Origin of the sequence: Acinetobacter sp. GG2, from assembly GCF_000292385.1 — a bacterium.
Lineage (GTDB): Bacteria > Pseudomonadota > Gammaproteobacteria > Pseudomonadales > Moraxellaceae > Acinetobacter > Acinetobacter seifertii.
Genome location: NZ_ALOW01000039.1, coordinates 1 through 57,671, shown reverse-complemented (window position 1 = coordinate 57,671; position 57,671 = coordinate 1). Strand labels below are relative to the sequence as shown.

Annotated in this window: 55 protein-coding genes and 4 pseudogenes (1 of these 59 running past the window's edge); 18 read left to right on the top strand and 41 right to left on the bottom strand. The window is 36.6% G+C overall.

Annotated features, from left to right (window positions below):
• The 4 genes from B554_RS0114860 to B554_RS0114840 all read right to left on the bottom strand — a co-directional run.
• Positions 1-608: the 5' portion of an MgtC/SapB family protein gene (locus B554_RS0114860; protein ID WP_004701047.1), read on the bottom strand. Its footprint begins 112 nt before the window's first position; 608 of the gene's 720 nt are visible here — the first part of the coding sequence; its start codon is at positions 606-608; its stop codon lies off the left edge, out of view.
• A 15-nt stretch (positions 609-623) separates the two neighbouring features.
• Positions 624-3,380, bottom strand: coding sequence for a magnesium-translocating P-type ATPase (gene mgtA / locus B554_RS0114855; RefSeq protein WP_019458670.1), 2,757 nt, complete (start codon positions 3,378-3,380; stop codon positions 624-626).
• Positions 3,381-3,943: 563 nt separating this feature from the next.
• Positions 3,944-4,387: an RDD family protein gene (locus tag B554_RS0114850; RefSeq protein ID WP_004701040.1), complete on the bottom strand. Its 444-nt coding sequence runs from the start codon at positions 4,385-4,387 to the stop codon at positions 3,944-3,946.
• A gap of 424 nt (positions 4,388-4,811) precedes the next feature.
• On the bottom strand, positions 4,812-5,039 hold the full coding sequence (locus B554_RS0114840) for a hypothetical protein (protein ID WP_004701036.1): 228 nt from the start codon (positions 5,037-5,039) through the stop codon (positions 4,812-4,814).
• Positions 5,040-5,324: 285 nt separating this feature from the next.
• Between B554_RS0114840 and B554_RS0114835 the strand changes: the two are divergent.
• A pseudogene (locus B554_RS0114835) lies at positions 5,325-5,770 on the top strand (universal stress protein).
• 265 nt (positions 5,771-6,035) lie between these two features.
• Entirely contained in the window at positions 6,036-7,619 is a 1,584-nt protein-coding gene (locus B554_RS0114830) for an ATP-binding cassette domain-containing protein (protein WP_019458669.1), read from the top strand.
• A 60-nt stretch (positions 7,620-7,679) separates the two neighbouring features.
• Here the strand turns inward: B554_RS0114830 and B554_RS0114825 are convergent, their stop codons facing one another.
• Positions 7,680-8,111 carry a hypothetical protein gene (locus B554_RS0114825; RefSeq protein WP_019458668.1) on the bottom strand — a complete coding sequence of 144 codons (432 nt, stop codon included), beginning with the start codon at positions 8,109-8,111 and terminating at the stop codon, positions 7,680-7,682.
• Between the two features lie 379 nt (positions 8,112-8,490).
• Between B554_RS0114825 and B554_RS0114820 the strand changes: the two genes are divergently transcribed.
• Positions 8,491-9,195 (top strand): hypothetical protein, encoded by a 705-nt coding sequence (locus B554_RS0114820; RefSeq protein WP_019458667.1) that lies wholly within the window; start codon positions 8,491-8,493, stop codon positions 9,193-9,195.
• 41 nt (positions 9,196-9,236) lie between these two features.
• On the opposite strand, the gene B554_RS0114815 is transcribed toward B554_RS0114820, so the two are convergent.
• From B554_RS0114815 to B554_RS0114785, 7 genes are all read right to left on the bottom strand, one after another.
• Positions 9,237-9,368, bottom strand: coding sequence for a hypothetical protein (locus B554_RS0114815; RefSeq protein ID WP_019458666.1), 132 nt, complete (start codon positions 9,366-9,368; stop codon positions 9,237-9,239).
• 211 nt (positions 9,369-9,579) lie between these two features.
• The gene (locus B554_RS0114810; protein ID WP_019458665.1) at positions 9,580-9,963 is read right to left on the bottom strand and encodes a hypothetical protein; all 384 of its coding nucleotides are present in this window, start codon (positions 9,961-9,963) and stop codon (positions 9,580-9,582) included.
• Positions 9,964-10,138: 175 nt separating this feature from the next.
• Positions 10,139-10,420 carry a hypothetical protein gene (locus B554_RS0114805; RefSeq protein ID WP_019458664.1) on the bottom strand — a complete coding sequence of 94 codons (282 nt, stop codon included), beginning with the start codon at positions 10,418-10,420 and terminating at the stop codon, positions 10,139-10,141.
• Positions 10,421-10,601: 181 nt separating this feature from the next.
• Positions 10,602-10,955: a hypothetical protein gene (locus B554_RS0114800; RefSeq protein ID WP_227501331.1), complete on the bottom strand. Its 354-nt coding sequence runs from the start codon at positions 10,953-10,955 to the stop codon at positions 10,602-10,604.
• A 182-nt stretch (positions 10,956-11,137) separates the two neighbouring features.
• Complete coding sequence (locus B554_RS0114795) at positions 11,138-11,608, bottom strand: hypothetical protein (protein ID WP_019458662.1); 471 nt, start codon at positions 11,606-11,608, stop codon at positions 11,138-11,140.
• 400 nt (positions 11,609-12,008) lie between these two features.
• Positions 12,009-12,260 (bottom strand): hypothetical protein, encoded by a 252-nt coding sequence (locus B554_RS0114790; protein ID WP_016804989.1) that lies wholly within the window; start codon positions 12,258-12,260, stop codon positions 12,009-12,011.
• A 307-nt stretch (positions 12,261-12,567) separates the two neighbouring features.
• Positions 12,568-13,803, bottom strand: coding sequence for a mechanosensitive ion channel family protein (locus B554_RS0114785; protein WP_004701012.1), 1,236 nt, complete (start codon positions 13,801-13,803; stop codon positions 12,568-12,570).
• 327 nt (positions 13,804-14,130) lie between these two features.
• Between B554_RS0114785 and B554_RS0114780 the strand changes: the two genes are divergently transcribed.
• The 8 genes from B554_RS0114780 to B554_RS0114745 all read left to right on the top strand — a co-directional run bounded on the left by B554_RS0114780 (position 14,131) and on the right by B554_RS0114745 (position 27,092).
• Positions 14,131-15,078 (top strand): metal-dependent hydrolase, encoded by a 948-nt coding sequence (locus tag B554_RS0114780; RefSeq protein WP_019458661.1) that lies wholly within the window; start codon positions 14,131-14,133, stop codon positions 15,076-15,078.
• 375 nt (positions 15,079-15,453) lie between these two features.
• Positions 15,454-16,458 carry a 2,3-diaminopropionate biosynthesis protein SbnA gene (gene sbnA / locus B554_RS0114775; protein WP_031944960.1) on the top strand — a complete coding sequence of 335 codons (1,005 nt, stop codon included), beginning with the start codon at positions 15,454-15,456 and terminating at the stop codon, positions 16,456-16,458.
• A 21-nt stretch (positions 16,459-16,479) separates the two neighbouring features.
• On the top strand, positions 16,480-17,493 hold the full coding sequence (sbnB, locus tag B554_RS0114770) for a 2,3-diaminopropionate biosynthesis protein SbnB (RefSeq protein ID WP_003652251.1): 1,014 nt from the start codon (positions 16,480-16,482) through the stop codon (positions 17,491-17,493).
• Between the two features lie 71 nt (positions 17,494-17,564).
• A complete protein-coding gene (locus tag B554_RS0114765) occupies positions 17,565-19,205 on the top strand; it encodes an IucA/IucC family protein (RefSeq protein WP_081400422.1) in 1,641 nt (546 codons plus the stop codon).
• Positions 19,206-19,208: 3 nt separating this feature from the next.
• Positions 19,209-20,414: an MFS transporter gene (locus tag B554_RS0114760; RefSeq protein WP_019458658.1), complete on the top strand. Its 1,206-nt coding sequence runs from the start codon at positions 19,209-19,211 to the stop codon at positions 20,412-20,414.
• Complete coding sequence (locus tag B554_RS0114755) at positions 20,411-23,938, top strand: IucA/IucC family protein (RefSeq protein WP_019458657.1); 3,528 nt, start codon at positions 20,411-20,413, stop codon at positions 23,936-23,938. The genes B554_RS0114760 and B554_RS0114755 overlap by 4 nt, the downstream gene beginning before the upstream one ends.
• Complete coding sequence (locus B554_RS0114750; RefSeq protein ID WP_019458656.1) at positions 23,931-24,704, top strand: HpcH/HpaI aldolase family protein; 774 nt, start codon at positions 23,931-23,933, stop codon at positions 24,702-24,704. Before B554_RS0114755 ends, B554_RS0114750 begins: the two co-directional genes overlap by 8 nt.
• A gap of 153 nt (positions 24,705-24,857) precedes the next feature.
• Positions 24,858-27,092: a TonB-dependent receptor gene (locus B554_RS0114745; RefSeq protein ID WP_019458655.1), complete on the top strand. Its 2,235-nt coding sequence runs from the start codon at positions 24,858-24,860 to the stop codon at positions 27,090-27,092.
• Positions 27,093-27,157: 65 nt separating this feature from the next.
• On the opposite strand, the gene B554_RS0114740 is transcribed toward B554_RS0114745, so the two are convergent.
• Complete coding sequence (locus B554_RS0114740) at positions 27,158-27,712, bottom strand: TetR/AcrR family transcriptional regulator (protein ID WP_019458654.1); 555 nt, start codon at positions 27,710-27,712, stop codon at positions 27,158-27,160.
• 820 nt (positions 27,713-28,532) lie between these two features.
• On the opposite strand from B554_RS0114740, the gene B554_RS0114735 reads away from it, so the two are divergent.
• Entirely contained in the window at positions 28,533-30,029 is a 1,497-nt protein-coding gene (locus B554_RS0114735) for a DUF2235 domain-containing protein (RefSeq protein WP_019458653.1), read from the top strand.
• Positions 30,030-30,117: 88 nt separating this feature from the next.
• On the top strand, positions 30,118-31,125 hold the full coding sequence (locus B554_RS0114730; protein WP_019458652.1) for a hypothetical protein: 1,008 nt from the start codon (positions 30,118-30,120) through the stop codon (positions 31,123-31,125).
• 85 nt (positions 31,126-31,210) lie between these two features.
• Here B554_RS0114730 and B554_RS0114725 read toward each other — a convergent pair whose 3' ends face one another.
• The 12 genes from B554_RS0114725 to B554_RS0114670 all read right to left on the bottom strand — a co-directional run bounded on the left by B554_RS0114725 (position 31,211) and on the right by B554_RS0114670 (position 42,985).
• On the bottom strand, positions 31,211-32,431 hold the full coding sequence (locus B554_RS0114725) for a chloride channel protein (protein ID WP_019458651.1): 1,221 nt from the start codon (positions 32,429-32,431) through the stop codon (positions 31,211-31,213).
• A gap of 262 nt (positions 32,432-32,693) precedes the next feature.
• A complete protein-coding gene (locus B554_RS0114720; RefSeq protein ID WP_019458650.1) occupies positions 32,694-34,412 on the bottom strand; it encodes an acetyl/propionyl/methylcrotonyl-CoA carboxylase subunit alpha in 1,719 nt (572 codons plus the stop codon).
• On the bottom strand, positions 34,412-35,995 hold the full coding sequence (locus B554_RS0114715) for an urea amidolyase family protein (protein ID WP_019458649.1): 1,584 nt from the start codon (positions 35,993-35,995) through the stop codon (positions 34,412-34,414). The genes B554_RS0114720 and B554_RS0114715 overlap by 1 nt, the downstream gene beginning before the upstream one ends.
• 32 nt (positions 35,996-36,027) lie before the next feature.
• Positions 36,028-36,834 carry a putative hydro-lyase gene (locus B554_RS0114710; RefSeq protein ID WP_002048457.1) on the bottom strand — a complete coding sequence of 269 codons (807 nt, stop codon included), beginning with the start codon at positions 36,832-36,834 and terminating at the stop codon, positions 36,028-36,030.
• 11 nt (positions 36,835-36,845) lie between these two features.
• On the bottom strand, positions 36,846-37,610 hold the full coding sequence (locus B554_RS0114705) for a LamB/YcsF family protein (protein WP_019458648.1): 765 nt from the start codon (positions 37,608-37,610) through the stop codon (positions 36,846-36,848).
• A gap of 34 nt (positions 37,611-37,644) precedes the next feature.
• Complete coding sequence (locus tag B554_RS0114700) at positions 37,645-38,898, bottom strand: NRAMP family divalent metal transporter (RefSeq protein ID WP_081400410.1); 1,254 nt, start codon at positions 38,896-38,898, stop codon at positions 37,645-37,647.
• 341 nt (positions 38,899-39,239) lie between these two features.
• Positions 39,240-40,151 (bottom strand): LysR family transcriptional regulator MumR, encoded by a 912-nt coding sequence (gene mumR / locus B554_RS0114695; RefSeq protein ID WP_004702525.1) that lies wholly within the window; start codon positions 40,149-40,151, stop codon positions 39,240-39,242.
• A gap of 90 nt (positions 40,152-40,241) precedes the next feature.
• The gene (locus tag B554_RS0114690; protein ID WP_004702527.1) at positions 40,242-40,421 is read right to left on the bottom strand and encodes a zf-HC2 domain-containing protein; all 180 of its coding nucleotides are present in this window, start codon (positions 40,419-40,421) and stop codon (positions 40,242-40,244) included.
• Positions 40,415-41,035, bottom strand: a complete 621-nt coding sequence (locus tag B554_RS0114685; RefSeq protein WP_004702529.1) for an RNA polymerase factor sigma-70 — start codon at positions 41,033-41,035, stop codon at positions 40,415-40,417. The genes B554_RS0114690 and B554_RS0114685 overlap by 7 nt, the downstream gene beginning before the upstream one ends.
• Positions 41,032-41,793 carry a DUF2063 domain-containing protein gene (locus B554_RS0114680; RefSeq protein WP_029767900.1) on the bottom strand — a complete coding sequence of 254 codons (762 nt, stop codon included), beginning with the start codon at positions 41,791-41,793 and terminating at the stop codon, positions 41,032-41,034. Before B554_RS0114680 ends, B554_RS0114685 begins: the two co-directional genes overlap by 4 nt.
• Positions 41,744-42,607: a DUF692 domain-containing protein gene (locus B554_RS0114675; RefSeq protein WP_019458645.1), complete on the bottom strand. Its 864-nt coding sequence runs from the start codon at positions 42,605-42,607 to the stop codon at positions 41,744-41,746. Before B554_RS0114675 ends, B554_RS0114680 begins: the two co-directional genes overlap by 50 nt.
• A 69-nt stretch (positions 42,608-42,676) precedes the next feature.
• Positions 42,677-42,985, bottom strand: a complete 309-nt coding sequence (locus B554_RS0114670) for a hypothetical protein (RefSeq protein ID WP_004702533.1) — start codon at positions 42,983-42,985, stop codon at positions 42,677-42,679.
• 164 nt (positions 42,986-43,149) lie between these two features.
• On the opposite strand from B554_RS0114670, the gene B554_RS0114665 reads away from it, so the two are divergent.
• A complete protein-coding gene (locus tag B554_RS0114665) occupies positions 43,150-43,752 on the top strand; it encodes a DoxX family protein (RefSeq protein ID WP_019458644.1) in 603 nt (200 codons plus the stop codon).
• Here B554_RS0114665 and B554_RS0114660 read toward each other — a convergent pair.
• The 6 genes from B554_RS0114660 to B554_RS0114635 all read right to left on the bottom strand — a co-directional run bounded on the left by B554_RS0114660 (position 43,749) and on the right by B554_RS0114635 (position 48,233).
• Positions 43,749-44,546 carry an SDR family NAD(P)-dependent oxidoreductase gene (locus B554_RS0114660; RefSeq protein WP_019458643.1) on the bottom strand — a complete coding sequence of 266 codons (798 nt, stop codon included), beginning with the start codon at positions 44,544-44,546 and terminating at the stop codon, positions 43,749-43,751. The genes B554_RS0114665 and B554_RS0114660 overlap by 4 nt on opposite strands.
• A 91-nt stretch (positions 44,547-44,637) precedes the next feature.
• Positions 44,638-45,582 (bottom strand): DUF4424 family protein, encoded by a 945-nt coding sequence (locus tag B554_RS0114655; protein WP_019458642.1) that lies wholly within the window; start codon positions 45,580-45,582, stop codon positions 44,638-44,640.
• A 299-nt stretch (positions 45,583-45,881) separates the two neighbouring features.
• The gene (locus B554_RS0114650; protein ID WP_019458641.1) at positions 45,882-46,280 is read right to left on the bottom strand and encodes a DMT family transporter; all 399 of its coding nucleotides are present in this window, start codon (positions 46,278-46,280) and stop codon (positions 45,882-45,884) included.
• Positions 46,277-46,636 carry an EamA family transporter gene (locus tag B554_RS0114645; RefSeq protein WP_019458640.1) on the bottom strand — a complete coding sequence of 120 codons (360 nt, stop codon included), beginning with the start codon at positions 46,634-46,636 and terminating at the stop codon, positions 46,277-46,279. Before B554_RS0114645 ends, B554_RS0114650 begins: the two co-directional genes overlap by 4 nt.
• On the bottom strand, positions 46,633-47,517 hold the full coding sequence (locus tag B554_RS0114640) for an alpha/beta hydrolase (RefSeq protein ID WP_019458639.1): 885 nt from the start codon (positions 47,515-47,517) through the stop codon (positions 46,633-46,635). Before B554_RS0114640 ends, B554_RS0114645 begins: the two co-directional genes overlap by 4 nt.
• Entirely contained in the window at positions 47,514-48,233 is a 720-nt protein-coding gene (locus B554_RS0114635; protein ID WP_025465234.1) for an MtnX-like HAD-IB family phosphatase, read from the bottom strand. The genes B554_RS0114640 and B554_RS0114635 overlap by 4 nt, the downstream gene beginning before the upstream one ends.
• Before the next feature lie 466 nt (positions 48,234-48,699).
• Here B554_RS0114635 and B554_RS0114630 point away from each other — a divergent pair, with 466 nt between their 5' ends.
• The 4 genes from B554_RS0114630 to B554_RS0114615 all read left to right on the top strand — a co-directional run bounded on the left by B554_RS0114630 (position 48,700) and on the right by B554_RS0114615 (position 52,910).
• Positions 48,700-49,428 (top strand): MipA/OmpV family protein, encoded by a 729-nt coding sequence (locus B554_RS0114630; protein WP_019458637.1) that lies wholly within the window; start codon positions 48,700-48,702, stop codon positions 49,426-49,428.
• Positions 49,429-49,506: 78 nt separating this feature from the next.
• Positions 49,507-50,946 (top strand): aspartate aminotransferase family protein, encoded by a 1,440-nt coding sequence (locus tag B554_RS0114625; protein WP_019458636.1) that lies wholly within the window; start codon positions 49,507-49,509, stop codon positions 50,944-50,946.
• 9 nt (positions 50,947-50,955) lie between these two features.
• A complete protein-coding gene (locus tag B554_RS0114620; RefSeq protein ID WP_019458635.1) occupies positions 50,956-52,023 on the top strand; it encodes a GNAT family N-acetyltransferase in 1,068 nt (355 codons plus the stop codon).
• The gene (locus B554_RS0114615) at positions 52,020-52,910 is read left to right on the top strand and encodes a hypothetical protein (protein WP_019458634.1); all 891 of its coding nucleotides are present in this window, start codon (positions 52,020-52,022) and stop codon (positions 52,908-52,910) included. Before B554_RS0114620 ends, B554_RS0114615 begins: the two co-directional genes overlap by 4 nt.
• Positions 52,911-52,943: 33 nt before the next feature.
• Here the strand turns inward: B554_RS0114615 and B554_RS0114610 are convergent, their stop codons facing one another.
• The 10 genes and pseudogenes from B554_RS0114610 to B554_RS19285 form a co-directional block, all read right to left on the bottom strand.
• The gene (locus tag B554_RS0114610; RefSeq protein ID WP_019458633.1) at positions 52,944-53,261 is read right to left on the bottom strand and encodes a hypothetical protein; all 318 of its coding nucleotides are present in this window, start codon (positions 53,259-53,261) and stop codon (positions 52,944-52,946) included.
• A gap of 275 nt (positions 53,262-53,536) precedes the next feature.
• Positions 53,537-53,791 (bottom strand): annotated as a pseudogene (locus B554_RS18750) (RHS domain-containing protein); the annotation flags it as partial.
• Between the two features lie 195 nt (positions 53,792-53,986).
• Complete coding sequence (locus B554_RS0114605) at positions 53,987-54,316, bottom strand: hypothetical protein (RefSeq protein ID WP_019458632.1); 330 nt, start codon at positions 54,314-54,316, stop codon at positions 53,987-53,989.
• Between the two features lie 175 nt (positions 54,317-54,491).
• Positions 54,492-55,061, bottom strand: a complete 570-nt coding sequence (locus B554_RS0114600) for a hypothetical protein (protein ID WP_019458631.1) — start codon at positions 55,059-55,061, stop codon at positions 54,492-54,494.
• Positions 55,062-55,427: 366 nt separating this feature from the next.
• Positions 55,428-55,865 carry an SMI1/KNR4 family protein gene (locus tag B554_RS0114595; protein ID WP_019458630.1) on the bottom strand — a complete coding sequence of 146 codons (438 nt, stop codon included), beginning with the start codon at positions 55,863-55,865 and terminating at the stop codon, positions 55,428-55,430.
• A gap of 24 nt (positions 55,866-55,889) precedes the next feature.
• Positions 55,890-56,282, bottom strand: coding sequence for an HNH/ENDO VII family nuclease (locus B554_RS19180; RefSeq protein WP_413540760.1), 393 nt, complete (start codon positions 56,280-56,282; stop codon positions 55,890-55,892).
• A pseudogene (locus tag B554_RS19290) lies at positions 56,271-56,480 on the bottom strand (RHS repeat-associated core domain-containing protein); the annotation flags it as partial. The pseudogene B554_RS19290 and the gene B554_RS19180, both read right to left, overlap by 12 nt.
• 146 nt (positions 56,481-56,626) lie before the next feature.
• Positions 56,627-57,055 (bottom strand): hypothetical protein, encoded by a 429-nt coding sequence (locus B554_RS0114585; RefSeq protein WP_019458628.1) that lies wholly within the window; start codon positions 57,053-57,055, stop codon positions 56,627-56,629.
• A gap of 10 nt (positions 57,056-57,065) precedes the next feature.
• On the bottom strand, positions 57,066-57,500 hold the full coding sequence (locus B554_RS0114580; protein WP_413540759.1) for an HNH/ENDO VII family nuclease: 435 nt from the start codon (positions 57,498-57,500) through the stop codon (positions 57,066-57,068).
• Positions 57,480-57,627 (bottom strand): annotated as a pseudogene (locus B554_RS19285) (RHS repeat-associated core domain-containing protein); the annotation flags it as partial. The pseudogene B554_RS19285 and the gene B554_RS0114580, both read right to left, overlap by 21 nt.
• Between the last annotated feature and the right edge of the window lie 44 nt (positions 57,628-57,671).

The following is a 57,671-nucleotide window of genomic DNA, read 5'->3' as shown; positions in this document are numbered from 1 at the left end:
ACCTCTATCTCAACTTCTTTCTCTCCAAAAGGTGTCACATCAATGTCTTTAGCAGGATAATTGTGATGCTTCAACGTTAGGTTTAATTCATCCATAACCACTTTACTCTGACTGCGGTCACATATGATGTAAATGACATGCAAGACTTCTGTGTCATCGTCTAATGGACGGCGGTCAATGATATGAACAATCGGTCTCAATAGCGTATTGGCAGATAAAATAAAAGCTGTTGCCAGTATAGCTTCAATAATTAAATCGGAACCTGCCGCCGCTCCAACCGCAGCAGAACACCACAAAGTCGCTGCGGTATTTAAGCCATGGATATTACCTTCTTGACGCATAATCACACCTGCGCCCAAGAAACCAATCCCTGAAACCACATAAGCAATGACCCGAACAGCTCCATCTGCTCCAGTAAGATTTGTTGCAACATCCACAAAAATTGCAGCGCCTACAGCGACCAGTACATTGGTTCGAAGACCAGCAGTCCGTTGCCTATATTGACGTTCAAATCCAATTAATGCTCCTAAAACAAAAGCAACTGAGAGACTAATTAAAGTATCAACAATATTGGATAAATCTGCATGTTGTAGAAATTGCAACTTCATCTTGCACCTATAGTTTTATTGCCAGCCGTAACGGCGGATATAGATTTTTTTTACCCATTGAGTAATACACATATAAGCAATCAAAATGAATGGCAAATATAAGAAATAACTTAATGGTAGAGCTTGTAGTTTTAAATAACTTGCTAAAGGCCCCATTGGTAAGAAAATACCAATACACATAATCACCACTGTCATGACTAACAGTGGGGTTGCGGCACGACTCTGAATAAATGGAATCTTAGCCGTACGGATCATATGAACAATCAATGTTTGAGTGAGTAACCCTACAACGAACCAACCAGACTGGAATAAAGTCTGATGTTCGGGCGTATTTGCCGAAAATACAAACCACATCAAACAAAAAGTGATAATGTCAAAGATTGAGCTAATTGGTCCAAATACCACCATAAAACGACCAACTTCTTCAGGCTGCCAACGCTGTGGTTTTGCTATTAATTCTTCATCAACATTATCAAAAGGAATCACGATTTGTGATACATCATAAAGTAAGTTTTGGATGAGTAAATGAATAGGCAGCATTGGTAAAAATGGAATAAAAGCACTCGCAATTAATACCGAAAAAACGTTACCGAAATTTGAACTCGCCGTCATTTTGATGTATTTCAACATATTGGCAAAAGTTCGACGACCCTCAATTACACCCTTTTCAAGTACCATTAAGCTTTTTTCGAGCAAAATTAAATCTGCTGATTCTTTAGCAATATCTACAGCAGTATCTACAGAAATACCAATATCGGCAGCACGTATTGCAGCAGCATCATTAATACCGTCTCCCAAGAAGCCAACCACATGACCATTTGCTTTTAACTGATCAACAATACGCTCTTTATGTACTGGACTAAGCTTCGCAAAAATATGGTATTGCTCCACTGCTCTTTTGAGCTGCTCATCGGTTAAGGTTTCAACTACACCACCTAACAGAACTTGATCATAATTCAGACCAATTTCTCGGCACACTTTTTGAGTTACAAACTCATTATCACCTGTAAGTACTTTTACGGTTACACCATGAGCATGCAAACTTTGCACTGCTTCTCGAGCAGACTCTTTAGGTGGATCAAGAAACGCAACATAACCAATTAAAATGAGATCACTTTCATCAACAACCGAATAATTTTCCTGATTATTATCAAACTCACGATACGCTACAGCAACAACACGTAAGCCATCACGGTTATAACGTTGAGTTAATGCTTCAATTGCCACTTCACGTTGTTTTGTTAAAGGTTCTACTTTGCCATTTACTTCAACATAACGGCAAACTTTCAACATTTCCTCAACTGCGCCTTTAGTAATCATACGCACTTTTTCTTGAGGCGTTTGTACCACGACTGACATACGGCGGCGATCAAAATCAAAAGGAACTTCATCTAACTTCTTATAACGTAACTTTTGCGTTTTGATCTGATCATCTACAGCTTCTAGCACAGCCACATCAAGCAAATTTTTCAAACCAGTTTGATAGTAACTGTTTAAAAATGCCTGCATGAGCACAAAGTCTGATTTTTCACCATTTACATCAATATGTTGAGATAAGAAGATTTTGTCTTGAGTGAGCGTTCCAGTTTTATCGGTACATAAAACATCCATCGCACCAAAGTTTTGGATTGCATCTAGACGTTTAACAATCACTTTCTTTTTAGATAAAAAAACCGCACCCTTTGCTAAAGTTGAAGTGACAATCATCGGTAGCATTTCTGGAGTAAGACCAACAGCAACTGATAGTGCAAATAAAAATGCCTCAGTCCAATCACCTTTGGTAAAGCCATTAATGAACAGTACAACAGGTGCCATCACCAACATAAAGCGAATGAGTAACCAACTGACTTTGTTGACACCCATTTGAAATGCTGTGTTGCTTCGATCAGTAGCCGTAACTCGGTGAGCGAGTGCACCAAAATATGTTTGAATACCCGTACTTAAAACAACTGCTTGAGCCGAACCAGAAACAATATTGGTTCCCATAAATACAATGTTATCTAGCTCTAAAGCACTCGTTTCTTCGAGATTTTTCTGTAAAGGAAATTTCTCGACAGGCATCGATTCACCAGTCATTGCAGCTTGAGAAACAAACAAATCTTTGGCATTTAAAATTCTGCAATCAGCAGGAATCATATCTCCCGCCGATAGTAAAATCACATCACCTGGCACCAAATATTGAATTGGCATTTCAAATTGATGGTTGGTTTGATTCTTAATATCAATACCATAGCGCTCATGCATAAGCGCTAAAACTTCTGCACTGACTTGATGACGCAATACTGTAGCAGTATTGCTCACCATTGCCTTTAAAGCATCCGCAGCTTGATTTGATTTTGCTTCTTGCCAATAACGAAGTAGCGTCGAGAGAATAACCATCACACTAATGATGGTTGAGCCAGTTAAATCATCAGTAAAGAAAGCAATTAATGCCAAAAGGCTAAGCAAAATATTGAACGGATTGCGGTAGCAATACCAAAGATGTTGCCACCAAGTTAATGGTTTCTCATGAGTAATCTCATTAAGCCCCACAGCCATTTGCTGGGTATGTGCTTGCTCTTCTGTAAGCCCTGTGAAGTGAGTATCGAATTGTTTTAATAAGTCACCTGTTTGGGCTCTTGATGCATCGAGCAGACGCATAGATAAGTTTTTGCTAATTTCTTGAGCATAGCTTGATTGATGTAGCTCTTTAAAAGATCGATTACGACCAAAAAAACGCATCAAATGAAATCTTTGTAAAAATGCTGTGAAGAGTCGTTGCCAGAATTTCATCACGAAATCCTCCATTTTTTAGGCGTACAAAGCTCTCGACCTTATTGAGAAATAAAGTCTATAAAAATTTAAAATTTAGAAAGGAATAGGAGATCGTAGACTTACGATGAAGAAGAGAAAATTAGCCCAAAGCCAAACCAACGCTGACGAAAAGTCACAGGTTTGAACATAGCTCGGATACTTTGAATCGTATGAGACGAATTATTTACCAACATTGAAGTTTGGTAGGCATAGCTGTGTGTGGAAGCATATAAAAACATTGGCTTCTCCCCATTTCTAGCGAGAAACTAAACAGATAAGCGCTTGAAGTACTTGATTACAAATAAAGTAATTTGTATAGGTTTAATCTAATTTTTTACAAAGCTATCTCATTGCAAGATAGCCCTTCCTAAAGGTGATCTTGCTCAGTATTGGCTTTGGTTTAATTGATAATTAAACTCGAACCTCGAACAACTACCCATTTAGGATCTCCATTAAATAAACTCGCGGCAAGTATATGTTTTACTCTCTAGCACACAAGTTTATTTTTGTAATTTTTTATTAACAAAAATTTTAATCAAGCCCTATAACTCTCTTACAACTACTGTTTTCGCCATCTTGTCATGCCATCCTTGCTTTTTCGGATCAAACGCCACCCAAAAAAGACCGATACAAAACACTAAAATGGATGGAATATATCCAATATAACGAATGATCGATTGCATCAAAGTTAACTTATTGCCTGTTTTTTCATCGAGAACCTTTAAACGCATTAAACGCTTACCTGGGGTACCCGCAAGATAGATCCAACATAAAACGGTGTATAAAAACGGAAAAGCATAATTCACGATCAAATCAAAACCATAATTTTGAGGTTTACTGCTCAAACCAGTAGAAAATATCAAATCATAATCGCCATGATAAAAAATCCATGCTGCAGGTATAATTGCTAAAAACATGATAAGGCTATCTATAATCATTGCCCCAAATCTTAGCCAGAACCCTGCATATTCGTATTTATAACTCATGCATACACCTCACTTTTCTTATGTTTTTACTTTACACCAAACACATAACTTCATTTTAGTTTCATCGTAAAGGAAACGTTTTTATTTTTAAATACTTGAAGTAATTTTTTAAGTTTATTAAGAATTGCCCTAAATTTTTTCGAAATCCTACGCGCATCACATTAAAATAAAATAGATCATTTTTAAGTATTTTATAAAAACAAAACTCTAAATAAAGTAGCTTAATTATTTTCATTTGATTAGGCATATATAACAGCTAAATATTTCCAATAGAAAAACATCGATTTTTCGTTCTTTTTTTAAAAATAAAGCTGCACAAAAAAGCTCTAAACTAATAATAATTTAAAGAGGCTTGAAGTTAATATGCTATTAAATTTTTCAGAATGTTAAATACCACCAAGAAACATGATAAAGATCATATTTCTTATTTAACTTCAAAATAATGCTTTTCAGTAACGAGTTTTATTTTTAGATTTTTATATAATCGATCTTTGGCATTCTCGAGCGAAGGTACTACTTTTTCTGCAAATTTATCATCAGCCATAAGCCTTGCATAAGTTTTGTAGCCGATTACTAACTTTTCTGGCTCTTTACCTGTTTGTTTAAATTCTTCAATAAGCTTACTTACTTTCTTTGCTGTTAAATCTGCCATATGGTCGCTCCCCCTCGATATACTATTTGGTTATACGAGTTCAGTGTGACAAAAATATGAAAAAGTAATTTATTGTAAAGTTCATCTAAAAAATAAGTTTTCAGTTTAATCTCTACTATCTTAATATTTATATTTAAAAACCTTATAAAACAACGAAATAATTAAACTTCATTTAATTTGATTGCGACTTAATTGAATTGATTTGTACCTTTAAACAAATGTGTTACTCTTAAAGTAAGAAAAGCTTCATACATATAACAACTTGTAAATAAGAGGAATAACATTATGAATTATCAACATATTATTGTACCTGTAGATGGTTCAGAAATTTCTTTGGCAGCAGCACGTCAAGCTGCTCATATTGCTAAGGCTTTTGGTAGTATAAACTTACAGCGATTAGTCTTGTTGCAGTAGACCCATTTAGCGGTGTCGATTTTTATTACATCTCCCCTGTTGTAAAAGATTACTTTGTTGAAGCTCGTGCAAATGCTGAAAAAACACTGGCTAAAGTAAAAGCTTTATGTGCTGAAGAAGGTGTTGATATTGATACAGAAATTATTCAGGGTGAAATTTCATCTGACGGTATTTTAAAAGCTGTAGAAGACTTAAAATCAGACTTAATTGTTATTGGTTCACATGGCCGTAAAGGTTTCCAAAAACTTATTTTAGGTAGTTTTGCGCAAGATGTTCTTAATAGCACCAAAATTCAGGTTTTGGTCGTTAAAGAATAATTTCTTGATGTTAAGGAAAAGCCTAATCTATATCTATGGATTGGGCTTTTCTTTTTAAACTGCATAAATTTTACACAGACTAAAAATCAATATAGAATACCAACCTCGTTTCCTATTCTTTGTGAGTCACGCCAATGAAGTAAGTCCTTTTTCTCATCAATTTTCCTTTTTTTGATGTGCAAAATAGACTATTTCTTAGTGGCTTAACGTCTTTATTTAAAGTTTAACTTTCCTATTTTGTACATCCTGTATTTATGAGGTTTTAATGACTCAGCAGGCATGTGTAATATCACAACTCACTCTAGAATTTCCTTCGAAAGTGATGTTTAAACAATTGAATTTCTCACTAGAGTATCGCCAAGTATCCGCTTTAATTGGTCGTAATGGTCAAGGTAAATCCTTACTTATGCAATTGCTCCAAGAAGTTTGTCCCACTGAGGAAATGCACATCAGCGGTCAAATTACTTGGCAAACGAAGCATGCATATTTATCTCAATTAATGCGTCTTTCTTCATCCACCATTGCAGAAGCTTTAGAGATCGATCATCTCTACAATGCCTTGCAAAGAGTAGAACAAGGCGAAGCTGAATATGATGATTATGATTTATTAGAGGGCAAATGGGATCTTCCTTCAGTTTGGGAAACTTTATTGCGATCGGCACAACTACCAACCGATTTAAAATTTCCAGTTCATCAATTAAGTGAAGGACAAAAAACCAAGTTAGCGTTAGCAGCATTATTTTTAAAAACCGACCACTATCTATTGCTTGATGAACCAAGTAACCATCTCGATCAAGATGCTAGACAATGGTTGATTACTCACCTAAAAAATCATCCGGCAGGTGCTCTTATTATTAGCCACGATCTGACTTTACTCAATGAAGTAGACCATATTTACTATTTAAATGAACATGGTTTACATCACACTACTGGAAACTATGATTTTTTTTATGAGCAATATCAAGATCAGATTGAGTCTTTAGAGCAGTCGGTGCATCAACATCAACGTGAAGTTAAACACATAAAGCAGAAGCAACATGATGTCTTAATGAAAGCACAAAAACGTGAACGTGCTGGTAATAAGCTTCGTGATTCAAATTCACAAGCCAAAATTTTACTCGACTTTAAAAAAGAACAGGCTGGACAAAGCTTAGGAGCAATACATTCTCAACATCAGCGTCAAATTGATCAAAGCCAGCAAGACTTAAAGAATAAAAAAGTACTTCTGGAAACCGTTAAGCCCCAGCAATTTGTCTTCCCCTCTTTTCAAAAAAGGTCAGGAGAAATTCTCAGGGTTCATAATCTAAAACTCAACTATGGCACACAGCAGCCAATTAATTTCGCACTCAAAGCTTCTCAAAAACTTCACTTAGTTGGTCGCAATGGTATTGGTAAATCAACTTTGTTGAAACAGATTGTTCAAAGTAGTTTATTGCCTACCGACGAAATTAGCCTATTTGTAAATTGTTTTTATCTTGATCAGAACTTTAGCTTTTCGTTAGATCATCTATCAGCAGTTGAAAACCTAAGGAATATTAATTCGAATATTTCCGAATTGGAGTGGAGAAATTTACTAGGTCAACTCAGGCTCCGTGGTGATAAAGGTACCCATCCTTTAACTCAACTGAGCGGCGGCGAAAAACTAAAAGTAGCTTTATTAGGTTTGAGTCATGCAGAGACTATGCCTGAACTTTTATTACTCGATGAACCAGAAAATCATTTAGACATCGAATCAAGAGAACTTTTTGCAAAAGCAATTTCAAGCTATGAAGGTGCTGTATTAATTGTTTCTCATGATTCAAATTTTGTTGATAAATGCGGAATTGTAGAAAAACTTTATTTAAACTGATTCTATTTTTAATCTATACATAGGCTCGATAGTTTAGAGCTTATGTATAGATTATCTCTGTCATTTTATATTTTTATTATCTAATATTTGCAAATCTAAATTAAAGGACACTGTTCTATTTTTACGTGCACTATTTCGCATTTGATATACTTGGATAATATAATCACCATCGACGGGCAATACTATTTCTCCGGAAGAACCTAATGTCGAACCCACTAACAAGGCTTGATCTTTGCCTGGCTTTTTACCTGGAGCAAAAATATTAACATAAGCTAAATTACTATAACTATTAATATTGAATTTTAAAACTTGCCCACTTTTTGCAAACACTCTATATCTAACATCATCATAACCTTGAAACTTTCCAGTTAATGTCGTTTGATGTGAACCTTTTAAAAAACTTACTTTTGTTTCAACATTCTTAGCAAGAACTGATAATGGTATAGATGAAATTAAACCAGATAATAATATAGTTTTAATGACTTTTTTCATTTTTAATCCTCAACATTATTTTGAATAATTATATGAAATATACTTTTTATTAAGTTTTAATTTATGTATAAATTTGATGTGTACCGTTTGAGTTTGTAAATCATTTTCTTATAGCTTAAAAAATAGATGTCACTAAACTTTAACTTGCCAGCCCAATAAAACCAATTTAGAATCCGCCCAACGAATTTCTGGGGGCTTCATTGTGAGTACTTGCTCGATTGATAGAATTAAATCATCGATTCATATCTAAGTATCCACTACAGCCCCTGGCTCTCTTGTGGATCTAAGAGAGTCCCCACCTTATTTTATTCTTATTCATCAGTTTTGTTTACAAACTAGCAAATACTTACATGTGCTCTTTGCTGTATTGGAGTCATCAATGCTATTTCTGAACTTAAAAAAATCTATTGTCTTTGTGAGTACTTGCTTAGCCTTTATTTCAAGTTATGCTGGTCGACCAATGGTTGTCGATGATGCTTCTTTAGTTCCTGCCCACACCTGTCAGCTTGACTCATGGATGCAGAATAACCCTAACGATAAGGAATATTGGGTCATCCCTTCTTGTAATATTGGTGGTAATTTTGAATTTGGTATAGGCATGGGCCGTCATTTTTCTGACGACACTGGTAATGCGACTTATACAACTGTGCAAGGAAAAACACTCTTAAAACCACTTGAGACGAATAACTGGGGAATTGGTTTTTCATTTTCGACTCAAATCAGTAACAACCATACTTCTGAAAAAGATTGGACTGTGAATGTTCCCTTAAGTATTTCTATGTTAGATGACCATTTCTTGGTACATACAAATGTGGGTTGGCTTAAAGAACATACCACTCACCGCGAACAAACTACTTGGGGTGTGGGTACAGAAACATTTATTACGAAACCATTAACATTTACTGCCGAAGTTTATGGAAATGATCGAGACGATTCATTTTATCAAACTGGCATTAAATATATGTTGTACAAAGATAATGTCCAGTTCAATGCAAGTTATGGTAACCGTTTAAATAAAACCAGAGATGACTCATTTTTCTCTGTCGGCCTAATCTTTGTGACTAATCCACTTTTTTCTAAATGAAATGATCATTAAAAAAGCCCATCTCAGGATGGGCTTTTGTTTTATGAATCTTTATCTAGCGAATGTGGCGTTGTAGTTTTATCTTGCTGCTTCGTATCATTCTCGCCTTGGCAACCTATAACAGAGATTGATACGATTGCTACTAAACTTAGAGTAGCTATTATTTTAGTCATATTTTACCTCATACAATTTCCATTGATTAGCTAATAAATACTGGCTATCAATATTACGATCAGCATAGGTTTATAGACTTTTTTGTTTTATCTACATAGAAATGTAAACTGAAACAATCCACTGTAGCCAAAGTAAGACACTATTTTAGAAATTGTATAAAGCCACTACTTATAACTTTTCACTAATCCGAGTAATGCAATTCGTTCTGTTCTAATCGTAAGAAACACAAAAATCTAGCTTATCTTGAGGTTGTTTAAAGCATGTCCATGCATCTTTTTCAGGTTTATCAACAATTTTTTTTGTCTTTAAATTACGATAATAAATGTGTGCATCTTTTAAATTAGATAAGTTACTTCCGACAGAAACACATGGGTCCTCGTTTGAACAAATATTTGATTCTTTAATAAATACTTTAGTGTTAGGAAAAATTAATCTTTCAAAGTTAGATGTTGAGTTATTTGTAGAAGAGAGTAAGCAAGTCTCTGTAGTATTTTTACTATTTACGACAAAACAACTTTTACTGACCTCGAAGGGCTCTTGAGCGAATGTCCCCGTTGCATAAGGCAATAGAAATAAAGTAATAAGGCGCTTCATGTTCTTTCTCTCTGTATATTCGATATTTAGCCTAAAACTGCCTATTAATATTTAGACTATATTTAACTGAGTTGCCTATAATACCTCTATTAAGTTTAGTTAAATATTTACTATTTGATAAATTTTACAAAATATTGAAAAAACAGGTAAACAACTGATATATCAAATCAAAAAATTATTGATCTAAAATTTCCCAATCAGTTCCAATTTGTGCCAAAGCAGGTAGTTCATCACTATTAAAAACATTATTTTTACTATCAATAGCGAATCGATAGAGTGGAACTGAATCTGCCTCCGTTTTTTTAAAAAAACTAAAATCTTCGTTGATATGGATTAAGTCCTCTGAGCTATTATCTACTGCTATTTTACTTTTACCCACACCTAAAGGTATATGTATATAACTTTCACAAGTAACATGAACTCTATTGCCATCCAAATCTTGATATGAACATTTCATATTTAAGCCTTTCAATAATTTTTATAGATGTGTAGGAAAACTTAACATGCTATGAACATAAGTTATGGATTTTTTTATGATGTAATTGTTTAAGTATGTATATCATGTTGAAAAGTGAACTGTTTTCTCTAATTAGGATTGATAGAAATTTTCAAAAAAGCACCGTTATCGGTGCTTTTTGTTATTTACACTTTCCATGAGGACTGTTTATTTCTTCTTTTAAAGAATCAATATCCATTTTAATTAATTCTTTATCATTTGCTAGTTCTCGACCAGATTTCTTCATGAAGGTTTTATACTCCTTAAATCTAGCAATAAGAAACTCATTATATTGTAGTTCAGATTGCATATAGGTACATTCTATTGAATCTAGCTTTTTTCTTTGTGCACTAGTTAAATTTTTGTTCGCATTCTTTTTGATAAAAGCGTCTCTTTCTGCCTGAACTACATGAATTTTCTCTATAAGATTATAATACTCGTCTTCAAAACTTGTGTGTGAAGCAGCCATACTATTAGTACAAATAACTAAGCCCAAGATAAAAACTCTTGATTTCATAATATATAATATTCACTTATCATAATTAAAAAGTGCATATTATAAGACAATCATGATCAAATAAAGTAAATAAGTTATATAAAGAAAACCGCCCCAGAAGGCGGTTGCTGAAATTTTCCAGCGATTATAAAAGTGCGGTGGATACACACTTTTATAGGACTTTAGACTAGATTTATTTTTTTATTATTTTTCTTATACTCTTCAGAATTAAAATAATTTTCGATCATTCTGACGTTTTCTTCGGATACTGCTTTTTTATTTTCCAGTACCCTCTGGGCTTCTTTTTTTACATCAAAGTCTGCGGCCATAATACTTGAAAGTGGTGGAAGTTTTGGCTGCCCACCTATCGTAATTTTTTCAATAAAGCTTGCTAACCACATAATATATTCACCCTTATTTTTATATTTAGGCATTAAGCTCATGTCGATTTTAATGCTGCATTCATTTAAAGGTTTACTTAAGCACTCTTCAAAATCTATAAAATTATATTTCAGTTTACAAGGAGTGCCCTTTATCTCTTTTCGAATAATGCTGACTAAATTATTCAGTTGTTCAATCAGGTTGTCAGAAAATAATTTATCTTCTTCAAATCTTTTATAGATCTTTTCGGCAATTGTTATAAATTTTGGCATGGTTCCTTCCCTCTTATTCTAACTTTTTTGTTAGACCGATTTTTAAGGAAGTATGATGGATATATCATTTCAGTATGTAAGTGTTGAAATGGCAAGTGTAATCAATAAGAGTGTTATGAAACCTGTTCCCATAACTCACCACAGCAAATAATTAAAATGCAAAATTCATCACAATTTATATGCGGAAAAATTTTATATTTAGTAATAATTTTCTAAAAAAATTAAGCTCATCAATAATATTATTTGACCCAAGTTTTTTCTAATATGTTAGCTAAAAATAGAATATAGGAATTATTTTTATTTACTGCCTTGCTGAATAACGAGGTGATTTAGTCGAAGAAAAAAGTTAACCCTATATTCAGCAAGGTTTTCTATGGTTTATATTTTAGATTGATGCAGCTTATGCACTACTTAGCGCTGCTTCAAACATTTCAATAATTGCTTTGGCTCCTTCAGCCTTTTGCCTTGCGTCTTGATCATCGAAGATAACCGTTTCATCATTGAGTTCACTCACATATCGCCGGGCTTCGTCTAGAGCTCTCCTTAATTTTTGTACTTTGTGTTTGTTTACGTCTTTGGCAATGGTTGGCGCATATCCTCCACGTTTTGCGTTTTTAAGTTGTCTAGCTCTGTTCTCTATTGCTGTAGCCATTCAAACACTCCAACTCACCTAACAAATTTTAGTAAAGCAACTTTATTGTTTGTTATTCTTAAACATTTAGTATTTTCTTTGTTTAAAGTGTCAAATTCGTTACTTAAGCCTCACTCCTGAAAAATTTTTGATCGAGTTTGCTTAAAAATCAGTCTTTTCTAAGTTATGAAACGCGCATAACTCATATAGTCAATTTATACCGCTATTTAATAATAATTTTCCAAAAATATTTATAAATTAATGTATAAAAATATTAAAAAAATGCTATCTACTTGAAAATTCAAAGAAGATAGCATTCTTGTACCACTTACTCTACTGTAAGTTTTTGAAAATCATGGCCTGATGGTGCCTGATACACTCTTAAACCAAACTCAGGCAAAATCGCGATGAGATGGTCAAAAATGTCGGACTGAATTGCTTCATAAGAAACCCATGCAGTGGTATTAGTAAAGGCATAAATCTCTAGTGGTAGACCTTCACTCGTCGGTTGTAATTGACGAACAATTAAGGTTTGATTTTGTGCAATTCCTTTGTGCTGACGTAAATAGAATTCAACATACGCTCTAAATGTTCCGATATTGGTTAAACGTCTTTTGTTATAGCGAGACTGACTACCTAAATGCTTATTGAACTCGTCAATCTCAGATTGTTTAGCATTGAGGTATTGATCTAACAATAGAAAATCTTTTAGCTTTTGCTGCTCTTCTTCAGTCATGAAGTGCACACTACTCTGGTCAATGAAAAGCGAACGCTTCATACGACGGCATCCAGCGTTACTCATACCGCGCCAGTTTTTAAAAGTGTCTGTAACAAGTTTGTTGGTGGGAATAGTGGTATAGGTTTTATCAAAGTTTTGTACGGTTACAGTATGTAGTGAAATATCAATCACATCACCATCGGCATTTAACGACGGCATTTCAATCCAGTCCCCTATACGTACCATGTCATAAGAAGCAATTTGTACACTCGCGACCAATGACAAAATCGTATTTTGGAAAACCAACATTAATACGGCTGCCATCGCACCAAAACCAGCAAGCAAGGTAAATACATCCTTTTTAAGGAATGTACCTAAAATCATTAAACCACAGACTACAAACAAGATGAGTTTAACGAGTTGCAAATAGCCCTTAATCGGCTTGTTTCTAGATTTTGGATTACGTTGATAGATTAAATTAAATATATTTAATAATTCACTGATCGTGAGCGCAATAGTCAGGAAAATAAATGCTTGCGCACCCATCTGTACCAAAGCAATTGCTTTTTCAGATAAGTGTGGAACGGTGGTAATACCATTCATAATCACAATAGCAGGAACAATATTGGCAAACCGCTTTATGACACTATGTTGAGCAAAGACAGATTGATTAAGTGACTTGATTTTAGTCACTAAATGACGAATACCCCGAACAATAATTCGCTTAGCAATGAAGTTTGCCAATGCAGCAAATAGAATTAAAATTGTGAGTGAAACTATCATTTCTAGCCAAGGATAATTGCTTAACTCAGCCTGAAGATCTCGATAATAATTAAAAAAATTCAAACCTCTACACCTTAAAACTTTATTTTCAATAATTTTAAAGTGTTCGTGTGCTATAGATTAAGACTTGTTTACATATGTCGTCATAAATACAACACGTCTATAATACTTAATCGCTAAATTAGATTAATTTATGGAAATATGATTCATGCAGGCAATAAGCTTAAATTTTTAGAAAGTTCTTAAATAATTTCTAACGCAAAGCCGCTTTTATCTTTGTAGACCATCTAAATCAGATTTTTGTCCTTTAAGCACATGGTGAATAAATTTACCTAATGCTAAAAATTAGCCATTCGCATTAAATCAAAAATTATGAATGGAGTGACATCTATGCTCACAGGGAATCATCAACTTAAAGCAAGAAAAGTATATTTCGACTTTTCAGAGTCATCTGTATGTTGGATGCCAAATGACCCTCTGTGTTCACATGTTGCTAATGGCATAAATATGCTTCTACCTGCGGGTGAGTTTTGGTTCTGCCGAGTGTTCAATAAAACTCTACCCTACATTAACGATGAAAAATTAAAACAAGAGGTCATTGGTTTTGTACGTCAAGAAGCAGCTCATGCTCGTGCCCATGAAAAAGCGCAAGACTTTTTAAGGGAACATGGCTACGACATTCAAGATCCTCTCAATCGTGCTCATCTGGTTTTTAATATTTTATTAGGTGACAAACCTCTTGGGATTCCTTTTTTAAAAGGTGAGAAAGTTGAGGAGTATTGGTTACTATTCCGAGTCGGTGTAATTGCTGCAATTGAGCACTTTACCGGAACGATTGGTCAATGGACTCTCGATAGTAAGTCGTGGGATAAGGCAGATCCTGTCATGGCAGATTTATTCCGTTGGCATCTTGCAGAAGAAGTCGAGCATCGCTGTGTTGCCTATGACTTATTTGAGCACTTATTAACAAATAAATTTGGTTTTTATATTTCTAGGCAAGCCATCATGATGGCAGTTTTCCCATTATTTATTTATTTTCTTGCCGATTTCGCCCGTAGTCTTGGACGACAAGATTTGGAACACCAAGATATTCAAAAATTGATGCGTCGGGGTTACATTAATATTATTCGTGAGTTTGAAAAAACTGCTACTCAATCAGATAATCTACCAACAATCAAATATTTATGGAAAGCGACATTAAGATGGGTGTCTCCAAAATTTAATCCGATCCATGAAGGTGACACCGAACAAGCTTTAGCCTATATGGCTCGCTCACCTGCCGTTCAATACTTTGAACAAATGACACGACATTCTGCTACGGCTTCAAAATTAAGCTAAATGGTGACCTATCTTTTATATTATTTTTTGTTTTAATCAGCGCCCCTTTATAGGGGCTTTTTTTATGTAAAAAGCATTATTCACAAAATATATCCGTCATTTTTTCCAAAAGATTACTTTTTGTTAGTGTGATCAATTTTTATAAAATAGTAAGTTCCTGCCTATCTGCTTATATTTAAAAACTTAATTTATTTAGCCTTTTACAAAATATAGATTTTATTATTCAAAGAATTAGATCAAAAAAATTAGTGAAAATTCCTATAACTCATCCTACTTTTGCTTTACAAACCGCAACAATCTTGGAATAAATCGTAATAATAATTTAATTAATAATAATTATCATTTACAACACATAAAAACCTGAGAAGATCTGCCATGATCCATGAAAATATTCTCGAATGCATAGGTAAAACGCCACTATTACAACTATCAAGGCTATTCACGCATCAATCAGTCTCAGTGATTGCGAAAATGGAATTGTTAAACCCAGGAGGAAGTATTAAAGACCGTCCAGCATTATTCATGTTACAGGAAGGCTTAAAATCTGGAGTAATTCATAAAGATAGTCACATTGTTGAAAGTTCGTCAGGGAACTTAGCGATTGCCCTTGCAATGGCTTGCAAAATATATGGATTAAAATTTACTGCTGTTATTGACCCGAAAATTGCCTCAGCGAACCTACAAATGCTGAAGCTTTATAAAGCCAATATCGAAATGGTCTCTGAAAAAGACCAAAACGGCGGTTACTTAAAAACCCGAATTGACACCGTAAAACGACTCTGCCAACAACTCCCAAATGCTGTTTGGATTAATCAATACGCAAATCCAAACAACTGGAAAAGTCACTATTTTGGTGAAGCAGAAGAAATCTTAAATCAAATTGATCGCAAGATTGATTACCTCGTGATTGGAGCAAGTACCTCCGGCACGATTATGGGCGTGTCTCGTCGCCTTAAAGAAAGATTTCCAGAATTAAAAGTCATCGCTGTCGATATTGTCGGCTCTGTGCTGTTCGGTGGTACATCTGGTCCACGCGAAATTCCCGGTATTGGAGCAAGTACTGTTCCGGCTCTCCTCTCCCCCGATGAAATTGATGATGTCATTTATGTAGATGACTACGAGTCGGCACTTGGTTGTAGAGAACTTCTTGAACACGAAGGAATCTTTGCAGGCGGTTCAAGCGGCTCATCAATTTCAGCCATAAAAAAATTGATTCCAACCATCCCTGAAGGTTCATGCATCTTAACGCTTTTACCCGATCGCGGCGATCGTTATCTCGATCTGGTTTATGAAGATGAATGGTTCGAAATGATCAAAAAGCGTCACTTTAATCGAAACGTACGACGTCAAGAAAACCTTACTTTACAAAATGTTGTTTAACTTTCTCCTTAGGACATATTCATGAGCAATTTGGCTACCCTTCGCTATTTAAGTCAATCAGATTTATTAAATCTTGGAGCAAATCATAGTAATTCATTTATTGAAGCGATCACTGAAGGTTTAACCCTGCATGCAAATAAACAGTTTGTACAACCCTTAAAACCATACCTTCGCTGGCAAGGTGCAGACCATATTGCTGACCGTATTATCGCTATGCCTTGTTATTTAGGCGGCAACGATCCGATTGCTGGAATTAAGTGGATTGGTTCAAGACAACATAACCCTAAAAAATTCAATATTCCGCGTGCGAGCGCATTAATTGTTTTAAATGACTCAGAAACAAATTATCCAGTTGCAGTGATGGAAGGCAGCCTCATCAGTGCCATGCGAACTGCTGCAATTACGGGTGTTTCGATTAAGTATCTAGCAAAAAAAGACTTTTCAGACATTACCGTGATTGGCTGCGGACCAATTGCCCAAATGCAGATTAAAACTGTGCTTGAACAATATGCTCAAGTGAAAAAAATCCATTTATTTGATGTGAACCCTGAAGCGGCTGAAAAACTCAAAGCTTTGTTCTTATCGGAATATCCACATCTAGAAATTGAAATTCATGACAGTGCTAAGTCTGCAATTCAGCAAGCTGATGTCCTCATTACCTGCACAGTTTCAGATAAACCTTACATTCCATTTGAGTGGCTTAAAAAAGGCTGCTTTGTTTCAAACATTTCAATTATGGATATTGAGCCTGAAGTGTTCTTAAAGGTGGACAAAGTTATTGTGGATGACTGGGACCAATCAAACCGAGAAAAGAAAGTCATTAACGTGTTGGTTGAAGATGGTCTATTCAGCCGTGAAAAACTACATGCTGAACTTGGCGACATCATTATTGGTCATAAAAACGGTCGTGAACACGAAGATGAAATCATTTTGCTCAACCCAATGGGTATGGCTATTGATGACATTGTCTGCGCTAAGTGGTTCTTCAATGCCGCACAAGAACAAAACGTTGGCACGGTTCTACCGCTTTTATAAGAATAGGAATAACTAAAATGTTAGATCGGATTTACACAGCACAACTACAAAAAACGATAGATGTACTCTACATGGAGAATTACGGAGATTTTAAAGATCATATTTCCTATAAAAAGCCTTATCTGGCAATTACTCTCAATGATGAGTTGGAACTCTATTTCAACTGTTTAAAAGTAGATAGTGTAAATCCTTTCTATGTTACCCAACCTGAAGTTTTGCTTCATAACCTCTTGAGCAATACAACTTCTAAAATTTCGACCTCTGAAGTTTTTAACTATTTAACCCAAGCAACTTGGTGGCCTTCTCCACACCATCAAAAAGCGATTGATTACTGGCTAGATAACTTAGTAACAGCTGAAAAAATTCCTCAAATTTTACAGTCAGCCCTGTCATTTTCTTCACCTTTAATCAAAAGCGAGTTGCTATCGCTGGTCGCTGACCGTCCATTTCATCCATTCGCTCACTCAAAAGGTGAACTTGCACCACTCACAACTCAAAAAGAAATTGGGGTGTATTGGTGGGCATTTAAGAAAGATGACGTAATCAACAATATGGAGTCGATTCCTCATAAAGAGCTTCTTTTATCAGAAGTTGAAGAACCTCTTATTGCTGACAAAATGGCTGAGCTTTCAGATGACTACATAGCCCTGCCTTTGTTAGAAACTCAACATCGCTATTTAAAGTTTGATGAAAATAAGTACGGCGGTATTGACCTAAGCCATGTCACCACAATTGGTTTACCGACTTCTTCTTTAAGAACGCTTATTCACAACGCAAATCCTACTCTGCATTTAAAACTCTCGACCAATGCCAAGACATTAGGTGCAATCCGCTCTATGCCAGGCCGTTATTTAATGAATGGGCATACGGCTTATGATTTTTTAAATGACGTTATTAATGAATCTGCTTTATTAAAAAATCGCCTCTTTTTGAGTAATGAAACCCACTGGTGGGTACTCGGAAAACAAGAGCCGATTGTAAAGAATTTAGGTGTAATTGGTTGCCAAGTCCGACATTTACCCGACTTTTGCCAAGATAAAAATGTCACGTCAATCACTATGTCAGCTTTAAGCTGTACCTATGTCGACCCATGGGAAACGTTAGGCGTTGAAGGTGACAAATGGTCATTACTAAAAGACTTAAGTGTTCATTTTATTCAAACATTTTTAACGCTTTGGACAAAAGGAATCATGCCTGAATGCCACGGGCAAAACACCATGGTGTGTTATGAAAATAACAAGTTGAAATGCTTTATTTTACGTGATCACGATACCTTAAGAATATGTACCACAGCCATTGAAGAAAGTGGTTTTACTCCTCCGATTTATACCATTGATACCAGTACACCGAATAATCTTATCTTTACTAAAAATGAGGACTTATTTAATTACTTCATTACCCTAGGGATTCAAATTAACCTCTACCCAATTGCTTTAGTTACCTTGAAATATACGGATCGTACAGAAAGCGATTTTTGGGAGATGGTTCAAGACATTATTCAAGATTTTATAGAAACCCAACCCATTTCAGAGCGAACAAAATCGCAAATTCAAACTTATCTTTTCGACAATAAGACTTGGCCATTCAAACAGCTACTTACGCCTTTACTTGCGCAAGAAAGCGACTCAACAGGCATGCCAAGTAAAATCGGAACTACACCGAACCCTTATCACAGCTTATCTGTTTCTAGCTATGAGACCATGGATATCTAAATCATGCACTCATCTCGCCTAGATCATTTCATTATTTTGCTCTGCCAGTTTTTTTCCACTTTTGGGCTTATGGTGCTGATTCCAATCATGCCGCTCTATATGGAAAAACTGACGGCGCATATGAGTGCTCCCACTATCTGGGCAGGTTTGGCACTCGCGGCTCCAGCCATTGGCAGCTTATTTACAGCACCAATTGTGGGGCATCTATCCGACACATTCGGTCATAAAAAAGCCTTGTTACTTTCACTGGCTGGTTTCTGTATTTCAATACTGCTCATGGCGAGCGCCCAGCATTTATACCTATTTATTTTTGCGCGAATTTTACTCGGGTTTTGCGGTCTGTCCGTGATTTTAAATGCTTACGTTTCATATCTTTCCAACGAGCAACAACGTGGTGCCGCTTTTGGGCAACTACAAAGTAGTGTTGCGCTCGCTTGCCTATGTGGCCCCGTGCTCGGCGGGATATTTATGGATCAATGGCGGGTTGAAGTATTACTCAACGCAACAGCATTTGTTGTGATGACCTTAATTTTGATTGCGTCATTTGTATTAACTAATCCCGTTAAAACAGAGGTCACAAAAACCAAAGAGAAATCCAAGCTTCCGGCTTTTTTTGATAGAACGATTTTCTCATGGTTAAGCGCTGGCATTTTGGTTCAAGCAGGTGGCTTTGGTTTGGTGTCTTGCTTCGTTTTATACATTAGTGAAATAAGCCAAAGTACCCATTCATCGTTATCTGCTGCAAGTTTAACAGGCACAATTCATGCGCTTTCATGGGGAGCCGCCTTTATTGCTGCAACCTATTGGGGAAAACGAAATGATGATAAAGGAGATTCTTTTAATAACTTCATTTACGCATCTTTAATTTGCGGTATCACGATTTTCGCATTGATCTGGGTTTCGAATATTTGGCTAGTTCTTGTATTACGACTCATACAAGGCTTTTGCTTTGCAGCCCTGATTCCTTCGATCTTACACACCATTTCTCTAAAAGCTGGCGCTCAAAGCCAAGGAAAAGTGATTGGTATTTCGAATAGTGCCTTTGTCTTAGGACAGCTTATTGGCCCAATCACCATCACGCTCACCTACTCATTTTTCAATATTACCGCGGCATTAATCTGCACCTCACTATTTTTTATCGGTGCGGGATTAGTAGTGATTTTGAACAGATTCTTAATGGATACAATTTTAGAAGAGGCACAAGAATGAACTCAATTATTACAACCGATGCATGGTCTTATAAACTTTTCGAACAGTACCTAAATACTTTCTTTCGTGAGCTTAAAGTGAACCTTGAAGAGCACATTATTCCCTCTCAAGACTCTCCTTTATTCACCCTATATGCAGAGCAACCAGACACCCTGTATTTTGCTTATACATTTAATGCATCTAACACAACTGTTTATGGTGCAGTTCAGCATCTTTCAACTACGGGTTATCACAGATATCAACGTGGTTTTGTTCTGCAAAATTTAAACGACAATACATTTGACTCGCTCACCGACCCTAAAAAATTAGTGAAGCTGATTACAGATGAGTTGAATAGTCTATTTAAAGATAAAAACCAAAATAAAAACCTGTATTCTGATATTGCCAATAGTATTGAGAACACAAAATTCTTTTTAGAAAATAAGCCATCTCAAACAGTAACTAAAGCGTTAAGTGGTTTTCAAGCAACCGAACAAGGCATGTTATATGGACACCCTTTTCATGTGACCTCTAAAGCCAACTTAGGTTTTTCTAAAGAAGACATGAAAAAGTATAGCCCTGAGTTAGGTGCAAGTTTCCAACTCCACTACTTTGCGGTTCATTCTTCTTTAATTCAAAAACTCGTAAGTGAGACCGAACCTTCTCATGTTATTGAAAATGAAGTTTTAGAAACTGCAAAAGAGCGTTTGCAAGAGAAATTCACTAATTATGAACTCATGCCAACGCATCCGTGGCAAGCCAATTTCTTACTTCAACATTCATCGTTAAAGAAACATTTAGACAGCCAAGACGTAATCTATCTGGGCGCTTTAGGTCAAACGGTATGGCCGACCTCATCCGTTCGCACAGTGTGGCTACCTCAATCGAATCTTTTCTTAAAACTCTCAATTGATGTACGAATTACCAGTTTCATTCGTAATAACCCAATGGATGAAATGGAACGTGCCATTGATGCGAGCAAAATTATTATCAATCACAAGATTAACGAGCAATATCCCGATCTTGTGATTCTGCCAGAGTTAGAGGCAAAAACAGTCAAAATTCCAGAGTTAGAAAGTTCATTTGGCATTATTTATAGAGCAGGACTCACGCTAGATGTATTAGAAAATACCCGAATGCTAGGCGGCTTGGTTGAAGAAAACGAAAACCATGAAATTCCTCTATTAAGCTTTATTCAGCAAGCTGCACCGAATCAAAACTTACAATTGAACGATGCCAAAGACTTCATTACTTTCTGGTGGAAACAGTACATTAAAGTTTCACTCATTCCATTAATTGAGTTGTTTGCAAACAAAGGCATTAGCGTAGAAGCGCACATGCAAAACAGTTTAATGGAATTTAAAAACGGCTATCCACATCGCCTTATTCTTCGAGATATGGAAGGCATTAGCATTGTTCCAGAAATGATAGAAGATGACTCATCTATTTCTGAAGATAGTACCGTTTGGTTCTCTCAAAAAGATGCTTGGACCTTTTTAAAATATTACCTCGTGATCAATCACATTGCTCATCTCATCAGTGCAATTGCACGAGTTACGGTGATTGAAGAATCTGAACTTTGGCAAGCAACACGTCTTACGCTCACACAAGAAAAATTTACCACCAAAGGTCAGCAGTACCGCGACTTATTAATTCATTCACTCACATTACCAATCAAGGCAAATATGTTAAATACGCTCTACCACAGTGGTGGCAATCCAATCTGGATTGAAGTTGAAAACCCTATTTATAAATATCGCGGAGCAGAAGCGCTTTGTCCTCTTCAACCAACCCAACAAACCAATTATAAAACCATCGCGGAAAACCGCGTGATGGGTCAATTACTAGAAGCACTCATTTTTGAAAATACTTTTAAATACGAGTTTTCTAAAGGTCAAATCAAGTTCTATATTTCCGATACTGTTTTTTATACTTGCGCTGCTAAAAGACACTTTAGTTTTAAACGAATTAAGCTAGATCCTTCAAGCTTAGTCCGTTCTGATATTACTTTAGGCACCGAAACTCGCCCTAACTTAAAAACACTACTTGCCGACCTAAAAAATATTATTGAAGCTGACCCAGTTAAATGGCAAAACTTTAATGATGAACTCAATTTAACTTACGTTAAACATGCGCAAACTGTAAGCCAAGCACCTGCTCAACCTTTAAGAACTTTGCCTTACCTAGAACAAGAAGCACGAATTACCAATGCGCATTTATATCATCCAAGTTTTAAATCTCGTATCGGCTTCGATTTAAAAGAAAACCAGAAATATGCACCCGAGCTTTCTGAAGGCTTTACGGTTAAATGGGTAGCGACTCACAACAGCTTATGCAAACTGGTTTTAAGCGAAACCATTAACTTAGAGCAGCTTTATAAACAGCATTTTTCAGAAAAAGATCTACAAACTATTAACGATCAATTGAAAGAACAAAATGCAGAGTTTAAAGATTATATCCTTACCCCAATTCACCCGTGGCAGTGGGATAAAATTATTGAATTATATTATCAAGATGCTATCAGCAACCAACTGATCATCCCGTTAGATATTGAGGGTCCAACTTACTTACCACAACAATCGATTCGAACCTTATCGAATATTAGTGATATCTCGGCACTTTCTCTCAAGTTGGCAATGAACTTAGTCAATACCTCTACTTCTCGTGTATTGGCACCGCATACCGTTCAAAATGCGGCGAAAATGAGTGACTGGCTTTATAACATTGTTGAACAAGACCATATTTTAGAAAAACAGCGTAAGCCTGTTATTTTAAGAGAGATTGGTGGTCTTTCGGTTAACCAACAGATTGCCCTTCCTGTTCAATACGGCGCTTTGGCTTGCATTTGGCGCGAAAGTATTTACAGCTACTTAAAAGAAGGCGAATCGGCAACGCCTGTAACGGGCTTAATGCAACTCGATACCGACCAAAAGCCTTTAATCGATGAGTGGATTCAAGAGTACGGTATCGAGTTCTGGTTAGAAAAATTACTCACCAATGCTTATTTACCAATCATGCATATTTTATGGTGCCACGGCCTCGCTTTAGAGTCACATGCACAAAATATGGTTCTGATTCATAAAAATGGCTTACCCGTTAAAGCTGCCTTGAAAGATTTCCACGATGGAATCCGTTTTAGCCGTCATCTTTTACGCGAGCCGAACCTTTTACCCAACTTACAAGATGCGCCAAAAGAACATGCCAAAATTAACCCGAACTCGTTCTTGGAAACCCACTCTCCAAATGAATTAAGAGACTTTACTCAAGATGCACTTTGGTTTGTAAATCTGGCAGAGTTAGCAATTTTCTTAAATGAACATTATGACTTCGATGAAATCAAATTCTGGACCATGTTAAGAACCATCATCAATCAACATAAAGAAGCTCATCCAGAGTTTAGTGAGCGATATGAATTGTTTAACTTTACAGATGACACTATCGATATTGAACAGCTCGCAAACCGCCGTTTTCTTCCGGAAATTCGCTTAAGAGTACAAACCACGCCGAACCCGCTCAGTCTTATTAAGGAAATTGAATATGAATAAGCATTCGATTTCTTTTAAGAAACGAATAGCAAATGGTGAGACGCTCTACGGAATCTTTTGTTCCGTAGCTTCTCCGATTAATGTTGAGCAACTGGCACTTGCGGGCTATGATTTTATTATTATCGACTTTGAACATACTTTATTTAGTACGTCTCAAGTCGAGACCATGATTTTAGCTGCTAGAGCCATGCCTCTTGATGTGTTTGTAAGAGTGCCGTTAAACGCGAACCACCTCTTACTACCTCTGCTCGATGCAGGGGTAACAGGCATTGTGTTTCCACGTATTGAAAATGCTCAGCAAGCTCAAGAAGCTGTGAACTATTGCCACTATATGCCGCTTGGGCAAAGAGGACTGAATTCGACCAGATTAAATCGATATGGCATGGACGATTTAGCGAGTTTTGTTGAACAGGCTGCAAACGAGACTGTTGTCATTGCTATGATTGAAAGCTTGGAAGGACTTGAACAACTAGATGAAATTTTAAAAGTCGAAGGCATTGATATTATTCTTGAAGGTGCTGCCGACCTTTCTCAATCGATGGGAATGCCGTGGCAAACCAGCCATCCGCTGGTCAAAGAAAAAGTTAAAGAGATGTATATAAAGACTAAAAATAGTCAAAAGCATTTCTGTGCTATTCCCCGACAACCTGAAGATATCGCGGCATGGAAACAGCAAGCTGTTCAGCTTTTTGTACTCGGGGATGACCGCAGCATTATTCGCCGTGCCCATCAAAACCATCTAAATACCTTTAAAGACATTTCATAACTGTTCACACCTTTTTAGGGGAATAAATTCCTATTCCCCTAATTCATTGAATAAATTTCAAATATATTATTTTAAAGCAATTAATAATGTTGTTAATTACAATGATTCTCATTTATAATTCGCTCAATTTAAAATCACTCTCAGGGCGAGACAATGGGAAATAAGAAAAGTAATAAACTTTTTACAAGAAAGTCTGAAGTTAAAAATATCATTCCACTTCTTTCACTTGGAGGAGCCATTATTCTTTCAAATTCAGCATTTGCCGCTTCACCTGCTGAAACCACAGAAACAGAAAAAAAGCCTGAAGCCCTTCCTACTATTACCATTACCGCTTCACGTGCAGATGAGCTCTCTACCTCTGCCAAACAAGTCACCAAGTTAGATGAAAAACAAATTGAGCTTTTAAAAAATGGATCGTCTGGAAACATTGCGACTGTTTTAGCCAAAGCCGTACCCGGCCTATCCGACTCAAGCCGAACCATTACCGATTATGGTCAAACCTTACGTGGCCGTAATGCGCTTATTTTGGTGGATGGCGTTCCAATGAACCTTACACGTGATACAGCGAGAGGACTTTCAGCCATTGACCCTGAAAGTATTGCCAATATTGAAGTGATTCGTGGTAGTAACGCAATTTATGGTGGCGGTGCTGCGGGCGGTATTATTTCAATTACCACGAAAGCTGCGGGCGGTGAGCCTACGGCTAAAACGGTTGTTGGACTTCAAACACCCCTCACAAATTTGCGTTCTAATGCTTTAAGCGGTGATATTCACCAGTATTTTACGGGCAGTTTTAACGCCTTTGATTATGCGCTCGACTTTGGTTATCAACGTATTGGTAGCCCCTACGATGCAAGTGGTGACCGTGTTGCACCAGAACCAAGTCAGGGCGACCTTTACGACTCAAATGGATATAGCATCGGTGGTAAGCTGGGTTATCACATTGATGACAACCAATACCTACAGTTTGCTGCAAATTATTATAATGCAGAGCAAGACTCAGACTATGCATCTGACCCAAGTGTAAAAAAAGCTCCAGCAGGAACTGTCCCAGCCAAAGCAATTAAAGGCTTAAAGCTCAAAGACCAAAATAAAAACGAAAACCAGATCTACAATTTGACCTATAACCATAAAGACTTTTTTGGTAATAAGGTTGATGCTCAAATTTATTATCGCGATTTCTTTACCCGTTTTTCACCGTTTGATGCCCGTGCAAATGCCAACCGTGGTAAACAAGTCGACCAGATTTATCAAGAAAATAACGTACTTGGTAGCCGCTTAACGGTAACCACTCCCCTTGAGTTTTTAGGTGATACATCATTGGTTTGGGGTGGTGACTTTAGCCGCGAAAAAAGCGAAATGCCTTTAGATATTTTCGACCCTAATATTTATGATCAATCTGGCGGTTTAGAGTTTGTAAAAATCGGAAAACTGATTTATCTACCTGAACTGACCACGCAAAGTGTCGGTGGTTTTGTGCAGTTAAAACACCGCTTTAATGACCAATGGTCAGCAGAAGCTGGTACACGCTATGAAGACAGCTATGCGCAAATTGATAGCTTTGTTCCATTATCACAATTAGGCAAAACCAATCCTTACACGGTTCCGGGCGGAAAAGTAAAAGCTGATGCATGGTTGTACAATGCTAATGTGACTTTCTCACCAAACGACCAGCACTCGATTTATGCATCGTTTAACCAAGGTTTCCAGTTACCTGATGTTGGTTTAATTATTCGTAATGCTGGTGAAGGTTTTAACCTTGGATCATCATTCTTAGAGCCTGTAAAAGTTGATAACTACGAACTCGGCTGGAAAGGTAACTTTAATAACTTCTCTTCAAGCTTAGCGGTGTTCCACTCTACTTCTGACTTAGGTGCTGTGCAATCATTCAACAATGGTTTAGTACTGGCTCGAACGAAAGAGAAAGTTACTGGGGTTGAAGCAACGCTTGATTATCTTGATGATGCTAATGTTTGGGGAACTGGCGGTAGTGTTACGTGGATGAAAGGCCGTGAAAAACCTCAAAACGGTTCTGAACAAGACATGACGGGCTTCCGTATTCCACCATTAAAACTCACAGCTTATGTTTCTTATAGTCCAACTGAAACTTGGACGAACCGATTACAAGCAACATACTTTGGTTCAGAAGATTACCGTTTAAATGGTGTAAATAGTTTTGGTCGCTATGACGTAAAATCTTATACCACAGCAGATTTGATCAGTAGCTTTGCGCTTAACAAGAAAGACACCATGACCATTGGTTTAGAAAACATGTTTAACCGCAAGTACTACCCGCTTTATAGCCAATTACTAAGAACGAGCGATAACACTAGCCACTTACTTGCAAATGGTATAACGCTTAAAGTGACTTATAGTCATAAATGGTAAGAACTTTGATTAGATCCTAATACAGTAAAAGCCCCAACTTAGGGGCTTTTATTATCTTGAGTATTTTATAAAAACATCGCTATAAAATATTGGAATTGCTTGTCTCTTTCATCTACATCGTTATGACTCAGCCTTTGAATAATAGCACCTTCAATCATCTGTAAAAAAAGTTTAGCTTCATCATAAGAAGTATACGCTTTAAGCATTCTTAGCTGACTATAGATTTCATTGGTGAGCCACATTCTATATCTCACCGCAGTTTGATAAGCGTTTGGATAATTATTTTTAGTTTCAAGAATGGTTTTCAATAACAGGTAATACGGCCCTTCTAAGTCTGTATGTAAGTCATACAGTGTTTTGAGTTTGTCTCTCACACTTGAGTCTTGGTCATATTCAACCGTTGCAACGACTTTGTCTTGAAGACGTTGTTTTTTTACAAGTAGGCAGATTTCGATAAAACGCGCTTTGGACTGAAAGTAATGATAAAACGTCATTTTTGTAATTTCAGACTCTTTGATAATTCTATCCACACCTACTAAATGGAATCCGTGTTGATGGAATAAATGAATTGCCTGATTCACAACTTTTAAAGCACGTGTAGAAAGTACTAAAGGTGACATATTTGTACCGTTTAAAATAATTTTTTGTTGTATGTAAAAGAGATAGAAATGCCATCACTCTTAAAATGAGTGCTAAAAACAGACATGCAAAAGCGGCACAATAGAGGTGTGCTCGCCTATCTCAGGTTTATTGTTGCTATGATTTTTGAGTCGTAACGATTCTTAAGGTGTAGAAAACCTAGAGTCGATTAAACCGATTTATAGGATGTTGAAATGGTATGAACAGAGAGATTTTGGCAAAGGCCAATAAATGAGAAGAAATAGTACGCATAGCGGACTCCTTTGGCTATAAAGAAGCTTCACCACATTACTGTCAAATAATGGTGGTGAAACGAGAGAAGGTTGACAGACTGATAGCCAAAAGATCAGCACACCCGAAGGTGTCCCCCTCCCGTTCCACCGCAGAGGGGGCACGCAGGGATGCCCACAAAAAAGAGAGACTTTTTCGTGTGCGTTGGCTATCCGACCTGTCAAAGTCGACTGGCAATGTAGGCCAGCAGGCAAAGGATAGTATTCGCTTTTGTTATCGTCAAGCGTAGGAAATGACAATTGTATTAAAGTAGAGCGGTTGGGTTGAGAGTAAATAAATGTTTTTACGATTTGAAAAATTAATTTAAGCTATTTTTTAAAATTGAATAAAAATATATTTACTGATCAATTAGTTTAAATAAACAAAAAAGACTTTATTAGGTTAATTTTTAAACAAAATTTAATAAATCAATTTATTTCATGGAGTTAACCGAATATTTACAGAAAATCTGATTAGATTGTTTCTTAGAAAGAGTTGATTATTAAATAAATAATAATTAGGAAATAAGAAATGAAAAATATAATTATTTGCTGTGATGGGACATGGAACACAACGGATCAACAAGATCAAGGAGTATTATCACCAACTAACGTTGTACAACTATACAACTCTTTAGCAGATCTAGATAGTAATGGTATAGCACAACATAAATATTATCACCCCGGGGTAGGTACAGATGGGACAAAATGGGACAAATTAATTAATGGAGGAACTGGCGAGGGATTAGATAAAAATATTAAAAGCGCATATCGCGAACTATGTGAATATTATGAGCCAGAAGATAAAATTTTTCTCTTTGGATTTAGCCGCGGTGCCTATACAGTGAGAAGCTTAGCTGGGTTAGTACATCATTCAGGGCTATTGGATATTAAAGGTTTAAATGAAACCGAAATATGGGACAGAATCGATCGTGTATTTAAACAGGGTTATAGAAAAAAAATTGAAACACAAGATACATGGATTTCTTTAGGATGGAAGTTAAAAACTAATTATAGTATGCCAGTGCCTATTTGGTTTATTGGTGTATGGGAAACAGTTGGATCACTTGGTATACCAGATTATTTTGGCCTATTAAGTCTTCTTGATAGCGTTGAAAATTATACTTTCCATGATACTGAATTAAGTCCAATCATAACTCATGCTCGTCAAGCTTTAGCTCTTGACGAAATGCGTGCAAGTTTTCAACCTACTCTATGGACTAATCCAAATGCCAACACTAAACAAGTTTGGTTCACAGGCGTCCATTCAGATGTTGGAGGAGGCTATAAAGATCATGGACTATCGCATATCACACTTAAATGGATGATTGATGAAGCAAAACATCTTGATTTAGCTATCAATCCAAAGTTTGAACAACAAATTACCCCTTTTTTTCAGGATACCTTACATAATTCTTATACTGGTATCTTCGCTACATTCCCATCTTTGCCTCGTAGCTCTCCTCAATTAGAAAATATAATTGCTATTCATGACTCAGTCAGGGAAAGAGCGGAGAATCCACCTATTAAGCAAAGTCCTTATAAATCTCTTCGAACATTACCTTGTAGTTTAGATATTTATGCACTGAATCCTTGGAATCAAACTGGGATTTGGTTAGAAAAAGGTAAAACCTATAGTTTCACTGCTTCAGGTGAATGGACAGATAGTTCGATTAAGTGTGGTCCAGCTGGTACAAGAGATGGTGACTTTCAAATTGCTGAAATGATTCAAGTGGCAGGATCTCTTTTAGGCAAAGCAGAAGACTTATTTAAAAAACTAACGGGTAATCATTCTATAGATTTTAAATTTACTAAAAGACATCAAACTTTTAACTGGTTTAGTCTAGTTGGAGCTATTGCAAATGGAAAAGTCGATAGCCAAGGTCATTGGATACCACATGAAACTTTCTTAATTGGTGATGGATGTAAATATACACCTAAACAGTCTGGTTATTTATATGCGTATGCTAACGATGCTTGGAACTGCTATGAAAACAATCGTGGGCGCGTACGCTTACAAGTTGAATAATTTTAAATGTAAGATAGGAGAGTATTTCTCCTATCTTATTAATTTGATGATGAAAAAAATATAAAATAATTATTTAGGAGAAATAATAATGAAATTCTTTCGAAGTTATAAAAATATTATTCTCTTAATATTTATTGCAATGATAATTGTTAATACTTTATTAGTATTAATTCCAAAAATAAAAAATGATACAAAAAATCAAAATGAAGAAGCTATAAAAATTTGTTCTGGAGGAATGGATAGCAAAACCGAAAGTCAAATTTTGGGGGAAATGGCTAATTTTTTAAACATAAAAACGAGTGCCTCATCTATAGAAGCTAGTCGTGGTGAAATTATTAAAAATATAAGATCAAATGAATATGGTGTAAAAATATTCCAAGCTTACTTAGACTGTTTAGATAAACAACGTAATCCCCACAATGAAGAAAAAAAAATTATAGTCACAAATGAAAAATTAAATGAAGAAAAAAATTATATAGAGATAGCTACAAAATTAAATGAAATTAATTCAAACTCTCCTAAAGAAAAGATAGTTGAAGTTATGGGTCAACCTTTTAGTGAAGAACCGCTAAGTGATGAAAATATAGATCCACCAATCACAATTTCAAGATATCAATATAACGATGCTTATTTTGTAGCTGACTATCATGAGGGAACGAAGCGTCTAGGTTTAGTAATAGGTTATTTAACCCCCTCTAAATATACACAAGCTGATGTTAATATTAAAAATCTTCAAAACACACAGCTAGGTACAATCATTACATATTGTATGTCAGAACCTGAAATCTCTTCTCACTTCGGAATCTCAACAGGTATCTGCGGAGGTTCTCATGCTGACAATTATGAATATCAAGTATATTTCTTCTCAATGGTAGATAGAAAAAATGTAAATCCTATACTTGATAAGAACTGTAACCCATTAGAGTCTAAAAATTTTTCTGAAACACTGCGCAACTGTGACAAGCTAGATAATACAAAACCATATGCCGTTGCTCTTAGTAAAAACGAACAAGATCTAAATTTAGTGAAAAATTTATTTACTGATGAAACTGACGTTGGTAATAATTTTAACTTTCATCCAGTAGAAACTCCTTAGTTAAAACTTTCTATTATAAGCTTCTAATTAACCTTTTCTAAGGAGCTAAGCAACCTAAACCACTCAACTCCTTACAAAGCCTTAATCAATCCATCAACTTTTTACGGCGATACAACCCACAATCCCCTGAAAATAACGCTGCCAATAAACAAGTAATAATAGCGTAAGTGGCAACATTCATTCCAAATAGTTCAATTGCTAAAATAATAGACGTTAACGGTGCCTTACTTGCCCCTGAAAACAAACTGACTAACCCTAAGCCTGCAAGCAGTGAAATGGGTAGGTTTAAAACTGCACCTAAAGCATTACCTAATGTCGCACCAACATAAAACAATGGCGTAATTTCACCACCTTTAAAGCCTGAACCTAAAGTGATGGCGGTAAAAACAGTCTTGTTAAAAAAGTCGTAAAACTCAATCGGCACATAAAAAGATGCAATGATTTTATCTGTACCTAAACCGTTGTACTGCTGATGTGCAGTGAACAGCGTAAGTAGCATAATGATAATACCGCCTACCATTGTTCTTAATGGCAAATAACGAATGTATTTATAAAAGAGGTCACTCGCCAAATGAATGGCAGCAATAAAGAAACGTGCAGCAAAGCCAAATACTAACCCCGCTGCAATTAAGCTCATGAGCGTGCCAAAATGAATGGCTGGAAACTCACTTATAACGTAAAAAACATGTGGATGAACAATATCGAATAGCTCAGGAATGGTCGAAGCAATCAGAGCAGACACAAAACATGGAAAAATAGCTGAGTATCTTAAATTACCTAAAGCGGTAATTTCTAAACCATAGATTGCACCTGCCATAGGCAAACCAAACACGCCAGCAAAACCAGCACCAATACTGGCGATTAAACAGATTTTGCGATTGTCTTCCGAGATTTTTAAAATATGGCTTAAGTGGTCAATTAAAGCACCCGAAAGCTGAACCGCTGGTGCCTCACGCCCTGCCGAACCACCAAATAACTGTGTTAAAATTGATGTAATAAAAATGATGGGGCTCATTCGTTTTGGAATGAAGGACTTGGGTTGATGAATCTCATCTATGAGTAAATGTGTTCCGCGTTCAATGGGCGATCCATATTTTTTAATGAGATAACCAATACCAAAACCCACAAAAGGCAAAAAGTAGATGAGCCAATGATGCAAACTTCTGACTTTATTTGAAATATCAAAAGCCACAAAAATTGAGGTCGATGCCAGCCCCGCGATGACTCCAATCACAATGGATATGACGAGCCAATAAACACTGTATTTTAGAATTTGATCATATTCAGATGAAGGTAGAATTTTCATTCGCTTTCTTCAATTCGCCTTTGAGTGTGTGCCAAATTCTCAAATTATTTTTTATGCAGCCAGCTCATTAAGTGAGAAATGCTTAAACTGGGCTAAAAATTAAAGCTCGCATAAGCGAGCTTTAAATACAGTGATCAATATTTATATCACTTAACTGTGATAAATATCTCATAACCAGTACAGGCTTTCAAGTTGAAATTGGTTAATGAAAGGTTAAAACCATCGACTCAATTAATTAATAAACAATCAATAAAGTAAATAATTAATTAATACTCGCAATCACGGTTTCAGCATGGCAGGTCGCACCCTTCTCTGCGCTAATCTGAATCACACCACTACGGTGTGCCAGTACCTGCACTTCCATTTTCATGGCTTCCATAATGGCAACTACTTGGCCTTCTGTCACTTGCTCACCATTTTCGACTTTCCAAGCGCTAATCACTCCATTAATAGGCGCAAGTAAATGCTCGGCACTCACTTCTGGCTCATTCGTTTGGGCTTGAGCGGCGGTTGCTGGGCCTTGTGCAAACATTCCTGCTGGTAAACCTAAACGGTGTAACTTGCCATCAATTTCAATGTAGCTGAGTAACATCGGCTGTTGATGGTTTGGAATACCACGTTTAGTCGGCTTTAACTCTTGTTTAAAGTCATTTTCAATCCAACGCGTATGTACATTAAACTCATCTGTAAAATCAGGTTCATTAAGCACCGCACGGTGAAAGTCTAAAACTGATGCTACACCTTCAATTTTAAATTGTTTTAAAGCACGTTTAGCGCGAGCAATTGCAACCTCACGAGTTGGGCCAGTCACAATCAGTTTTGCCATGAGTGAGTCAAAGTGACTAGACACTAGAGAACCAGTGCGAACACCTGTGTCCACGCGTACTCCGTTACCAAACGGCGCTTCAAATAAACTTAACACACCAAAGGCTGGAATAAAACCACGTGCTGGGTCTTCGGCATTTATACGAAACTCAATCGCATGACCTTGTGCTTTTGGTGTTTCTTTAATCGAAAGCTCATGGCCCTGTGCCACGCGAATTTGCTCAACCACCAAATCGACTTTTGAAGTTTCTTCAGTCACTGGGTGTTCAACTTGCAAACGCGTATTTACTTCTAAGAATGAAAGCTTGCCGTCACGACTTAGTAAGTATTCGACTGTACCTGCACCTACATAGTTTGCAGCCTGACAGATATTTTTTGCCGAGGTTAAAATTTGCTGGTAAATCTCATCACTAATAAATGGCGCTGGTGCTTCTTCGACTAACTTTTGGTTACGGCGTTGCAACGAGCAATCACGTGTGCCCAGTACCACAATGTTGCCATGTTGGTCGGCTATGACTTGTGCCTCTACATGGCGCGGTTTATCAAGATATTGCTCGACAAAACATTCACCACGACCAAAGGCAGCTTTTGCCTCGCGTACTGCCGACTCATAAAGCTCTTTCACTTCTTCAAGTTTCCACGCAACTTTTAAGCCGCGCCCACCGCCACCAAATGCGGCTTTAATGGCAATCGGTAAACCAAACTGTTTAGCAAACTCTAAAGCTTCATCTGCATTATTGAGTGGATCTTGCGTACCTTGAACTAATGGCGCACCGACCGAAGCAGCAATTTTACGCGCTTCGATTTTATCACCCAGTTTTTCAATAGCACTTGGTGATGGCCCTACCCATTTTAAGCCTGCATCAATCACGGCTTGGGCAAACTCGGCACGTTCAGATAAAAAACCATAACCGGGATGTACCATCGTCGCTTTTGATTTCTTAGCAACTTCAATAATGGCAGGAATATTTAGGTAGGTTTCACTGGCAGTCGCACCAGCCAAGCCCCATGCTTCATCTGCAAGTTCGACATGCATGCTGCCAATGTCATCATCTGCATATAACGCGATCGATGAAATGCCCATATCACGACAGGCATGAATAATACGAACAGCAATTTCACCACGGTTAGCAATCAATAATTTTTCTGTATTCATCATTCATTCTCAAAATCTGTAAATTCGGCAATTTTTTTAAATTTGATGCGGCAACCTGCCGGAATCTGTGCGACCAGGTCCCAATGGTGTTTAGCAACAGAGCCAATGACTGGATATCCGCCCGTTAAAGGGTGATCATTCATAAACAAAACGGGTTGACCACTCGGTGGAATCTGCAAAGCACCAATGCATGTGCCTTCACTTTCCAACTCGTAGGTAATTTTGCGAGTTAAAGCCTGTTCACCTGAAAGTCTTAGCCCGACTCGGTTGCTTTCATTGGTTACCAGCCATTCTTGCTGACAGAGCAGTTCAATACTGTCTTGTTCAAACCAGTCTGTGCGTGGTCCCATCACAATATCTAGCTCAACGACTTCGCCAGCTTGTGGCAAATCGGTTTTACCCACTTCATTTACGCTAATGTTGGCTGTCTTCACATTCCCTTGATAAATGGTATCTCCAAGCTTTAAAGGCTCTGGCCCTAACACCGCCAAGCTGTCAAACGAAGCACTATTGAGTACTGGTTCAACGTCGATACCACCACGAACTGCCAAATAGTTTCTTAAGCCTTCTGTCGGTGGCAGAATTTGAAATTCATCGCCTTCATCTAAATCAATCGGCTGATAGCTTGCAAAGTCTGCGGTTTGACCGTCGGCAAATTTCACTCGGATGTTTGAATTTGCCCCAGTAACTGCAATAACGCCTGCATGCTGCATTTTGGCTTTTAGACCGCCATTTAAAACTTCAATGACAGATGTATCGGTTGGGTTACCGACAATACGGTTAGCACTGTGCATCGCAGACAAATCCATTGCACCTGCAACACCAACCCCAATATTGGTTTGGTTTAGGCGTCCTTCGTCTTGAATAAGCATCTGTAAACTTGGCGCAGTGATCTTAAATAGTGGCAGAGATTGTTTCGGCTCAACCTTACGTGTGATTTGCTGCGGTACATTTACAGTGGTTGGACTATGCGTAACATCTTCAAAATGTACTGTCATGCCCGGTAACAACAATGCAGGATTTTTACGTTCTAAATCCCACATTTTTTCCGATGTGGTTCCAATCAGCTGCCAACCACCCGGACTGTCTTTCGGGTAAATACCTGAATATTTTCCAGCCAAGCCCAAAGAGCCGGACGGTATTTTTTTACGAGGAACCGTTAAACGTGGAATATCGGTAAAAGGTTTATCGGGACTGCTCATATAAGCAAAGCCCGGCGCAAAACCAATAAAAGCCACATTCCACACACTTTGGTGATGTTTTCTAATCACATCAGCCACAGTCAGCCCTTGTAACTCGGCAACCTGAGCAAGGTCTTCGCCATCGTAACGAATCGGTACAATCACTTCTTGGCTACTGCGCTCAAATCTAGAATCAACTTTGAGGCTTTGAATTGAAGCAACCAGCGTTTTAAAGTTAGTTTCGATCTCGTTAAAAAAAACCAAAATTGTTTTTGCAGCAGGGACTAAGTCTTTAATTCCATTCAATTGCGTATTTTGCAATTTATTGTACAACGCCAAAGTTTCCTCTAAGCTCGCAAGCTCAATCAGAAAACAATCGGCGTTTACCGATAAAAAACGCATTTGCTTATCCTTTTTAATTCTTCTTTAGCTATTTAGCCCATCCAAGCGCGGTCAGGAATGTCGGTAATAAACATGTAACCCGGTGCATGACTAATGGCAAAAGGAATTTTCGAGTTCATAACAGCTGCTTGCGGTGTTACTCCACACGCCCAAAACACTGGAATTTCACCTGCTTCAATACGAGAAGCATCACCAAAATCAGGCTTGTTTACATCCTTAATGCCCAAGCTTTCAGGGTGCCCAATATGGACAGGTGCACCGTGTACACTTGGCATACGTGCAGTGATTTTTACTGCTTCACTAATTTGATGAGATGGAATTGGTCGCATGGAAACCACCATATTTCCTGAAATACGCCCTGCCGGCTCGCACTTGATATTGCTCAAATACATCGGAACATTGGTGTCGTCATGAATATGACGAACTTCAATACCTGCTTCTTGCAAAGCTGTTTCAAACGAAAAACTGCAACCAATTAAGAAAGTCACCAAATCAGGATGTGCATTATAAATCTCACTCGCATCGGTCACTTCATCGACCATTTCGCCATCTTTCCAAATGCGATAACGTGGAAAATCGGTGCGAATGTCTGAGTCTGCCGCAAGCTTAGTTGCATAGATGCCTTCTTCGAGCACATCAAGCACTGGGCAGCTTTGCGGGTTACGGTGTGCATAGAGTAAAAAGTCATATGCCCACTCTTTTGGCACCGAAATCATGTTGACCTGCGTCATGCCCGCAGCCATACCTGCTGTCGGTTTATCAAAACCTGCACGAATTTTTAAACGCGCATCTAATGCGGCTTCAAGCTGAGCTGGGTCGACTTTAATATCCTTATACATTGCGCTCTTCCTTATGCTTTATTTACAAAGGGGCGGATTTCAATATTATTTTTTACAAGCTCGGCTTTAATGGCAGCCGACATTTCTAATGCGCCATCGGTGTCGCCATGTAAGCAAATGGTGTCGGCTTGAATTGGTGTAAATACGCCATCAATTGACTCGACCCCACCATTTTTAAGCATAGACACCACACGGCTTGCAACAAATGCCGAGTCATGTAAAACCGCACCTTCTAGACGGCGAGATACCAATGAACCATCGCTGTTATAAGCACGGTCTGCAAATGCCTCAGACACCACTTTTAAACCAGCCGCACGCGCCTGCTCGACTAAGTTCGACCCAGCCAAAGCCACTAAAACCAGTTCAGGGTTATACATTTTAATCGCATCAATTACTGCCGCTGCCTGAGCTTGGTCATGGGCAATGGTGTTGTAGAGCGCGCCGTGTGGTTTAACATATTGCACTTTTGAGCCTGCCACCTTTGCCAAACCATCAAGTGCAGAAATTTGATAAAGCACATCGGCAATAAGTTCGTCACGCGACAAATCCATATTACGGCGGCCAAAGCCTACAAGGTCTGGATAAGACACGTGAGCGCCAATGGTCACATCAAGCTCAACGGCTTTACGAACCGTTTTTAAAATGCCGAGTGGGTCGCCAGCATGAAAGCCACACGCAATATTGGCACTGGTCACGACAGGTAAAATCTGGTCATCATTACCCATTTTCCATGAGCCAAAGCTTTCACCCAAATCACTATTTAAATCTAAAAACATGGCATTATTCCTTTATTACTTCACGCAGTCTGGCTTAAAGCTTGGTCAAATAGTTAAACACAGTCGTAAACGACATGTAGCCCATCCACCACGTTAACAGACATGTTAACCCACCCAAAATAAGCAACCATTTTGGATAGTTATAATTACCCATCAAATCTTTACGGCATGCGGCAACATACACAAAAATTGTAAGGCCAATTGGCAACACCAAACCGTTAAAACCACCGACAAAAATGAGTAGACCTGCCGGAGTTGCACCCAATAACACATAGAGCAATAAAGCCAATGCGATAAAGGTAATGGTCGTATAGTTGGTTTGTTTTGGTGTTAAGTTCTTTTTAAACGCAGTAAAGAATGACACTGAAGTATATGCTGCGCCAATGGTGCTACTAATACCCGCTGCCCAGAAAATTAAACCAAATAATTTAAAACCAAATGTACCTGCTGCATATTGGAATGCTTGAGCTGCCGGATTGGCATCATGGCTCGCTAAATCAATCGTTGCACCGCTCACCACCACACCTAAAAAAGCCAAGAACAATACATAGCGCATGATGCCGACAACAATAATGCCCTTGGTCGCAGCTTTTGCAACTTCATCAATATTTTCAGGGCCAACCGCGCCTTTATCGAGTAAACGATGTGCGCCTGCATAGCAGATATAGCCACCAACCGTACCGCCAACAATGGTGGTAATAATGGCAAAGTCGATATGGTCTGGAGCAAATGTTTGATGTACAGCTTGACCAACAGGAGGCATTACAATAACGGCAACGATAATAATCAGGAGAATTTTAAGCAGTCCCAACACGATCATGCTTTTATCCATGGCAAGCGTTGCTTTTTTGGAAGCAAAAATTAAAATGGCTAAGGCACCACTTAAAATACCGCCCCACTTTGTGTCTAGGCCAAAAAGTGCATTTAAACCTAAAGCAGCACCTGCAATGTTACCTACACTAAAGAAAAAACCGCCCAAGATCACCAGAAACGCCAGTAAATAACCACTACCCGGTAATGCTTTATTGGCAATATCTGATGCACGCATTTGAGTGAGTGTTACTACTCGCCAAATGTTTTGTTGAACTACATAATCAATCAGAATGGAAACTAAAATTGCAAAGCCAAATGCAGCGCCTAACTTCACTGTAAATACAGCAGTTTGGGTTAAAAATCCTGGCCCCATTGCAGAGGTCGCCATCATAAAGATTGAGGCAACAATGGCCCATTGGCGATCTGATAAAAAAGAAGATTTCAGTAAAGACATATTAATGCGTTCCTCATCCATTTGAGCTTAACAACGCTATTTCAAGTTGAACCAAGAACATCATTTTTGTCCCAAACGATATTCTTTAATCCTTTAAAATGACAAAGATTCCCTATTCCCCAATCAACTTAATCGGTGATCAAATCTTGTATCTCAAATAAAAACATAGCTCATCCCTACGGACAATAAGACTTTTTACATAAATTAAAATTTATAAGTATTTAATTTTTATTATTTTTTAATTTAATTAAAACTCAGGATAAATTTTACTTATCGAAGCACATAAGCTGCTTTTATGACTTTACATACAAGCAGCGATAATTTAGAGAAGAAAAATGAGATGAAAAGATTACCAACTCTGCTTATTTTTTAATTTGCTCATTCAACCTTTTCATGGCACTCGCCGAGACTTTAACAGCGACCTCAGTTAATTTTTCTTTCAAGGCAACGTCATTTCCGTGAATATAAATAGACGTGAAATGAAAGGTTTTTAAGCGAATAGGTGTATCTAATATCTCCAATCGTCCGTCGGTAATTTCCTTTAAAGCCGTTAAAGTCGGTACGACTGCAATACCTAAACCTTGCTCAGCAAGACGCAACAACGTCGCTAATGAATAACTGGTAATTGAAAGGGGCTCATCAATGCCCTGTTCTTTCATTTTGGCCTTTAATTCTTTATAGGGATAGGTAATTTTTGGATAAGTTAAAATGGTATGCGACATTAAGGCTTTAAAAGACATTTGTCCAATTCCACCTTTAAACGATGGTGCTGCCAAGAAACTCAGTTCAAAGTTACAAAGGGACTGCTCAATACATTCAAAAGCCAAGGTTGGGCCAAGTAAAAAGGCCATGTCCAAGTCACCTGTACGAACGCCTTCTTGTAAATTAGGTGTCAGGTCAACCACAATTTCGACCGAAACTTTTGGAAATTCTTGTTGAACTTTTTCGATATATTCAACCAGCCACGTATACACAATGGTTTCGGAAACGCCTAAACGTATGGTTCCCGTCAGATGCTGGTTTTCGGTAAGCTCTGCGACCAGATCTGTTTCTAAACGCATAAACTTTTCGGCATATTTAAATAAAGTCATACCTTTATGGGTCAGTTTAAACTGCCGCAAGCTTCGGTCTAAAACCTTAAAACCTAATTCATTTTCAAGAGATGTGATTTTTTGAGAGACAGCAGGCTGCGTCGTTTGTAATTTAATTGCCGCCTTATTGAAGCTATTTAACGTCACAACCCAATAAAATGCTTCAAGATTCTTTAAATTCACGTTTCATCCTGTCTTAAAAATTCCTTTACTTTTATAGTATGTAAGCTTTTAACATGTTAAGGCCAGCAATAAATAAATTTTTAACTAAAGTTAGTTATCCAAATTTTTAAATGCTTTGGAAAGCTGACTAATTGTTTTGATCTGTTTTGCATAACGGCGGCATGATCGGCATGCCAACAAATGCAGTTGTAAACTACTTTGCTCACGTAAAAAAAGCGGTCTATCTTGTTTTTCAGACAACAGTTGAGTGGCTTGTCGACATGTCAACATGAACAATCCTCCTTCAATAACCATTTATTTTCTAAGCATTCCCGTAAACGGGTACGACTTCGATACATCAACACATTAAAATTTGAAATAGATAACTCCAGCTTGCTACAAATTTCGTTAGAACTCAGTTCCACCACTTCTCTCATCATAAAAACCTGAGCATATTTGGCAGGCAAATGATCTAAACAGGCTTCAAAAATTATCCAAAAATCTGACTGCTCCATCATTTCTTCAGGACTTTGCCATGCTTGAGGTGCTTCATATTTATGCCAGTGTCCTGAAGCATCAAACAATTCATCAACACTGAGTTCGCTTTCCTCGTCTTTAAATAATTCAGACATGGCGACCAAACGTGACTTTTGCCGAACCACATCAATAATTTTATTTTTTAAAATAGCGAATACCCATGTTTTGAACGCAGCCCGCCCTTTAAATGAATCTAAGTTTTGAAAAGCACTGGTTAAAGCCTCTTGCACTACATCTTCAGCTTGCGGAAGTGAGGATAACTGTAAAAAAGCAAATTTAATCATTTGCTGCCTTAAGTCTTGTAAAAAGGCTGGGTTATGCAGTTGATCCCCTAAGTCGTCATGACGTGATGCCGCGGCTGAAGTCATGCTTGTGCCTCTTTAAAATCATGGAGAGTTTGGATTAATTGTAGTCGAGATAAGAGGTTTTTGAGTTCTTGAATTTGCAGATAAATTTCAGACTCAGACAAGTTAGCGAGTATAGATTGAATAAGGGTGAAAATATCATGGTCAGTTAAGGTTATATTTTGCGTTAACTGTTCAATCAACATAGCAAATAGTGGAGAGAGTTGTTCAATACATACTTTATCTTGTTCATCGCGCCAGACCATTACTGCGCCTGGTAAAAGTTTTACTTGTTCTGGAGTCATTAAAGTCGTCCACGTATAAACGGGATATTGATAAACTAATATCCATACTTTGGTGGTTAACTGCCAAGCATAATTTTCATGTAAAACAACATCTTCAATTTCAACAGTGTCTAAATATAATTCTAGCCATTCAAACTGTAATAACTCAGCCAACCAAGGATACTCTTGTAATATCGGATGCTGTTGCTCTGTTAAATACTCTCTAAACTCTAAAGAGATATCATTGTATAAAGGTGAGCGGCTTTTAGCTTTTTGAAAAAACTCTAAGACCAATTGTTGCCACCTTAACTCTGGCAACATCGCACGAGCTACTGGATAAACTAAGTCAATAAATGAACTGACATTATTAAAAAGTAAATCCCGATAAATTTGCATTCTTTGAGGAGGAAGTGCTTGAGGTAGTTCCAAATCAGGATCACGAATCCAGTCACAAAACTGTTGCTGCATAGTTTGGAAGGATATTTGATTTCCCTTCATAGCCAGTCTCCTGTTGTTGAATGAGTTTGATTTTGGCGAGTTCCTCTTCTAATTCTTGCCATGATGGAATATTAAAATCGCGCTCCAATAATGTCGGTTTTATTCCGCATACTTGATAGGTATATCTCAACAACTCCCAAACACGGTCACAAACTTCCGCCCCATGGGTATCGATTAATAAGTTCTTCTGAACTTTTTCATGTCCAGCAATATGTAAGTAACGAATTCGTTCCTTTGGCATGTTCTGAATAAATCCGAATGCATCGCTACCATGATTGGTACTGTTGACATAGACATTATTTACATCAAGAAGCAAATCACAGTCAGCATGTTGAATCACTTCACGAATAAATTCGGCTTCACTCATTTCGGCATTCGGCATGACGTAAGTAGAAACATTCTCTATGACTAATCTTTTCCCTAAAATATCCTGTACACGCAAAATGCGTTCAGCCACATATTTAACCGCGGCTTCCGTCATGGGTATTGGCAACAAATCGTATAAATAGCCGCCATCATTTGTATAACTTAAATGTTCAGAATAAATTGGTACTTCGTATTGTTCTAAAAAGCTTTTTACTTTACCTATAAATTCGAGATTAAGTGGATGTGGCCCTCCAATAGATAATGACAAGCCATGACAAATTAACGGTGCTTTTTCTGCACACTGTGCAAGTAATTTTGCATGTCGACCACCAAAACCTAGCCAATTTTCTGGGGCAACCTCAATAAAGTCGGGATATGTTTTTGCCGTTAGAAACGCATCTATAAAGTCACGTCTTAAACCAAGCCCTACACCATTCAACTGCATCATGGTGACTTCTCCTTTTGGAAATGATGCCGACACTTAATACAAGGCCGACATCATCCATGATCAGATGGTTTACTTAGCGCCACACTTGCCATCAGCAACTTTTTTATCTGCACCGCACTTACCGTCCGCTGCTTTTTTAGTTGCACCACATTTACCATCTGCTGCTTTTTTAGCTGCTCCACATTTTGCTTCCGCAGATTTTTCATGTTTTTTCATTTTGTTAGCTCCGCATTTCGCTTCACCACATTTACCATCAGCTGCTTTAGTTGCATGTACTTCAGTTGTTGTATTGGTTGCTGCTACAGCCATTTGCGTAGCACCTGCAACTGAAAGTGCTAATAATGCTGCCACTGAAGTCATTGAGTTGAGTTTGTTCATTTTCGTATTCCTTTAATGCTAATTTCTCGGTTTGTACACATGTACATAAAGTTAGACGGACCAAATCCTTTTTTATTACACCGTAAATAAAAAAATTTTTTATGTAAGAAATACAGTTTCCATCCGACTAATTATTATTCAATCGCATTGGATGTGAAATTATCATGAAGAACTTTATTTATGGCTTATCTCAATATTATCAAAACCTCGGTAAGTCTTTACAACATATTGACGGCATTGCCGCATTGGCTATTCGATTGTATCTAGTTCCTATATTTTGGATGGCGGGTACAAATAAACTGATGCACTTCAACGACATTGTCGAATGGTTCGGCAGTTCAGATGGTGGATTGGGCCTTCCTTTTCCCTATTTAATGGCCGTGCTTGCAACGTCAACTGAACTAGCAGGTGCAATACTTTTAACATTAGGTTTATTTACCCGTTTAATTAGTATTCCACTCATTATTACCATGTTGGTTGCAATATTTACGGTACACCTCCCGAATGGATGGCAAGCAATTGCTGATCCGCATGCACCCTTTGCCAACATGCAAGTATTGGCTTCCGCTGAAAAGTTAGATAAAGCTCGTGAAATCCTACAGAACTATGGCAACTATGACTGGCTTACATCGAGCGGCTCGTTTGTTATTTTAAATAACGGAATTGAATTTGCCGCGACCTATATGGTGATGCTATTTGCTCTACTTGTACTTGGAGGCGGCCGTTATTTTAGTTTAGATTATTGGATTAAAAATAAACTGCACTAATCGATTATTGCACCAGCAGTCATATTTACAACCGTTGCGGTCATTGAGTTCGCATGCTCTGATGCAAGGAAAGCAACGGTTTCTGCAACTTGAGAAAGTGTGGGCAATCGTTTTAGCATAGTGCCCTGAGCAGCACCTTCGAGCCATTGTCCTATGCTGAGCCCCATTGCCTGTGCTTTAGACTCAAACAATTCGCGCGTATAAGAACCCGCTTGAACAGCATCCACAATTGCATGTGAGCGTACACCGAGTACCCGTATATTTTTAGGGCCTAGCTCACTGGCAAGAGCTTTAATAAAGGCCTCAATTCCAGCACAGCCCACAATATGTCCCAAATGCCCCGGTATTGCCATTCGTGCTGAAGGTGCCACAATTGAAATGATGGTTCCACCGCGCTTACCGCCCATATAAGGAACCACAGCTTTAGAGATATTAAACTGCGCCGTTAGAAATGGATTTATTCCCCCGACGAACTCATCAAGATTTAATTCAAAAATTTCTTTCCCTTGATTATGTATAAAACTCGTCGCATTAATGACGGTATCTAAACCGTTCGCCTCTTGAGCAATTTGAGCAACTGCCTCACTGGTTGCTTGGCTATCTAGCACATCAACACTAACGATATGTATCGCGCCTTCGTATTTTTGTAGTTGTGCCGCGATGTTTTGCAGTTTATTTAAATCTCTTGCGCATAAATAAACATGCGCTCCTTCACGAAGGAAAACCTGCGCAATCGCAGTGCCAATTGCACCGCTGCCACCAAAAATTACTGCTACTTTTCCCTTGAGCAACATGCGGCATCCTCTTGTTATTGTGCGCCATGGTTAGGTTATGACACACAATCAAAAGTGATGCAATTTTATACAGTTTAGAGTTTGTATGAGCTTATGGCAGATGAACAAAAATAACGTCTAAGTCTTGTTTTGGTACAAACTTGGTTTTGGTCATTTGAAATTGAGTCGGACTAATTTTGTTGACTTTGCCATCCCAACAAAATGAAACCAGTTCGCCTTTATCACGTTCAATCGTTAACTTAAAGTTTTCAATAGGTTTTGCCCAGTTAGCACCTGTCGTCAAAATATAACCTAAAGCACTAAACGGCGAATGTTCTGCCTGAACTTTTTTAAGACCCTGCTTAAATTGTTTATCCATGCAAAATTGCTTGCTATCTTCTTCTGGTGTGAGACCTACAGAACCACCGACCAAAGGTTTATATTCATGATGAATTTTAGTCAAACTATTGGCTTTGAAGGTTTGCTTCCAGCTATAAATAACTTGAGATGACCACGGGATCACATCATCTTTTTCAAATTGGGCTAAAATTTTCTGCATTTGTGGTTTATTACATTTGCTTAGCTTATCTTGATAATTCAAATAATCATAGTTACTACGAATCCATGGATTGAGCATGTCTTTTTCAGTAAAACCGCATTGCTTAAACTCATCGGTTACATCCAGTAAAGGCGATTTTTCATCTTTTTGAATAAACGTTCTGACATGCATTTCGGGTTTTATATTTTGACCATCCACTACAATTTTAAAGCTTTTTAAAAGTGCTTCAGTATTTGCAAAATCTGCTTCAAAAAAGTTATCTACACGTGGTAGTGGAAACAAAACGGTTTCAGTAACATCCTTGTTGCTTAAATTTTTATATAGATAATCGACTTTAATTATCTTTTTACTAATAAATAAATCTTCACTTTGCATCGCAACTTTTGCATTTTTTAAATACTGAATGCCTCCTGTACCGACATAACCCGTCGAGTCATTGGCGAAGCTATAGCCTGAGAGTGGAACCAAAACAGCTAAAGTCATTGCAAGCTTTTTCATTTTAAAGTCTCTATATCGTTTTTCATTATGGAGTATCAATCTCATATAAATAATAACGGTTTAGCTTTGCCGCAGTAAGCATTACATAATGCTATTTAAGAAAAATAAGTAATGGATAAGAAAATCTTTATTTATATATAACTAGATTGCTTATTTTGAAGCTTTTTTAATTTTCAATTTATTAACTTCAGAAACAATAAAAACCGCCATACACTCATAATGCTTATTTAGCATTACACTAACATTCGCAAATATTAGTTACGGGTGTTACAACGGTTTTAAGAATAATTGATTAAAGTTTATTTTGTGGCGACTTCTTCACGACTATGGCTCTCTTCTTCATCTTTAGCCAAGAAGCAAACACCAGCAAAAATAAGAATAGCGCCAGTAACTTTTGTAAATGTTAGCGGTTCATTAAACAGCCAAATCGACAAAAACATCACCGTGATGAGTTCTAAATGTGAAGCTGCAAAAGCCGGCCCAATAGGCGCATGCTTTAATAAATTCATCCAGATAAAAAAGGCACCTATATATCCAATAAAAGCCCCATAAATCCAAGGATGCCCAAAAACTCTGATTAACCAGTGTACATCAAAAGTCAAAGGCATCGCATGAATGGAAGCTAGCTTAAAACTAATCTGAGCCAATGTATCGAAGAGCATTAATATTAAAAAACCAATAATATAAAATTTTTTCATGCCCCAATCCCAACAATAGTGACACCGATCGCTATCAGAACTACACCAATTAATCGATTTCGAGTTAATTTTTCATTAAAAAACAAGCGTCCAGCAAGCATAATCACAACAATGTTGATACAACCTAACATGACCCCAACAGAAAGTGGAACCAGCGAGAGGAAAGCAAGCCAAACGACAAACTCAAAGATATAACAAAAAATACCGACCCATATCCATGGACGTTTCGCCATGAACCACCAATGTTCTAGGCCTTCATTGGTTTTACTTTCGTGAGCAGCGGCCTTAAAAGCCAACTGCCCAACAGTATCAATCAAAATGGTTAGCATCCATACACTGAACACTACAATATTCATAAAAGCTCACCAATTTTTTCAGGTGAAGTTCTACGTTCTTGACGAGTTGATGGATGCTCTAACTGCTTTTTTGGATGTTGGTACTGTTCAATAAATCGAATGGATTCATCAATCACTTGTTTTCGATCATTATCAATTGTAATCATGTGATAGCTGTTATAAAGCCAGATTAAGGTCTTAGGCCCCTTCACTTTGGCATAAATTAACTCACTATTTCTTCGGTGAGCAATATCATCGTCATAGGCATGTAATAACAGACATGGAGCCGTAATATTTGAGAGATTTTTACGAACATTCCGCGAAAGACGTTGTAACTGGAACAATGAATGCCAAGGGTTACCCGGCAAACCAGCTTCACTACTTTCGCCGCTGTTCATAGCCTGAACAATACGCGAACGCAATACCTTATTTTTGATGCCATAAGGTTCAGCTTCGTCAAAAGTATTGTTACGACAAATATTTAAATAATGAACACTTGGCAGAACAATAGGTGCAAGCACTTTTGACCACAAAGGAATACTCCAACCGTCGTATTGGAAGGTCGGACTATAGGCAATGACGCCAGCAACTGGATAAGCCGATGCATATTTTAATGCCAGCAAAGAACCCATTGATAAACCGGCAACAAATATCTGATCTGTATGTTCTTTTAACTTTTCTGCGGCTGCAACAACACTATTAAACCAATCTTCCCATTGGCTATTTACCAAATCTTCAACATCGCCACAGTGTCCAGCCAACTGCACACCATATACGCTATAGCCTGCCTGATGAAGTACTCGCGCAATTCCTCTCATTTCATTCGGTGTGCCCGTCAAACCATGAATGAGTAAAATACCAGTTCGGTTTCCCGATAAAAAAAATGAATTGTCTTTTATCATGTAATCACCGTTACTGGAGTATCTATTCCAAAATCACTACTGAGTAGCTTAGCCAAGGGTTGGCAAATTTCTACAAAATTTTCAAACTTTGTATGGAAAATCTGGTTTTCTTTGCAATGGTCTATTAGAGACTTCTTTGCAAAAACATAGTCTGCATTTCCCGCTAGACAATAATCTGAACGTCCATCGCCAATCAAGATAATATGCTTTTGAGGTTTTTGATTTGCAACCTTACATTTGCATGTTCCACTTTGACTTACGCAACTCGCTTCTTCATTTGGAAACTCTAATTTCCATGACCTTTCATCTGCCTGAATCAAATGATTTGCAATAATAGGTAAATGGTCTAACTGATATTTTTTTAAAATATGGCGAATAACAAAATCGAGCCCATCACTCACAATAGTCAACGGAATTTTATACTGAGCAGTGATCTTCACTAATTCGATGAAGCCGAGGTCAATTTCAATTTGATCAAGGCAATCGCGCAGCTCATCAATAGAGACATCCAAGAGTTCGATCTGTTTTTGCATACAGACTTTGGAACCAATTTTCCCTTGCTCCCACTCTTCCTCAATTTCTTCCCAACCAGCTTTTGCATAAGTTTTAAGCAAATAGTCCGTTGTATCTTTTAAACTGATTGTTCCATCAAAGTCACATAAAATATGCCAAGGTACAGTGTGATCTGTATAGTAATGCTGGTCGACCATGAACATAAAATGCCTCACACGAATAATTTAAGAATTTTTATAAAAATCACGGTCTGACTTTAGGCGGGAAATCTTAAAAATTTCTTTAATTAGGAGTATTCAAAAAAATTTTGAATCCAGTATTATAAGATTCAATCAATTACAAAAGCATAAATAGTGAACAAATGAATTAGAAATTCAAAAATTCCATTTTTTAAATTTAATTTATTATTAATCAATTAATTAAAATAATTTTTCAGTGAAATAAATATTTAACCCCCTTCATATAGACTATTTTTTATTCAAAATTAGAAGAGTTTGACAGGAAAATACAAAATTAAGTTATTTTTAATTTTTTATTAAGATTTGTATAAGAATTAACTTTTATATTCAAAAAAATTTTGAACAGAACACAACCAAAAATCGACCATTTTTTATCATAGAAAGACTGAATATGATTAAACCATTGAAAAGAATTTCCATAGCAATAGTAATGAGTAGTAGCTTTTTTTACTGTTCTGCTTATGCACAAGATGCGCAAGAAGAAAGCTCATCACCAGATTTCACAATGGGTTTTAACTATTCTGTAAATTTCCAAGCTTATAAAGGTCATAAAACCTCTCAAACGCTTTTACCTGTTTTTTTCTATGACAATGACAAATTTTATATTGAAGGCGACGATGCCGGTTATTACCTATTCAAAGATGACAAAAATCAATTACGACTCGATGCTCACTATGACGGCAACTCATATGATCCAAGTGGTGAACTTTACTTATTAGATAAGCGCAAATGGTCTGTCCTAGCAGGTGCAAGTTATATGCGAATTACACCTTATGGCGGTTTTAAAGCACGGCTTAATACCGATACTCTATCCCGTAGTAAAGGAACCATTTTAAGAGCTTCTTACCTTGCTGAATTGGACAAAGGTAATTTAACCGTCTATCCAGAAGCTGGTTTTCAGTGGAACAACGCAAAATATAACCAATATTACTATGGCGTCAGTGATGCTGAAAGTAAACGTAGTGGTATCGCAGCATATGAACCGGGCCAAAGTATATCTCCTTTTGTAAGCATGACAGCCAACTACAAACTTTCCAAACATGTGAATGCTTTTAGTTCTGTTGAATTTAATTATTTATCAAACGAACAGTTTAAAAGTCCGATGGTAAAAAAACGCACAGATATTACACCAGCTGTGGGGCTTACCTTTACCTTTTAAACACGACAACACTTTTCACTCAGCCTCTGTATCTAAAACATACATACTGAAAATACCAACCGTAAAAGGAATAGAAGTATGAACAACAATCATACATTCAAACAAGAACGCACTTCTGCAACTAGTTCTAATAACCGCGTTCCACTAGATGAAGCGCAACTTCTAGCAGATGAGGCAAAGTATTGTTCACACGGCGATACAGTACACTATGTAAACCCACCTAAAATTTTTACGGATTGTCAGGGCAGCTATATTTTTGATGACCAGAATATCCCATATCTAGACTTACAAATGTGGTATTCAGCGGTCAACTTTGGTTATAAAAACCCACGTTTAGATCAAGCGCTTATCGACCAAATTCATAAACTTCCTCAAATTGCCAGCCAATATTTACATCCAACTAAAATTGAACTTAGTAAAGTGATTGCTGAAGACATACTCAAAAAGACGGGTGTACAAGGTCGTGTTCACTACAACGTTGGTGGTTCTCAAGCAATTGAAGACTCTCTAAAAGTTGTACGTAACTTTACTAAAGGCAAAAGCCGTATGTTCGCTTTCGAGGGCGGTTATCATGGCCGTACTTTAGGTGCATCTTCAATTACTTCAAGCTATCGCTACCGTCGCCGTTATGGTCATTTTGGTGAGCGTGCCCAATTCATTCCATTCCCATATCCTTTCCGTCGTCCTAAAGGTATGACACCAGAAGAATATGCAGATAAGTTAGTTGCTGAATTTGCACGTCTTTTTGAAAATGAATACCACGGCGTTTGGGATCCTAAAGTTCGTGAAAGTGAATTTGCTGCTTTCTATATCGAAACAATTCAGGGTACTGGCGGTTATGTCATTCCACCGAAGAACTTCTACAAAGGTTTGAAAAAAGTTCTAGATGATCATGGTATTTTATTGGTTGTAGACGAAATTCAAATGGGCTTCTACCGTACCGGTAAACTTTGGTCTTTCGAACATTTCGATATTACGCCAGACGTTGTTGCATTTGGTAAAGCATTGACCAACGGATTAAATCCTCTTGCTGGTATTTGGGCAAAAGAAGAAATGATTAATCCTGAAATTTTCCCAGTGGGTTCAACTCACTCGACGTTTGCATCTAACCCACTTGGTACGGCAGTAGGTCTTGAAGTCATGAACATGTTGGCTGAAAAAGACTATGAAAAGCAAATCATGGAAAGTGGTGCTTATTTCCTAGAGGGTCTAAAAGAATTGCAATCACGTCATCCAGAAATTGGTGATGTTGATGGTTTAGGACTAGCATTGCGTGCAGAAATTTGTCAGGCTGATGGTTTTACTCCAAACAAAGAATTGTTGGATAAAATGGTTGATATCGGTCTTTCAGGTACCCTTGAATATCAAGGACAGCAATGTGGTTTGGTGTTAGATGTAGGCGGTTATTACAAGAACGTAATTACTTTCGCACCTTCACTAGAGATCTCAAGAGCCGAAATCGATCAAGCAATGGTATTACTTGACCAATTATTAATTCGAGCTAAACGGGAAATATAAAATTACTTTATGACTATAAACCTGAATCAGTTAGAACCTCAGGCAGTGGTGGATGCTTTTTTAAAGCATCCACCTTTAAGTTTTCAGGTTCATTCGCCTAGCGATTTTTTACCTTATTTTTATACAGAGTTTGATTTATTAACGACTCTAGATACAGACCTTCTTAAAAAAATTAAAGCATTGCCAGGGTATTCAACCTGGGGGAAAATTCTTCATTTTAAAACATGTTTTATCGGTACAACGGTCACAGAATACAGCTTATTACCTAGTGAACTTCCTCTAGACTCAATAGCAGATTTTTTAAAGAATAATGATCAAAACATTAAGTTAGGTATTATTAAAGATCTTCCGTTAGATTCACCTTTACTCAGCGAACTTGAAAATAATTACAGTCACAATTTTATTCAAGAAGCAGAAAAAAAAGGTTTTCTATCTGTAGAAGGACAAGCTTTAGCTTATGTCCCTATCGATTTTTCAAGCCGTGAAGAGTATCTCTCTAGACTATCTAGACCACGCCGTAAAAACTTCAAACGTAAACTCAAAAGTTTAAATGAATTAAATATTGAACAACTGTCTACGGGGGATGAACGCTTTAATGATCCTGAGTTTAGAACATATTTATATGAACTCTATCTGGCCGTTTATCACCAAAGCGAAATACATTTTGACCTGCTCAGTCCTGAGTTTTTTTCAGAAATTCTTCAAGATGTGCACAGTGGCGGTAAAGTCTTTTTATATTGGGCAGATACAACCCTAGTCGGTTATAACATTTGTTATGAATACAACGACAATCTGGTTGATAAATATATTGGTCTCAATTACCCGCTCGCAAAAGACTACAATTTATATTTTATTAGCTGGTTCGTAAATTTAGACTATGCCCTAGCCAACAACCTCAAATTTTACATTGCAGGCTGGACAGACCCTGAAGTCAAAGCTCAACTAGGGGCTAAATTTACATTTACCCGTCATTTGGTATGGATACATTCCCCTGCCTTACGTTTTGTTTTAAAAAAATTACGTCCTTTATTTGAAGCAGATCATCAGTGGCATGTTAAACAGGAAACACGATCATGAGTTCAGTAAATAACAGAACACCTGTCGTTTTAAACTTTGATGATTCTGCTGGTGATCCTGATGATGCGGTACGTATTGACCTCACCTCATGGCAAGAAGTCATTCGCTTTGGTTGTAAATTAAAAGAGTTCGATGAGTTACGTACTCACCTAGATCAGTATTTACCTTCAAAGTTGGGTTGCGTCCTCTTAGGTAGTGGTGATTATCACCATGTTACCCAGCTTTTACTAGAAAGACTGCCATCTGCTGAGCCAATTCATCTTATTGTCTGTGATAACCACCCTGACAATATGCGTTACCCTTTTGGTATTCACTGTGGTTCATGGGTGTATTGGGCAAGTAAGCTTCCGCAAGTTGCCAGAATAGATGTACTTGGAATTAGCTCAAGTGATATTGGATGGCTACATGCAGTAGAAAACCATTGGTCACCGTTATATAAAGGAAAGCTGCATTACTGGAGTATTCAGCAAAATGCATCATGGGTGCGTTTTACAGGCAAAAAGAATGCATGGCAAAACTTCGATCATCCAGATGAACTGTTATCTGCATTTCTAACCGAAATAAAGGCATCAAACTTATCTGTTTATTTATCGATTGATAAGGATGTGCTTTCAAGCGAAGTCGTCATGACAAACTGGGATCAAGGAAAATTTCTTGAAAGTCATTTGCAGAGCTTAATTGAAACATGTAAAGGCCGTTTAGTTGCTGCGGATATTACTGGCGATGTTTCGGCCTATCATTATAAAAACTACTTTAAACAGTTTTTAGCAGCTTCGGATGGGCAACAAGAACCAACAGCCGAGGAACTCTCAAATTGGCAATTAGAACAGAAAGCACTGAACCTACGGTTAATTCATGCCATAGATTCAGCTTGGTCAAATCAATAAGAAAAAACCCACAAGCTGTGGGTTTTCTTTTAATTACTTCGCTGCGTTTACGCCAACAATAAATTGGCTACAATTCGAGCCTTCAGAAGCATTGCCTAACTGCTTTTCAGAAAACTTAAATTTTGTTGCCACAGAAGCATAATCTTTCTTAAGGGTTTGACCTGTAAGCTCACCTAACTCTTTTACTTGTTCAGGCTTTAAAATTCCGTGTTCAACTGCTTGATTGACCATTACACATGCAGTGGTCATCGCATCATAACGTGCAGCAGTTTTCGAATAACCTAGAGCACCCACTATACCACCAACAATTAAACCGACTACTACAGCCAAAGTTACATGCATTTTATTCATTTTAAATACCTAAAAATTTAACGAAAAGACGAGCACCTTAAGAGTTTGTGCTCAAGTAGCATTAAGATAACTGCTTTTATTTGATATAAAAAGTTAGATTCTGTCAGATTCATTAATAGTTGAGTTGTCGTAAAGACATTACCATGCTCTTTTTAAGTATGGATGTTTACTCTTTCTATTCAATACATAAGAAATATCCGTGTTTGAACTGAAATTTAAAAATTAATCACATCATTTTTGTTAGTTAGAATATTCCCATAAAAAAAGTTTCCTCAACGGATATTATTACTGATGATCTCAGAGTCTTTAAAGAAGTTAGATTTAGCTTTTTCAGCTCTACACTCACTCCAAGCCTTATATTCAGCTTTCCAAATGACCGAACCTGTATGATCCGTCATTTCTTGCGGTGTGCCTAAATGGTCGCAGTGATAGAACCATACATCATCAAATTCTTTACCCTGTTTTTCAATTTCCCAAAGCGGGGCTCGGTGTATATTATAATATCTATCTGACCAATCTAAGGTTTGATTTTTAATATTAATTTTATTTCTTAAAATTATTTTAGTATTTTAATTAAAATATTCATTTGTTGTACAGAGACGTTATCTTTTTAATAACTCATTTCTTGAATCACTTAGTTATTTACAGTAGCATCCTAAAGAGTCTTCATAGAAATGAGTTATTATACTAAATATCTTATAAGTTAAAAAATATAAATTTAGTATCTATTCTTCTTTCCATATATCTTCGTAACCCTGTTTATCTATTACAAATCTAAAACCTTCTTCTAATGCTAAATAAGGAATAACTTCGGGAAGATAGTTTTCTAAATGAGATATATGCATTGGTTTAAAGAAATCATCATCTTCAGAAAATTCTCCACAATAGAAAAACCATGAGATATTTTCTCCTTCTTCAAGTATATTACGTATTCCTGTAATTGGTATTTTTCCCAATGAATCTAAAGCTATAGCAACCATTTCATTTTCAAAAGGTTTCACAAACTTAGAATTAAATTTTTTACATATATTTTTTTGCATTTCAATTACGGACATATTTATACCTAAAACCCTAATTTTTTATTGATTGCCTTAGAAAACCAGAGGCTTTACTAATTAACTTGGGAAAAGTATAGCAATATGGATATAAATTCTGAATTATTTATCAATATTTTCATATAAACACCCTATCTGCAGAATTCTAAAACCATACAATATAGGGTGAAACTATTTAATAAACAAAAACTAAAATTTTATCTTTATCAAAAGAATTTTTCAATGAAAAATTATCAACAGCATAACTTAATATATTATATAACTTCCTATGTTTAGCTATTAAAAACTGATAACCACAAACTACATGACCCTTTTTAAAAAACTCTAATAAATCATGAAAGAAATAGAAATTAATTGAATATTTTTCTTTAAAATAATCCTCTAAAATTGAGTTAAAATATATTTCCATGAAGCTCAAAGCTACATCTTCAGATAGACTTTTCCTTGAAAATATACTAAAAACTTCATCTTTTATTAAAAAAAACTCATTTCTATTTTCTATCACAAACTTATTATATTCCTTTAAACCATTTTGACCTAAATCATTATAAATTAAAGATCTGAAATTATTCATTATTTCAGCATCACAATTTATAGTTTTATCTGAATTAGCAATTTCATTTATTTCATCATATGAAATACAAGTATAATTTAAATTAACTTTATCAATATTTTCTTTACCAATATTTTCTAAAAAAATTGATGACTCAATTAATTCTTTAAATTTTGAAAGATCATTTCTCATTAAAATTCCACTTTTTCCTTTATTAAATTTCTCAGAAATACTAAGAATTAAGATAAAAAATATCTCAACTTAACTATTAATAGTAAAATAGAATTCATTTCAAAAACATACATACTTTTAAAATTTATATTTTATTTTACCACCCCAAATTTATTTAAAAGAAGTTATTACTTTATTTTTAAACTTATCAAGTATTTTAAAGTTAAAAAATTAAAGCCATTTACACCTATAGTATAGATGACTTTCAAACAACTAAAATATGAAGTTAAATTAATTATATATTACACATAACCATTCATTCTTTATTAAAGTTAATTCTAGTCTTTTAAATTTAAATATACATACTATTTTCGTATATTTAAATAATTACCACTCATGAAAGTTTTCTTCTATTACCTCTCCTAAAGAATCTCCCAACTTCTCGTACTCATCATTATCCACATAATAAATATATACCTCCCCCTTCTCATTTATAAAAATAGGATTTCCAGATCCATCATCCGAAATCACTATTGATTTTAAAATATAATTATTAACTTTCAACTCATCTAAAAGCTTTCTTGCTCTATTGGTCAAATCAATAACAGTTTCGTCTCCCATCATCTCAGCATTTTTTAAACCATATATAGCTAAACCTGCATATGATCCACCATATGTACTAACAAATAACTTATAATCATCAGGAAGTTTTATCTGCAAAGTAGTTTCCACCTGATTAATATCTTTCAAAGTTAATGGAACTCCTTTCATTTCAGGGTTATCTTTATAGAACTCCGACAATCTATTTAACAAATCAATTTTCATTTTCATTTCCCAAAAAATCTTAAACTATATTGATGAATTACGCTTCTGTAACTCTCTTTGCGCTGAATCTTTCCAATACTCTTTTCTCCAATTATTAAAAGCATCTCTTTCCTGACTCGTTAATCCTCCACCTTTTTTCTTACCACAAGGATGCTGTCCAGGGTTTGTATGAGGTTTGTCATGATGCTTTTGAGGCATAGCAACTATTGGACCTTTTGCATTTTGCTTATAATGATGTAATACAATCGTATTTCCTTGTTTGTCTTTACCCGATAAACCAAAACCAGAATTATTATTTGCATGATACAATTGTTTCAATTGTTTATCACTTAAATGGCTTAAATCTGTATATCCTGTAACTTGTAATTTTGTTCCTCGACTATCAGTGAATGAAATTGGGTTACGATTTAGCCCCAAAGGATCAACCCAACTCACTGGATTTGGTGCATAAGCATATACATTATCTCCACCCAATAATCCAACAAGGTCTTTGGAAATAAAACGCCCTACAAACGGTGAATAATAACGATAGTGATTGTAATGAAGACCTGTTTCTTCGTCGAAATACTGCCCTTGGAAACGGATATTATTGGTGATGATTTCTGAATTTTCAAAAAGTTAAATACTGACTTTGCTGATTTGAGCATATGAAACATATGACGCAAGGTCTTGCATTTGTGCAAAGCTTTGCTTTGCACAAACGAGTTCACCTCACGCCTTATATTCAGTTTTCTAGATCAGTTGGCTCTTATAAAGCTAAATTAAACCTCAAAATACCATTCTAAGAAATCATTAAATGATTCCCACTTTTCAATAACATCCACTCCATTTTCAGAGTAACCAATTATTTCGACACTATTTTCCTCTTTATTATAAAAATATGCTCTTTCTCCCTCAAACTCTGAAATTACATAATAATTATCATTTAAACTCAAATCTCTTCTTAAACTATTATTAATATTTCTATAATCACTATTTTCATACATCCAACATATTTGCCATAATTCAAATTTTTTTGAATAAAAACCTCCTGGATTTTCCTCTGCATGTGTATAGAAAATACCAAAATCAGAGCTCGTATCCAAATTTAACTCTTTCAGAATCTCTCTATACCTTTCACAATCGATATCTACATCTTCAAACCAAGCATTTTTTTGCTTCAAATAATTAACTACTTTAGAACTTAACATAATTTCACCTTTATAAAGGACAGCCACTACTAGTATTTCGTCTTTCTAACTCTTTATTTGCTCTATCTTTCCAATATCCGTCCCTATCATCATTAAAATCATCTCTATTAACAGGATAGTCAGGATGCTGTTTTGGCCTATACGGATGAAGAGCTGGTAAGGCCGTATTTTTACTATGACTATTTCCAGACAATTCGAATAAAGGCCCATTTGCATTTTGTTTAGAGTAATGTAAATTAACAGATGACCAGCCATTAGCTGTTTTAATCCTAGGTGCATCACCTCTTAAAGCTCTATCTAGATTTGTTTCAGTCTTCCCACCACGAGTAGTAAATTTTTGATCCCAGTCTATTACTTGTTGATAAACTGTATATTCGATATTTGTTTTTGTTCCTATATGAGTAGTCTTTTTATTAAATATCTTTGTTAAACCTAGAGGATCAATCCATACAATAGGATTAGGTGCATAAACATAACCATTGAATCCTCCCAATAACCCAATAGGGTCTTTGGAAATACCCCCCTACATACGGTGAATAGTAACGATAACGGTTGTAATGAAGACCTGTTTTATTAAAAACATTATTTTATGATAATAAAAGAATTATAAATTGAC

Excerpts from the sequence above, each read along its gene's own strand:
- B554_RS0114635 (WP_025465234.1), bottom strand. The coding sequence starts at position 48,233 with ATGTTCATGGTCGACCAGCATTACTATACAGATCACACTGTACCTTGG.
- sbnB (WP_003652251.1), top strand. The coding sequence starts at position 16,480 with ATGAGCAATTTGGCTACCCTTCGCTATTTAAGTCAATCAGATTTATTA.
- B554_RS0114790 (WP_016804989.1), bottom strand. The coding sequence starts at position 12,260 with ATGGCTACAGCAATAGAGAACAGAGCTAGACAACTTAAAAACGCAAAA.
- B554_RS0114690 (WP_004702527.1), bottom strand. The coding sequence starts at position 40,421 with ATGTTGACATGTCGACAAGCCACTCAACTGTTGTCTGAAAAACAAGAT.
- sbnA (WP_031944960.1), top strand. The coding sequence starts at position 15,454 with ATGATCCATGAAAATATTCTCGAATGCATAGGTAAAACGCCACTATTA.
- B554_RS0114665 (WP_019458644.1), top strand. The coding sequence starts at position 43,150 with ATGAAGAACTTTATTTATGGCTTATCTCAATATTATCAAAACCTCGGT.
- B554_RS0114830 (WP_019458669.1), top strand. The coding sequence starts at position 6,036 with ATGACTCAGCAGGCATGTGTAATATCACAACTCACTCTAGAATTTCCT.
- B554_RS0114810 (WP_019458665.1), bottom strand. The coding sequence starts at position 9,963 with ATGAAGCGCCTTATTACTTTATTTCTATTGCCTTATGCAACGGGGACA.
- B554_RS0114625 (WP_019458636.1), top strand. The coding sequence starts at position 49,507 with ATGAACAACAATCATACATTCAAACAAGAACGCACTTCTGCAACTAGT.
- B554_RS0114700 (WP_081400410.1), bottom strand. The coding sequence starts at position 38,898 with ATGGATGAGGAACGCATTAATATGTCTTTACTGAAATCTTCTTTTTTA.
- B554_RS0114675 (WP_019458645.1), bottom strand. The coding sequence starts at position 42,607 with ATGATGCAGTTGAATGGTGTAGGGCTTGGTTTAAGACGTGACTTTATA.
- B554_RS0114680 (WP_029767900.1), bottom strand. The coding sequence starts at position 41,793 with ATGAAGGGAAATCAAATATCCTTCCAAACTATGCAGCAACAGTTTTGT.
- B554_RS0114735 (WP_019458653.1), top strand. The coding sequence starts at position 28,533 with ATGAAAAATATAATTATTTGCTGTGATGGGACATGGAACACAACGGAT.
- B554_RS0114615 (WP_019458634.1), top strand. The coding sequence starts at position 52,020 with ATGAGTTCAGTAAATAACAGAACACCTGTCGTTTTAAACTTTGATGAT.
- B554_RS0114640 (WP_019458639.1), bottom strand. The coding sequence starts at position 47,517 with ATGATAAAAGACAATTCATTTTTTTTATCGGGAAACCGAACTGGTATT.
- B554_RS0114730 (WP_019458652.1), top strand. The coding sequence starts at position 30,118 with ATGAAATTCTTTCGAAGTTATAAAAATATTATTCTCTTAATATTTATT.
- B554_RS0114840 (WP_004701036.1), bottom strand. The coding sequence starts at position 5,039 with ATGGCAGATTTAACAGCAAAGAAAGTAAGTAAGCTTATTGAAGAATTT.
- B554_RS0114595 (WP_019458630.1), bottom strand. The coding sequence starts at position 55,865 with ATGAAAATTGATTTGTTAAATAGATTGTCGGAGTTCTATAAAGATAAC.
- B554_RS0114740 (WP_019458654.1), bottom strand. The coding sequence starts at position 27,712 with ATGTCACCTTTAGTACTTTCTACACGTGCTTTAAAAGTTGTGAATCAG.
- B554_RS0114815 (WP_019458666.1), bottom strand. The coding sequence starts at position 9,368 with ATGACTAAAATAATAGCTACTCTAAGTTTAGTAGCAATCGTATCAATC.
- B554_RS0114705 (WP_019458648.1), bottom strand. The coding sequence starts at position 37,610 with ATGTTTTTAGATTTAAATAGTGATTTGGGTGAAAGCTTTGGCTCATGG.
- B554_RS0114600 (WP_019458631.1), bottom strand. The coding sequence starts at position 55,061 with ATGAGAAATGATCTTTCAAAATTTAAAGAATTAATTGAGTCATCAATT.
- B554_RS0114755 (WP_019458657.1), top strand. The coding sequence starts at position 20,411 with ATGAACTCAATTATTACAACCGATGCATGGTCTTATAAACTTTTCGAA.
- B554_RS0114765 (WP_081400422.1), top strand. The coding sequence starts at position 17,565 with ATGGAGAATTACGGAGATTTTAAAGATCATATTTCCTATAAAAAGCCT.
- B554_RS0114795 (WP_019458662.1), bottom strand. The coding sequence starts at position 11,608 with ATGCCAAAATTTATAACAATTGCCGAAAAGATCTATAAAAGATTTGAA.
- B554_RS0114645 (WP_019458640.1), bottom strand. The coding sequence starts at position 46,636 with ATGAATATTGTAGTGTTCAGTGTATGGATGCTAACCATTTTGATTGAT.
- B554_RS0114805 (WP_019458664.1), bottom strand. The coding sequence starts at position 10,420 with ATGAAATGTTCATATCAAGATTTGGATGGCAATAGAGTTCATGTTACT.
- B554_RS0114630 (WP_019458637.1), top strand. The coding sequence starts at position 48,700 with ATGAGTAGTAGCTTTTTTTACTGTTCTGCTTATGCACAAGATGCGCAA.
- B554_RS0114685 (WP_004702529.1), bottom strand. The coding sequence starts at position 41,035 with ATGACTTCAGCCGCGGCATCACGTCATGACGACTTAGGGGATCAACTG.
- B554_RS0114820 (WP_019458667.1), top strand. The coding sequence starts at position 8,491 with ATGCTATTTCTGAACTTAAAAAAATCTATTGTCTTTGTGAGTACTTGC.
- B554_RS0114650 (WP_019458641.1), bottom strand. The coding sequence starts at position 46,280 with ATGAAAAAATTTTATATTATTGGTTTTTTAATATTAATGCTCTTCGAT.
- B554_RS0114715 (WP_019458649.1), bottom strand. The coding sequence starts at position 35,995 with ATGCGTTTTTTATCGGTAAACGCCGATTGTTTTCTGATTGAGCTTGCG.
- B554_RS0114850 (WP_004701040.1), bottom strand. The coding sequence starts at position 4,387 with ATGAGTTATAAATACGAATATGCAGGGTTCTGGCTAAGATTTGGGGCA.
- B554_RS0114760 (WP_019458658.1), top strand. The coding sequence starts at position 19,209 with ATGCACTCATCTCGCCTAGATCATTTCATTATTTTGCTCTGCCAGTTT.
- B554_RS0114710 (WP_002048457.1), bottom strand. The coding sequence starts at position 36,834 with ATGTATAAGGATATTAAAGTCGACCCAGCTCAGCTTGAAGCCGCATTA.
- mgtA (WP_019458670.1), bottom strand. The coding sequence starts at position 3,380 with ATGAAATTCTGGCAACGACTCTTCACAGCATTTTTACAAAGATTTCAT.
- B554_RS0114605 (WP_019458632.1), bottom strand. The coding sequence starts at position 54,316 with ATGTCCGTAATTGAAATGCAAAAAAATATATGTAAAAAATTTAATTCT.
- B554_RS0114585 (WP_019458628.1), bottom strand. The coding sequence starts at position 57,055 with ATGTTAAGTTCTAAAGTAGTTAATTATTTGAAGCAAAAAAATGCTTGG.
- B554_RS0114670 (WP_004702533.1), bottom strand. The coding sequence starts at position 42,985 with ATGAACAAACTCAACTCAATGACTTCAGTGGCAGCATTATTAGCACTT.
- B554_RS0114745 (WP_019458655.1), top strand. The coding sequence starts at position 24,858 with ATGGGAAATAAGAAAAGTAATAAACTTTTTACAAGAAAGTCTGAAGTT.
- B554_RS0114780 (WP_019458661.1), top strand. The coding sequence starts at position 14,131 with ATGCTCACAGGGAATCATCAACTTAAAGCAAGAAAAGTATATTTCGAC.
- B554_RS0114620 (WP_019458635.1), top strand. The coding sequence starts at position 50,956 with ATGACTATAAACCTGAATCAGTTAGAACCTCAGGCAGTGGTGGATGCT.
- B554_RS0114750 (WP_019458656.1), top strand. The coding sequence starts at position 23,931 with ATGAATAAGCATTCGATTTCTTTTAAGAAACGAATAGCAAATGGTGAG.
- B554_RS0114610 (WP_019458633.1), bottom strand. The coding sequence starts at position 53,261 with ATGAATAAAATGCATGTAACTTTGGCTGTAGTAGTCGGTTTAATTGTT.
- B554_RS0114725 (WP_019458651.1), bottom strand. The coding sequence starts at position 32,431 with ATGAAAATTCTACCTTCATCTGAATATGATCAAATTCTAAAATACAGT.
- B554_RS0114720 (WP_019458650.1), bottom strand. The coding sequence starts at position 34,412 with ATGAATACAGAAAAATTATTGATTGCTAACCGTGGTGAAATTGCTGTT.
- B554_RS0114655 (WP_019458642.1), bottom strand. The coding sequence starts at position 45,582 with ATGAAAAAGCTTGCAATGACTTTAGCTGTTTTGGTTCCACTCTCAGGC.
- B554_RS0114660 (WP_019458643.1), bottom strand. The coding sequence starts at position 44,546 with ATGTTGCTCAAGGGAAAAGTAGCAGTAATTTTTGGTGGCAGCGGTGCA.
- B554_RS0114825 (WP_019458668.1), bottom strand. The coding sequence starts at position 8,111 with ATGAAAAAAGTCATTAAAACTATATTATTATCTGGTTTAATTTCATCT.